At 42.7% G+C, this 40,719-nt stretch carries 43 protein-coding genes and 1 pseudogene; 11 read left to right on the plus strand and 33 right to left on the minus strand.

Annotation, left to right across the window (positions count from 1 at the left end):
* The first annotated feature begins 842 nt into the window (after positions 1-842).
* Both ACFE6N_RS22125 and ACFE6N_RS22130 read left to right on the plus strand, forming a co-directional pair.
* Positions 843-1,253: a transposase gene (locus ACFE6N_RS22125; RefSeq protein WP_378940071.1), complete on the plus strand. Its 411-nt coding sequence runs from the start codon at positions 843-845 to the stop codon at positions 1,251-1,253.
* Between the two features lie 163 nt (positions 1,254-1,416).
* Positions 1,417-1,581, plus strand: coding sequence for a hypothetical protein (locus tag ACFE6N_RS22130; RefSeq protein WP_378940032.1), 165 nt, complete (start codon positions 1,417-1,419; stop codon positions 1,579-1,581).
* Positions 1,582-1,726: 145 nt separating this feature from the next.
* Here the strand turns inward: ACFE6N_RS22130 and ACFE6N_RS22135 are convergent, their stop codons facing one another.
* The 12 genes from ACFE6N_RS22135 to ACFE6N_RS22190 all read right to left on the minus strand — a co-directional run bounded on the left by ACFE6N_RS22135 (position 1,727) and on the right by ACFE6N_RS22190 (position 12,237).
* Positions 1,727-2,824 carry a PepSY-associated TM helix domain-containing protein gene (locus ACFE6N_RS22135; protein ID WP_378940033.1) on the minus strand — a complete coding sequence of 366 codons (1,098 nt, stop codon included), beginning with the start codon at positions 2,822-2,824 and terminating at the stop codon, positions 1,727-1,729.
* Positions 2,825-2,835: 11 nt separating this feature from the next.
* On the minus strand, positions 2,836-5,022 hold the full coding sequence (locus ACFE6N_RS22140) for a TonB-dependent siderophore receptor (RefSeq protein ID WP_378940034.1): 2,187 nt from the start codon (positions 5,020-5,022) through the stop codon (positions 2,836-2,838).
* Positions 5,023-5,415, minus strand: coding sequence for a hypothetical protein (locus ACFE6N_RS22145; protein WP_378940035.1), 393 nt, complete (start codon positions 5,413-5,415; stop codon positions 5,023-5,025).
* Between the two features lie 4 nt (positions 5,416-5,419).
* Positions 5,420-5,674, minus strand: coding sequence for a YHS domain-containing protein (locus tag ACFE6N_RS22150; RefSeq protein WP_378940036.1), 255 nt, complete (start codon positions 5,672-5,674; stop codon positions 5,420-5,422).
* Between the two features lie 34 nt (positions 5,675-5,708).
* Positions 5,709-6,350 carry an SCO family protein gene (locus ACFE6N_RS22155; RefSeq protein ID WP_378940037.1) on the minus strand — a complete coding sequence of 214 codons (642 nt, stop codon included), beginning with the start codon at positions 6,348-6,350 and terminating at the stop codon, positions 5,709-5,711.
* Between the two features lie 16 nt (positions 6,351-6,366).
* The gene (locus ACFE6N_RS22160; protein ID WP_378940038.1) at positions 6,367-6,876 is read right to left on the minus strand and encodes a hypothetical protein; all 510 of its coding nucleotides are present in this window, start codon (positions 6,874-6,876) and stop codon (positions 6,367-6,369) included.
* A gap of 23 nt (positions 6,877-6,899) precedes the next feature.
* The gene (locus ACFE6N_RS22165; RefSeq protein ID WP_378940072.1) at positions 6,900-7,790 is read right to left on the minus strand and encodes a transporter; all 891 of its coding nucleotides are present in this window, start codon (positions 7,788-7,790) and stop codon (positions 6,900-6,902) included.
* Between the two features lie 44 nt (positions 7,791-7,834).
* Positions 7,835-8,884: a cytochrome-c peroxidase gene (locus ACFE6N_RS22170; RefSeq protein ID WP_378940039.1), complete on the minus strand. Its 1,050-nt coding sequence runs from the start codon at positions 8,882-8,884 to the stop codon at positions 7,835-7,837.
* Positions 8,885-8,886: 2 nt separating this feature from the next.
* Entirely contained in the window at positions 8,887-9,747 is an 861-nt protein-coding gene (locus ACFE6N_RS22175; protein WP_378940040.1) for an MbnP family protein, read from the minus strand.
* Between the two features lie 3 nt (positions 9,748-9,750).
* The gene (locus ACFE6N_RS22180; protein WP_378940041.1) at positions 9,751-10,833 is read right to left on the minus strand and encodes a cytochrome-c peroxidase; all 1,083 of its coding nucleotides are present in this window, start codon (positions 10,831-10,833) and stop codon (positions 9,751-9,753) included.
* Positions 10,834-10,838: 5 nt separating this feature from the next.
* On the minus strand, positions 10,839-11,636 hold the full coding sequence (locus tag ACFE6N_RS22185) for an MbnP family protein (protein ID WP_378940042.1): 798 nt from the start codon (positions 11,634-11,636) through the stop codon (positions 10,839-10,841).
* Positions 11,637-11,853: 217 nt separating this feature from the next.
* Positions 11,854-12,237 (minus strand): hypothetical protein, encoded by a 384-nt coding sequence (locus tag ACFE6N_RS22190; RefSeq protein WP_378940043.1) that lies wholly within the window; start codon positions 12,235-12,237, stop codon positions 11,854-11,856.
* A 107-nt stretch (positions 12,238-12,344) separates the two neighbouring features.
* Here ACFE6N_RS22190 and ACFE6N_RS22195 point away from each other — a divergent pair, with 107 nt between their 5' ends.
* Positions 12,345-13,109, plus strand: coding sequence for a DUF6597 domain-containing transcriptional factor (locus ACFE6N_RS22195; RefSeq protein WP_378940044.1), 765 nt, complete (start codon positions 12,345-12,347; stop codon positions 13,107-13,109).
* 29 nt (positions 13,110-13,138) lie between these two features.
* Positions 13,139-13,525, plus strand: coding sequence for a VOC family protein (locus ACFE6N_RS22200; RefSeq protein WP_378940045.1), 387 nt, complete (start codon positions 13,139-13,141; stop codon positions 13,523-13,525).
* A gap of 98 nt (positions 13,526-13,623) precedes the next feature.
* Here the strand turns inward: ACFE6N_RS22200 and ACFE6N_RS22205 are convergent, their stop codons facing one another.
* Complete coding sequence (locus ACFE6N_RS22205) at positions 13,624-14,403, minus strand: helix-turn-helix domain-containing protein (protein ID WP_378940046.1); 780 nt, start codon at positions 14,401-14,403, stop codon at positions 13,624-13,626.
* A gap of 92 nt (positions 14,404-14,495) precedes the next feature.
* Here ACFE6N_RS22205 and ACFE6N_RS22210 point away from each other — a divergent pair, with 92 nt between their 5' ends.
* From ACFE6N_RS22210 to ACFE6N_RS22225, 4 genes are all read left to right on the plus strand, one after another.
* Positions 14,496-14,756, plus strand: coding sequence for a hypothetical protein (locus tag ACFE6N_RS22210; RefSeq protein ID WP_378940047.1), 261 nt, complete (start codon positions 14,496-14,498; stop codon positions 14,754-14,756).
* Positions 14,743-16,077, plus strand: coding sequence for a TolC family protein (locus tag ACFE6N_RS22215; RefSeq protein ID WP_378940048.1), 1,335 nt, complete (start codon positions 14,743-14,745; stop codon positions 16,075-16,077). The genes ACFE6N_RS22210 and ACFE6N_RS22215 overlap by 14 nt, the downstream gene beginning before the upstream one ends.
* Positions 16,078-16,087: 10 nt before the next feature.
* Positions 16,088-17,134, plus strand: coding sequence for an HlyD family secretion protein (locus ACFE6N_RS22220; RefSeq protein ID WP_378940049.1), 1,047 nt, complete (start codon positions 16,088-16,090; stop codon positions 17,132-17,134).
* A gap of 80 nt (positions 17,135-17,214) precedes the next feature.
* Positions 17,215-18,726: an MFS transporter gene (locus tag ACFE6N_RS22225; RefSeq protein ID WP_378940050.1), complete on the plus strand. Its 1,512-nt coding sequence runs from the start codon at positions 17,215-17,217 to the stop codon at positions 18,724-18,726.
* Between the two features lie 208 nt (positions 18,727-18,934).
* Here ACFE6N_RS22225 and ACFE6N_RS22230 read toward each other — a convergent pair whose 3' ends face one another.
* From ACFE6N_RS22230 to ACFE6N_RS22315, 18 genes are all read right to left on the minus strand, one after another.
* Entirely contained in the window at positions 18,935-19,606 is a 672-nt protein-coding gene (locus tag ACFE6N_RS22230; RefSeq protein WP_378940051.1) for a response regulator transcription factor, read from the minus strand.
* Positions 19,607-19,820: 214 nt separating this feature from the next.
* Positions 19,821-20,996: a Wadjet anti-phage system protein JetD domain-containing protein gene (locus ACFE6N_RS22235; protein ID WP_378940052.1), complete on the minus strand. Its 1,176-nt coding sequence runs from the start codon at positions 20,994-20,996 to the stop codon at positions 19,821-19,823.
* A complete protein-coding gene (locus ACFE6N_RS22240) occupies positions 20,993-24,397 on the minus strand; it encodes an ATP-binding protein (RefSeq protein WP_378940053.1) in 3,405 nt (1,134 codons plus the stop codon). The genes ACFE6N_RS22235 and ACFE6N_RS22240 overlap by 4 nt, the downstream gene beginning before the upstream one ends.
* A gap of 8 nt (positions 24,398-24,405) precedes the next feature.
* Positions 24,406-25,437, minus strand: coding sequence for a YhcG family protein (locus ACFE6N_RS22245; RefSeq protein WP_378940054.1), 1,032 nt, complete (start codon positions 25,435-25,437; stop codon positions 24,406-24,408).
* Entirely contained in the window at positions 25,430-25,999 is a 570-nt protein-coding gene (locus ACFE6N_RS22250; protein WP_378940055.1) for a DUF4194 domain-containing protein, read from the minus strand. Before ACFE6N_RS22250 ends, ACFE6N_RS22245 begins: the two co-directional genes overlap by 8 nt.
* Before the next feature lie 2 nt (positions 26,000-26,001).
* The gene (locus ACFE6N_RS22255; protein WP_378940056.1) at positions 26,002-27,426 is read right to left on the minus strand and encodes a DUF3375 domain-containing protein; all 1,425 of its coding nucleotides are present in this window, start codon (positions 27,424-27,426) and stop codon (positions 26,002-26,004) included.
* Between the two features lie 227 nt (positions 27,427-27,653).
* Positions 27,654-28,052 (minus strand): type II toxin-antitoxin system VapC family toxin, encoded by a 399-nt coding sequence (locus ACFE6N_RS22260; RefSeq protein ID WP_378940057.1) that lies wholly within the window; start codon positions 28,050-28,052, stop codon positions 27,654-27,656.
* Positions 28,049-28,297 carry a hypothetical protein gene (locus tag ACFE6N_RS22265; RefSeq protein WP_145855098.1) on the minus strand — a complete coding sequence of 83 codons (249 nt, stop codon included), beginning with the start codon at positions 28,295-28,297 and terminating at the stop codon, positions 28,049-28,051. Before ACFE6N_RS22265 ends, ACFE6N_RS22260 begins: the two co-directional genes overlap by 4 nt.
* A gap of 280 nt (positions 28,298-28,577) precedes the next feature.
* Positions 28,578-28,751 carry a SymE family type I addiction module toxin gene (locus ACFE6N_RS22270; RefSeq protein ID WP_378940058.1) on the minus strand — a complete coding sequence of 58 codons (174 nt, stop codon included), beginning with the start codon at positions 28,749-28,751 and terminating at the stop codon, positions 28,578-28,580.
* A 410-nt stretch (positions 28,752-29,161) separates the two neighbouring features.
* Complete coding sequence (locus ACFE6N_RS22275; protein ID WP_378940059.1) at positions 29,162-29,374, minus strand: KTSC domain-containing protein; 213 nt, start codon at positions 29,372-29,374, stop codon at positions 29,162-29,164.
* A gap of 19 nt (positions 29,375-29,393) precedes the next feature.
* Positions 29,394-31,181: an ATP-binding protein gene (locus tag ACFE6N_RS22280; protein WP_378940060.1), complete on the minus strand. Its 1,788-nt coding sequence runs from the start codon at positions 31,179-31,181 to the stop codon at positions 29,394-29,396.
* A gap of 2 nt (positions 31,182-31,183) precedes the next feature.
* Positions 31,184-32,350 (minus strand): SIR2 family protein, encoded by a 1,167-nt coding sequence (locus tag ACFE6N_RS22285; RefSeq protein ID WP_378940061.1) that lies wholly within the window; start codon positions 32,348-32,350, stop codon positions 31,184-31,186.
* 18 nt (positions 32,351-32,368) lie between these two features.
* Positions 32,369-33,130 (minus strand): SbcC/MukB-like Walker B domain-containing protein, encoded by a 762-nt coding sequence (locus tag ACFE6N_RS22290; RefSeq protein WP_378940062.1) that lies wholly within the window; start codon positions 33,128-33,130, stop codon positions 32,369-32,371.
* Complete coding sequence (locus ACFE6N_RS22295; RefSeq protein WP_378940063.1) at positions 33,109-33,600, minus strand: hypothetical protein; 492 nt, start codon at positions 33,598-33,600, stop codon at positions 33,109-33,111. The genes ACFE6N_RS22290 and ACFE6N_RS22295 overlap by 22 nt, the downstream gene beginning before the upstream one ends.
* Positions 33,590-34,153: a peptidoglycan-binding protein gene (locus ACFE6N_RS22300; RefSeq protein ID WP_378940064.1), complete on the minus strand. Its 564-nt coding sequence runs from the start codon at positions 34,151-34,153 to the stop codon at positions 33,590-33,592. Before ACFE6N_RS22300 ends, ACFE6N_RS22295 begins: the two co-directional genes overlap by 11 nt.
* Positions 34,072-34,446 carry a hypothetical protein gene (locus tag ACFE6N_RS22305; RefSeq protein WP_378940065.1) on the minus strand — a complete coding sequence of 125 codons (375 nt, stop codon included), beginning with the start codon at positions 34,444-34,446 and terminating at the stop codon, positions 34,072-34,074. Before ACFE6N_RS22305 ends, ACFE6N_RS22300 begins: the two co-directional genes overlap by 82 nt.
* Positions 34,447-34,508: 62 nt before the next feature.
* The gene (locus tag ACFE6N_RS22310; RefSeq protein ID WP_378940066.1) at positions 34,509-35,147 is read right to left on the minus strand and encodes a DUF6266 family protein; all 639 of its coding nucleotides are present in this window, start codon (positions 35,145-35,147) and stop codon (positions 34,509-34,511) included.
* 542 nt (positions 35,148-35,689) lie between these two features.
* Complete coding sequence (locus ACFE6N_RS22315; protein ID WP_134203701.1) at positions 35,690-35,968, minus strand: helix-turn-helix domain-containing protein; 279 nt, start codon at positions 35,966-35,968, stop codon at positions 35,690-35,692.
* Positions 35,969-36,951: 983 nt separating this feature from the next.
* On the opposite strand from ACFE6N_RS22315, the gene ACFE6N_RS22320 reads away from it, so the two are divergent.
* The 3 genes from ACFE6N_RS22320 to ACFE6N_RS22330 all read left to right on the plus strand — a co-directional run bounded on the left by ACFE6N_RS22320 (position 36,952) and on the right by ACFE6N_RS22330 (position 38,543).
* On the plus strand, positions 36,952-37,530 hold the full coding sequence (locus ACFE6N_RS22320) for a Crp/Fnr family transcriptional regulator (protein ID WP_378940067.1): 579 nt from the start codon (positions 36,952-36,954) through the stop codon (positions 37,528-37,530).
* A gap of 132 nt (positions 37,531-37,662) precedes the next feature.
* Positions 37,663-38,100 carry a MauE/DoxX family redox-associated membrane protein gene (locus tag ACFE6N_RS22325; protein ID WP_378940068.1) on the plus strand — a complete coding sequence of 146 codons (438 nt, stop codon included), beginning with the start codon at positions 37,663-37,665 and terminating at the stop codon, positions 38,098-38,100.
* A gap of 119 nt (positions 38,101-38,219) precedes the next feature.
* On the plus strand, positions 38,220-38,543 hold the full coding sequence (locus tag ACFE6N_RS22330) for a hypothetical protein (protein WP_378940069.1): 324 nt from the start codon (positions 38,220-38,222) through the stop codon (positions 38,541-38,543).
* Between the two features lie 39 nt (positions 38,544-38,582).
* Here the strand turns inward: ACFE6N_RS22330 and ACFE6N_RS22335 are convergent, their stop codons facing one another.
* Both ACFE6N_RS22335 and ACFE6N_RS22340 read right to left on the minus strand, forming a co-directional pair.
* Entirely contained in the window at positions 38,583-39,935 is a 1,353-nt protein-coding gene (locus tag ACFE6N_RS22335; RefSeq protein ID WP_378940070.1) for a RagB/SusD family nutrient uptake outer membrane protein, read from the minus strand.
* Positions 39,936-39,946: 11 nt separating this feature from the next.
* Positions 39,947-40,719, minus strand: a pseudogene (locus ACFE6N_RS22340) (SusC/RagA family TonB-linked outer membrane protein); the annotation flags it as partial.

The raw sequence follows: 40,719 nt of genomic DNA on the forward strand, positions 1-40,719 counted from the left end.
AAATGCTGAGCAAGCTCAAGGATACCTAGTTTGTTCTTAATGATCTTTGCTTGTGTAGTCATAATACTAATCTCTGTTACGTTGTTTAATTTATTGTAACTGTCAGATTAAGTTTTGACTAATTCAAATAATAATTTTTATTCAACGCGGATGGCCGTTTGCCTAGGCATCCTCACGCAGGGATCTACAGCGGAAGAGGCGACCATTTAGGGGCAGACCAAAAAAATTCATCAACTTTCAAATTCTCGGCAAAGACTTGAAAGAATAAATATACTGCAAGTTGTTCAAAAAAGTGTCTTATAATCTCTTCTGTATTTCCCATTGAGGCTATCTTATTAACCTGAGTTCGATTTATAATTGTTAGAAAAAAATTAACCAACCAAAGTAATTATGCCTGTATTTAAGCATATGACATTCAAATATTTAAACATACAAACTAATGATCGACTACGTTAAAATTAGTGATATTTTTTGTCTTGTAGATGAGTTTTGCAAAGATTTTGATCAAACCACAAGCCCTTTTCTTTTGGGCAAGCCCTCCAAGCTCCTGCAGCCATGTCTAAGAGTGAAGTAATCTCTATCTGTCTGTTCTTCCATCTGAGCGGGTTCAGGTGTTTTAAACACTTCTATCTGTTTTATATCCAAAAGCATATGCAATTCGAATTACCGAATACTGTGTCCTGTAACCGCTTTGTTGAACTCAGCCAGAGCCTGCTCATGTCCATGACGATCTCTCTGAAAACCTGCTGTCTGGGCCGCTGTACTGGTATTTCATTTGTAGGTTCCACCCCATTCGGGTCTGCAACAACAAGCGTATAAAAAGAAACAAGGTATTTAAGGGGATAGCGGAGGTGGAAAAATCCACAATGGGCTGGTTCTATGGATTTAAGCTGAACATTATAATCAATGACAGGGGAGAGATATTAAATTTTGCCATCATCCAGGCCAATGTGGACGAGAGGGAGCCACTGAAGAACGAACGCTTTTTAAAAGCTGTGTTCGGAAAGCTTTTCGCCGAAAAAAGGTATATACCCGAACAGTTAGTCAAAATACTGTTCTTCACCGATATACATTTGGCTACCAGTATCAGGAACAATATAAAAAATAGACTGATGACCATGAACGGCAAAATTATGCTCCGTAAAAGGTCTGTGATAGAAACCGTTAATGATGAGCTTAAAAACATATGCCAGATAGAACATTCAAGACATAGGTTATTCGCTAATTTTGTCTCAAATATTATAGCAGCCTAATCGCGTACTCGTTCTTTCCTAAAAAGCCAGCTATTAATTATCAAACTAAACAATCATCTCAGATTTTCGCATTTTGATTCATCGAACTCAGGTTATTAGGATAGAATTGGAGTTTCAAATGTAAAATCACGTATTAATCTATCATTCGTATAAGATTTACAGGTTGGGTTATATTTTACCCAATGCGCATTTATTCTGGTTGCGACCAGTCTTGGCAAAGCAAGCTATCTTTGCTGATAACCGAAATCAGGGCATGGAAATCAATCAGGTTTTTGGTCACAAAGAAGATCAGGTCCATGCCAAAGGCAAAGAAAAAAGTATAAAATAACGAAATAAACCACCATTCTGTTTTTAAAATGCTTTTTTTTCCAGGGTAGGGCAATTTTTTTCTTCGCCGGAACAGCCGGACAGGATGAAACAACCGGCATTAATCCTGAGAGAAGAGTAGATGAGGTTTTAACGGTGCTTATGGCCTATATTTTTTTTCGTTTTAGCCAGAGCAGTGCCCCGCTTATGGATAAGAAACCCGGTGTGAGGCCAAACAGCACATATATCCATTTTAAGATATCACCGCCAAAAGCACCCGCATGAAGTTCGTAAGCCATATGCTCAAGCCGTTCAGATAACCCCTGCTCATCAATTACCTTTTTATCTTTCATTTTGCCGGTCTGCGCATCGAAGGTAATGCCGCTGGCCTTGCCCTTCAGCAGCACATTGCTGGTTTGGGGCATTTGGCCACGCAATAAAATGTCAGCACCTTTCACCGTTGGAATATTTACCGCGATTGGAACAAAGCCTGGAATAGTTTTACAGGCCAGGGCCACCAGGTGATCGATATTTGCAGGGACTTCATAGTTTGCCTGCTGCTTTGGAAGCACCCACATGGCAGGGCTGAAATACTCCCTAAGCATCCAGAAGCCAGTAAAAAACAGTATGATATTAAACAGCAATGCCCAAACGCCGATAATGCGGTGCAGGGAGGAGATGCCCGTTCGATAACTTTTAAAGTTCAGTCCTGCCCTGAAGCGCAAGGCTTTCCAGAAATGTTTCCGGTAAATTACCGTGCCGGTAATGAGCGATAGCAGCATCACCAGACCGAGTATCCCGCTGATCAGCATGCCCGGAATACCCAGCTGCAGACTATAGTGAAGTGTATAAACCCAGCGCAGCAAGGATGGCGAAAACTGATCATACCCGCCTTCTCTGAGGATCTTTCCGTTATAGGGATTTACGAAAACATAATACAGGTAGTTATCGGATACTTTTTGCTGTCTTTTGTAGAGCATAAACTCATAACTGTCATACCTGTCTCTGGGAAAATCGTGCAGGACGAGTTTTTTTAGATTTGGATGGCTATGCAGCACCATCCGGTAAAGCTCATCGGCAGAGAGCTTTTTTGCTGCGGGAACAAGACGGTGGAGCTCAGGATTAAAATAGCGCTCAAGCTCATGCCTGAAAACCAGCAGCGAACCGCTTATTCCATAAAGCAAAAAGAATATCCCTGCTGCAAGGCCTATCCATCCGTGGAGCTTAAAGGATATCTTTGTTAAACGTTTCTTCCAATCCATCATTTTCCTAAATATTAAAATTTATAGCCAACATTTAACCTGAATTCCCTCGGCGGATAAGGTACATAGGCATAGGCGCCAATGGTTGCTGAAGATGGTGTAATCCAGGCGCTTCCGTAATTAAACCTGTTCAGGATATTGTTTACCATTCCGTTTATGCTGAAGTGGCCATGCGACCAGCCTATACCACCATCTAACCTGAACACCGGGGCAAGGGATAGTTTTTGGAGTTCATAGCGGCCTGCCCTGCCCACCTGCAGCTGGTAGCCTGCTGATATGGATAAGCCCCGCACTTTCTCAACCGGCAACAGGTAATGCAGCCAGGTATTCTGGATATGCTTCACCGTAAAAGGCGTGGTGAGTCCCAGCCTGGCCGGATTTTCATCTTTCGAAATGTGACTGTCGGTATAGGCATAATTGATTACTGCATTAAGGCCTTTAACAATCTCCCCCTTAAGGTCAAACTCTATCCCTTTTGAGGTGGTTTGGCCGAGCTGTGTCTGGATATTGGTGGAAGGATCAGTCACTTTAACATTATCACGGATAATCCGGTAAATGGACACAGTTGTATTCCATTTTCCGCCCATCCAGTCTTTTTTAAGGCCTGCTTCCATATTCTCACCCCTTAATGGCTTAAATGCTTCGCCGCTGGTGGTATTTACGCCGCTCTGCGGGGTAAAGGTCTGGTCATAGAGTGCATACACTGAAAAATCAGGCATTAGCGAATAGCTCAATCCCAATTTTGGCGTAAAGGCAGTATTTTTGGTCTCGCCCAAACTGGTTTTTGCGGGGCTTTTTTGTACGCCGGTTTTGCTAAAAGTTAGCCTTGCTCCTAAAGTCACCCTTAATTTATTTTCAAACAGCCCAAGTTCGTCCTGTACATAAGCAGCCTGATAAGAAATGGATTGCTGATCGGTCGCGATAGCTGATAATGAGCCCGCTCTCACGTTGGCATCAAAAGAAATGCCGTAAACGGGATTGTTTGCATCCAAGGGATAAAGGGTCTGGTTGGCGGTTGGATCACCAGATCCGGAATAAGAGATGAACTTTTTACGGTTAACATCTACCCCGCCCAGCAACTGGTGACGGACACTACCGGTAGAAAATTCACCGCTTATGTAGGGCTGGATGGCCAGTACACCGGTATTTAAGCGCTCGTAAGTTGCCCTGCGCATAATCAGGTTGGGCTGTGCAGCATTGTAGCGGGAAACAAAGAAGTAGGTACCTTCCAGGTGATCCCTGGCATAGGCGCTATTTATTGTCAAATGCCAGTTTTTATTAAAAGAATGGTGGTAGCTTAAAAAGCCATTGTGCTCTATGGATTTAAATGGCGCCTTATTTGGATCGTTTATGGTAAAGTCTGTAGGCAGACTTGCAAATCCATTGGGTGCAAATACTGTTGAGAAATACTGCTGGTAACGCTGGTCCTGGAAAAGATACTCAGCAGAAACATAAGAATGATCGTTTATATTGTACCTGATGACAGGATCTACCACAAACTTATCATTGAAATTATACCTCTGGAAGGATTTGGACTTTTGCCCGACAGCATTTAAACGGTACTGCCACTTTCCCTTCTTATCGAGGTTCCCATCCAGATCTGCGCTTAGGCGGTACAGGTTAAAGCTTCCTGTAGTAAAACTAATCTGATGGTTTTCTGTGCCGGTAGGCTGTTTAGTGAGTACGTTATAGGATCCGGCAGGGTCGAATAAACCATTGATATAACTTGATGGACCTTTGATAAATTCTACGCGGCCAATAATGGCTGCATCCTCAGTGCTGGGACCTGCATAGATCATGGATAAATCCAGGCCGTTACGCATCGGGCTAATCTGCGCCCCACGCATAAATACCGAAGAATTGTACAGGTCTGCGTTATTGTTTCGCAATGCCCCGCTCACGTTTCGAGTTACGCTTTCGTTAATGGTGATGGCCTGCTGGTCTTCAATGAGGCGCTGATCAATCTCCTGAATGTTCTGCGGCAGCTGCAATAGCGGGGTACTCAGTTTTAGCGCAGCTGAAGACTTGTTCAGGTTATACCTGCGGTAATAGCGCGAGCTGATCCTGACCTCATCGAGCACCTGTGCCGATGTATCCGGTGCAGCGTTCACGGTGTCCTTTTTTACCTTTGTTTTTTGCTGGGCATTCACTGCTGCCGTTAAGGCTAAAAAACATAAGCCTGTAGTCACTATCCTTTTCATCTAATCTTTTTTGTCACTACAAATCCCAACAATTGTGTGGAAACAGTCATGCACCTGTTTAAGCTGGGCTAAAATCAATTTATCATCAGACTTACGCTTAATGAGTTTATCCAGCGCTGCGCTTTCCAAATACAGCTTATGGACAGCCGGTATGATTCCAGGCCTCGAAAATTCGGCTGGTATATCGGATTTGTGCAGCAATACTGCTTTTTTCAAGAGCTCACCAGCGCGCTTCTTTACCGGAGAGAGGTTTCCTTCTTCTGCCGGGTGAAAGGTCTGTGAAATGACGGTGTGAAAATTCCCTAATGCAGGCCATTTATCAAAGTTTTCCTGCGCCTTAAGGTTCAGGGAAAAAAGGATAATACCAAGGGCGATGACAAATATTTTTTTCATTATTTTATTTCCTGATATATTTTTTGGGTTCTGCTACAAATTTCTTTTTGCAGCCTTCCGAGCAAAATCCGTACACCGTTTTTTCATATATGGCTGTTCTGGTATGGCCCGCTTTTACTTTCATTTTGCACACCGGATCGGTAGCATCCTTTTTCAGCGTGTCTGTTTGCAGCGTAATGACAATAATCTTTTCATTTGCTTTTGCAGCAGAGATACTCATTAGCAGTACCACCCCCAGCATATATATTATTTTTTTCATGTTTTTTATTTTTTGTTGCTCAAGCTTCGATGAGTTATTTTTCATTCAAAAGAATATCCATGTCTGCCATAAGCTTTTCTACCTGATCTTGCTTCGTTCCATCATACGCTTCGCGCACCCTCCGGTGCTTATCAATCAGCACCAGATAACCCTGGTGCACATAACCTCCCTGAGCGGCCTTGTCTTCGGTGACCGAAACCAGGTAATCCTTTTGGGCCATGGCGTAAACAAGGTCCTTAGCTCCCCATACAAACTGCCATTGTTTACCTGCTGCCCCAAGCCTGGTACGGTAGGCCTTCAGCCTTGACGGAATATCATAACGGTAATCAATCGTGTGGGATAAAAACATCACCTCCGGATTGCCCTTATATTTTTCATACACCTTTAAAAGGTTGCGGTGCATGATGGGGCAAATGGTTGGGCAGGAAGTAAAAAAGAAATCCGCCACATAGATTTTGCCGTCGAAATCTTTATTGGTCACCATGATGCTATCCTGGTTTAAAAAGCTGAAATGCGGTATGGTTTTGTAAACCGTATCAATCACGGGTTTTCCATCTACCATGGTCTGCTTCACCCCATCCGGTATCAGCGGCAATCTGCGCGCGGTTTGCCCGCACGAGCAGATTATGCCTACCACTGCAAGCAGCAGCAGGCATTTTAAAGTTTCCTTTTTCATCGCTCCGCTTTTTAAATTAATGTTTACTGTGGTCATGTTCAGCCGCTGCTGAAGCAGGTTTCAGGTTAAACTTTTTCAGGTAAGCATCCGATTCATCCAGCGCCTTTTTGTATTCACCATCAAGCTTTTTGATCCTGATCATCTCACCCTGAAAATACTTTACCGCCGCTTCATTACTCTTTCCCTCAATATCTGGCTGGAAATCATGCATCCAGTCCATCATGTTATCATCTGCCTTGTTCAGCTTTGCAATCAATAAGTTGATTTTATTTTTTTCCTCCGTGGTATCAAGATCGGGCTTTGCCTGCTTAAGCTCCTTTAATCTTACTTTGGAAAGGGTATCCAGCACCATTCTGTTTTTCACTGCTTTTTCCCCGTCTCCCATTACCTTATCATGAAGATCCATCACTTCCTGCCGTACGGTTTTATAATCGGGTTCACTTTTACAGCCAATGGTCATTGCTGCACAGAAGGTAAATGCGCCTAAGGCACCTAAACTTTTTTTGATTAAATTTTTAATATCCATAACTTGAATTTTAGATTGTGTATTTAAAACGGAATACTCATGTGTACCATCAGGCGGTTTCCGGCATATGCCCTTCCGCCCGCCAGATCCTGCGATCTGACGTTCTGGTAATTGGCGCCTACCGAGAGTCCTTTCATGGCAACCTCTACGCCTGCAACAGCTGAGAGTGAATAGCCGCCAGACACGTCAACCATATATTTTTTGTTCTCCACATCCTTGTCCGCAGTCTCATAGAGTAGCCCTGCATTTGGCGCTACGGTTACGGTATGGGCGATGCGGAACTTATAGTACACCAGCGCGTTTGCGGTAAACTTATTGCCGTAACGGTATGCATATTTGTTTTCGGTATTTATTTTATAGTTGGCATTCAGGTTCAGTCCAAGGTCGTTATAGCGGATGTCATAAGCGGCATTTACTGTAAAATCGGTACTTGCTGTGCCCAGCTGGAAGTTGTTGGGCGATTCCTGAACGGCCAGGCGCTCGGCAGGTTCATATTTTCCGGTAGGCACCTTGATCCCTGCCCCCACCCAAAGCGACTGGACGAGCAGTTTTTCGCCCAGGGTACCAGTATGGTTGAACAGGTTATAGTATCCCATCACCGCAATATCACCCATTCCGTTCTTCGTACCATTTGCTTCCTGGCTTTTACGCTGGTTGAAGTTATAAGGGACAAATGCTAAAACGCGGAATTTCTTTCCAAAGTTCCATCCGCCCCAAAGCTCAGCGCTCTGGTAGGTCTCGTCTGCGGTCAGCGGCGTGCGCTCCCCTTGCGGCCCGAGGTGGGTGTGCAGGGATTTGTACTGATAGCGCAGTCCTAAAAACCGCTTGTTATATTCGGGCAGGATCCCGATATAGTAACTTCCTACCCCACAGCCACAGATATCGCAGGCGAGCGAGGGGAATGTAAGCACCATCAGAAAGATCCATATGACTGTTTTTTTTATGCTCATGCTAATTGTTATTGTTCGGCCAGGGCCGGATTATTTATAAAAGTCTCATCGTTCAGTGTACCTAAAAATGCCAGGAGTTTACCCTTGTCATCATCAGTTAAGGCAATGCCCAATCTAGCCCCATTCTTTAGGATAGGATCCAGGTTTGGCAGGTCCTGCACCTGCGAATTATAATGTTCCAGTACGCCGTCAAGCGTTAAAAACCTGCCGTCGTGCATGTAAGGCGCTGTATATTTCAGGTTTCGGAGTGATGGTACCTTAAACTTGTACCTGTCTGTTGCCATCAGCGTAGCGGTATATAATCCCTGGTCGTTAATAGGACTCAAGGAAAGTCCGTTGTTATGAAAAGATCCATTGGTGAACAAAGGCTCGCTGTGGCAAGAAGCACATTTCTCTTTAAACAAAAGATAACCTTGCTGCTCCTGCACAGTAAAGGATGCACCCGCTTCCTTTCTCATTACTTTATCGTATTTAGAATTGCTGCTGATGCACATCACCATAAACTGCGATAGTGCTTTCATCATCCTTGCGGTGGTGATTTCCTCACTGCCAAAAGCGTTTTTGAACAGGGTAGTATACTTTGGAAGCAGGCGCAGCTTTGCCATCACATTCTCAACGCTTTCATCCATTTCTTCGTGGTTGGTGATGGGCGCGACAGGCTGCAGGTCCAGGTCAAAAATGCCTCCGCCCCACATAAAAGCCTTGTTCCAGGCCAGGTTCATAATTGGCGGAGAGTTCCGGGTACCCAGGCGGTCATCTATGCCATGGCTCACATCATGCCCGTGCTGCGTAAAAGCAGAAGACTGGATATGGCAGGAGCCGCAGCTTACCGTATTGTTTCTGGAAAGCCTGGCTTCATAAAAAAGGCTTCGCCCCAGCTCAAAGCCTGCCTTGCTTACCGGGTTGGCAGAAAGGTTATAAACCGGCTCCGGAAAATTGGCCGGTTGCTGGAATCCCAGAAAGGCCTCCACCTGATCTTGCACCATATCGCTCTTCTTGCAGGCGTAAACAAAAAGGCATAGCGAAAAAATAATCAATATCTGTTTTTTATTCATCATGCCTAGTTTTCGGTGTGGTCGTGTCTGAACATGCTGGTCAGGTTTTTTGCAATGTTTACGCTATAATCGCTGAACATCACATTGGGATGAGCGGCGATACTAAAACCATTAGGCCCATTAAAAACCTTCATCGCATCTACAAAAAGGTGAACGTTACTCTGCCTGTCCTTTCTCACTTTGGCAATACCTGCAGTGGTCAGGTCGACGGTGATGGTCTTGATATTGTTGATTGTTGGTGCCGAATAACCGCCAAAGCCGCCAATATGATACTTGAACTGTTTCTTCCCGGTCGGGTCTCCGTTTACATCGTCGGAGATTACACCAGAATTGCCTTCAAAGCGGAAAAATATGTAACCGGAGTTCCAGCCCCAGTACATGCCTCCGCTATCATGATCGCCATTGGCTGCCGGGTCAAGTACTCCTTTACGCTTATCAATACCCATCGTACTTCTCAGGCTATCTACGCCTAAAGTAAAAGTAAGCCTGGTATAATCGCCCTCAGGCACACGTACTTTTGCAAAACGGGTAGCTTTGTCTGATGATCTGATCAGAAAATAACTGCTATCCTGTTTTACCGCGTATTCTTTTCCATCTGCGGTAGCCACCTTAATGTTGCTGATGAAATACTGCAGCATGGAAACGGTAAACTTTTCGCCGGCTGCGTTGGTATAAGGTGCAGCGGTATTATTGAAGGTAAGCGTGCGGTCGCCGATGATGTTATCAAACTCTACCGAAAAAGGCGCCAGATTGGTCTCCACAAATTCCGGAGCGGGTTCATCACCTTTTTTACAGGAGGCCAGTATTGAAAAACAGGCCAGGAGCAAAATTAACTGATTATATTTTTTATTAAATTTTTCCATCATTAATTAATTAGGATTACTGAATTTTTTATTTTTGGTGAAAGCATCATCCGTAAGGGCGGATAGGAAAGCTTTTATGGCCGCTTTTTCTGCCTGTGAGATCGGAATACCCAAATTGCCATTGTTTTGATACAGGGCCCGATCTACAGTTGCTGAATAGGTGATTCCTGAACGATAGTGATCTAACACCTGGTCCAGGTTACTGAATCGTCCGTCATGCATATACGGAGCGGTGAGCATCACGTTCCTCAATGAAGGCGTTTTGAATTTGCCCATATCAGCCAAATCAAAGCTCACGCGGTACCTTCCCTGGTAAATTCCTTCCAGGTCGGCTGGAAAAGCAGCATCAATTCCGTTATTGTGATAGCTGTCGTCGGTAAAAAGTTCACCCTCGTGGCAGCTCCCGCATTTTGCATGTACCAGCGCAAGTCCCTGTAGTTCCTGGTTGCTCAAGGTCGCCCCAGGCACTTTCCTAACGTAAAGATCATATCTTGAGCCTGCAGAAATCAGTGTCCTTTGAAACTGTGCCAATGCTTTGATCACATCTGTTGAAGTGATTTCCCTGTTAAACACCAGTTTAAACCTTTTAACGTAATCCGGTACCGCTTTAAGTTCCCTTTCAAGCTCATAAAGATCCTGATGCATTTCATCCTCGCTGGTCAATGGCCCTAAAGCCTGCGATTCGAGATTCTTTGAGCCACCGTCCCAAAAAAGGCCGCTTTTTGCCCATGCCAGGTTAAACAGTGTTGGGGTATGGCGATGAAGAGGCTTGGCCGACACCCCGATATTGGTCAATACGGTTGCGTCGGAAAAGGCAATATCCTGCCTATGGCAGGACGCACAGGAAAGCTTGTTGTTCCCTGATAACCTTGCGTCATAAAATAGTATCCTCCCCAGCTCAATTCCTTCAAAAGTAAGCGGATTGTCCGCATTTTCTGCTACCATTGGAAAATTACCCGGCACTTCCAGTCTGGCTGGTGTAGGTGCCGGGAGATTTTCAATCGGACCGTTTTCCTTTTTACAAGATATAAACGTGCCCGATAGCAGCATCAGGGCAGAAAGATGCAGGACTGCATATTTGCCGTTCATGCCGGTTAGTTTGCAGACTTAACCGAAAAAACTTTACCACCGTAATTGGCGGCTACAGCACTCATCACAGCAGCCTGCGATGCGCCGACAGTTGGCGTAGCCATCACATCAATACCGTCAAATGCTTTTGAAAGATCTACGTTAATAACAATGTTTGCTGATTTTGAAGAACCGATTTTAATGCTTTGTGGAAGATTCAATGCCACCATTTTATAATTGGCGTTTAAGCCTGTTTCTACTTTAAGCGTTTTGCTGGTAGTACCTTCTTTAACGGTTCCTGTAGCCGAGGTAAAGATATAGCTGGTCAGCCACATCCATGATACATTGGTCATCCCGTTCAACTGAGAAAGCTCACCCGACTGAAGGCTCATATTATCGTTATATTTCTGGTCCACACCAACGCCGAACTTAATGGCTTTGTAATCACCAGCAGGAATTTCTTTTAAAACTACGTCTTCGCGTTTTGTTGCCGGATAGATGGTTCCGGCATTATCGTTATTTAATCCGATAAGATTTATAGTACCTGTTTCCTCCAATAAATAATAAGATCCCGGAACCTTCACTTCCTCACCTGCTGCATTTACCAGCGCTACGTTGCTCACCCAGTACCTGAACTTTGTAAAATTAAAGGTTTTGGTACCCAGGGTGAAGTCTTTGTTCAATGCAAAATCACTGCCATTGAATGTAGCATCGAAGGTAACGGTAGTTTTTCCGGCACCATCAGCAACTGCAACTAACTCATCTTTTGAACATGAAGCAAATAAAATTGCAGATAATGATATGATCGTTAAAAATTTTTTCATTTTTTTTAAATATAATTCGTTGAGGCATACCTATCGCATGCCCTTAATGTATGGGTTTGTAATCTGGATTTTGAGGGAGATGATCCCGAAAATAAAATACAGGCCTAAACGCCAGCGCTGGCCAAAAAAATGGCAACGATGGATTAGCATGATACACAAGCAAGGCAATCAGAAAATTCCTGAATGCACCCGGCAAAAAAAGATAAAACAATTGGGTTTAAGCCTGAAGACTTAAGGCTTTTGGCGGCTGGAATATAGAAAAGGCACGGTGCATGGTACCAAGCACTGGTCGTTCCGGATAGATCATTTTAACAGTTGAGCGTTTAAAGGTAAAGGACGAGGCAACGGCAGGCAACGCTTCCATGTAATGGCTTCGCTGGTTTTCCCTCTCCTGTTTTTTCTCCTTTTCTTCGGCCTGCTTCAATTTCTTCATCAGAAAGCATTTGCCATTACAGTGCATCCACGGACGGTTCCTGTTCTCGCATAGTTTCTCTGTTATATATTTCTGGTTTACTTCGAAACCGGCATAGATAAAAAAACGCGAAAAATTGGATCCGATCAGTGCAAATAATAAAGATATGGCAACAAACCTGTTCAACATTTCGGCGCAAAGATAAGGATAAACCAGCCCGAAAATAAAATAAAACAGATAAATTATCACAAAGCCTCTTCAAATAAATTCATAGTTTTGTATTCGAATGATCATAGATGAGCCCGCACAGAAATAAATTAGCATACCTCTGTCTGAAACCCGATGAAACGCTGCAATCCTTTGTAGAAAGCATCTGGATGGTAAAAAACCACTCTGACGAAGAAAATGCAGGTATTGTTGTTCCGGATGGGAAAATAGACTTATTTCTTTTTTCAGATAAAAATGGAAACTTTGAGCTATTTATTTCCGGAATCTGCTCCAAGCCGGTGGTTAAACCGCCCTTTCCAAAATCCACTATGTTTGCCATCAGCTTTTATCCCATTGCAGCCGAATATGTTTTTAAAGCATCTTTTGCTGAGCTGCAAAATACAAGAAAGATACTACCCGCTGGTTATTGGGGATTTTCAAAGGATGACCTGGACGACTTTCAAACGTTTCAAAAAAAAGCAGTCAATATCGTTTCTTCTCTGTTGCAGGAAGATATTGACGACAGGAAAATCAAATTGTTCGAATCAATTTATGAAGCCAGAGGAGAAATTACGGTAAAAGCGCTGCAAGAAAAAATTTACTGGAGCAGCAGACAGATGAACCGTTATTTTAATAAATGGTTTGGAATAACCCTGAAGTCATATCTTAATATCATCCGGTTCTCAAATTCGCTGAAGCAATTGAAAAACGGTGATTTTTATCCGCAACTCGATTATGCAGACCAGTCGCATTTTATAAGGGAAGTGAAAAAGTTTGCCGGGGTTAAACCGGTTATCTTAAATAAAAACGAAAACGACCGATTTATCCAATTGAGCCTGATGCCGGAAAAGTAATTTTGTTCTGTAATTAATACACGAATAAAATGAATCTGAATCACATCAACCTCGTTGTAAAAGACGTTAACAATGCCGTAAATTTATTTATAAAACATTTAGGTTTTAGTTTAATCGTCAATCGAAACAGCAAAATGGCCGTTCTGGAAAACGGCAATCATTTTGCACTGGTTATTTGGGGACAGGAATTAAACCATAAGGAAAATGTCCCTACCTATCCTGACAACTTCCACATCGGATTTTATCAGAAAAATGAGCTAGCCGTTTGGGAGATCTATGAAAAGTTAAAGACAGAAGCCAACTTATCATTTGAAAGCGAACCTAAGAAAATCAGGAATACGTTTGGTTTCTATTTCTTTTTTGAAAAGCTGATGATCGAAATCAGTATTACGCCATTTCAGGATCATATTGCATAACATCGCCAACAGGCCACTTAATTTTAGATCGCACCAATAAAAATTAGATTTGCTATTTTAGGGTTTGCTTGTAGCCAGGAAAACCGTAGCCCTACTTCTTATTTGGCTTTAAATTCAGTCGGTCTCATATTGGTCAGTTGCTGAAAATTATTGCTAAACGCTGCAATATTCGAATAGCCAATTTCATAGGCAATCTCCGTCATGTTCAAATCTGTATCTTTTATCAGTTCCATCGCCCGGATAATCCGCAGCATCTTTAAGTATTGAACAAAAGTAATATGCAATTTCGTTTGAAATAATCTGGTCAGGCTACGCACACTCATTCCCGATTGCCGGGCAATAATAGCTAAACTTAAGTTTTCATTTAACCGGTTTCTAAAGCTTTCGATAATGGCATTTAGCCGTTTATCGTCTGTAGTAGGAAGCTGGATGGAGAATTTTTTAAGATTTTCCTTTGATAATACGCCCTTCAGCGTTATTAAAAATTCAAATTCCCATGAGCCTTTAAAATAGTCGCCTTGCCATCTCTCACTAAATGAAAGCATTTCTGCAAGAAGCTTACTCACCGGATAAATGCCCAGTTCGTCATAAAAACCTACTGCTTTTTTTTCAGGAAAGTATATATTGACAATGTACAGATCCTGTGTATTAAACATCAGGTTGTGAGGATAATTTTTGGGTATCCAGATGTAATGATTTGACGGAATATAAAAATCCTTTTCGGCTGTCTGCAAATAAGCAATCCCGCCATAAACCAATAACAATTGAGTCTTATGATGCTGGTGAGCAGGCAAACGCTGTTCCGTCTGTTGTCTCATCACCACGATGGAATCAGGGTTTTGATCTACCATCCTGATTAATTCACTCAGAATTTTCATGTGGCCGAATATAACAAATATTAGGCTGATTATATATAAGGATAGCCTAAGGTGTTGGGTAATTTTGCTGTGTTACGTTTAGAAAAATCATTATGGAACATCGCATCATAACACCTGTGAAAGATTTTAAGGCGCAATCGCAAGCCAAAAAATCTGAACATCAATTACCTTATAAAGATGATGAAAACGATAAAAGCAGCATCTCCTGGCCGCATTCTACCTATTCAGGTCCCTTCATGTCAATGATAGATTTAAGCTTTGCTTTTGATGAGTTGAAAAAGCTGCTGAAACAATGGCTGGAAAAAAGAAAGAAACCAATCATTTATAAAAACAAAACCAATGAAACAATATAAAACAGCTCCGATTTTGGGCCTGCTGCTGCTGTTATCTGCATCCTCTGTTTACGCCCAGCATGCAGAAAAAGTACAGGCTTTAAGTTTGGAAGAAATATGGAAAGTGGCTGAAACGAACAACCGGCAGCTGAAACTGGCTGACCTAAATTATCAGCAAAGTAAAATAGAAATATTGGAAGCCAAAGACCGTTTGCTCCCGGAACTTTCGGTTGGTGGAGACGTAAAACTTAATTCCAGATTTCTGATTTACGACAATGGATTATTCTCTTCACCACAGGATGTGCCCGTAAAAGGCTATGGATACGGAGCAGGTTACCACCTGAACTTTAACCTATACAGTGGTGGCCAAGATAAAAGGAACATCACCCTGAAAAAGGAAGAAGAGACACGGAAACAATATGAACTGGATCTGCAAAAGCATAGCGTAAAATATCGTGTAGCAGTTGCTTATTTTGATCTCTATAAATTTTTGCATTTCTATCATTTTCTTCATGCAGAGATTGAAGCAGAACAAAAGCAATTGAGATGGATAGAAAGTCTGCACAAAAACGGTACGGTACTCAAGAGTGATGTACTAAGAACCTCCGTAAAATTGTCTCAACTGCAACTCAGTCTTTCCGATGTTGGCAAAAAGATCGAAATCGCTAAACAAAGCCTTAATATCCTGATGGGACATGAACATAATACTGCGCTGGCCATCAGATACGAAGATGCAATACAATTAAACGCCATAGCAGATGGTGGCTACAACGATTATATAAACATTGCTTTTAACAAATCTCCTGAATACAAGATAGTTAATAGTGATATCAAATGGAGCGAACTCAACGTAAAGCAAGTGAAAGCTACCCTATTGCCCAAAGTGGCCTTATACTCCGGTTACACATATACTTACCCGCAGATTTCCTTCTATCCGTATTCGAATAACTTGTGGGGATTTGGTCAGACAGGCATTAAAGTACAGTATGCTATTGATCAGCTGTACAAAAGCAAACATACCCTTGCCCATGCCCGGGTTATCAGCAACCAGGCTAAAGAAAAAGCAAAAATAAAGAAGGATGAAATCTCCCTTCAGGTAAAAGAAGCTTATTTACAGCAACAACAGGCCCTGGAGCGCGTGGAAACAGCAGAACAAAATATCATCAGAACCACTGAAGCCCTTCGCGTCATCAGGAGCAGCTACTTAAATCAGGAATCACTCCTCACCGATCTTTTGGAAGCAGAAAACGCTTTACTGGAAGCAAAATTCAACCTGACAACAGCTCAAACAAACGTAAAAGTAACCCATATCAAATTATTGGCCATCGCAGGCATTCTTTAATCAAAATATAATGAACAAAAATAAAACAGATAAAATGGTTGTAAGCCTTACCAAATGGCTGGCAATTACATTATTCACAGGGATGATAATTTGGGTGGCTACCTATTTCTTAAAGGGATATCGCTATGAGCAGACCACTGATGCACAGGTAGATGCTTATCTCTCACCAATAAACGCAAAAGTGGGTGGCTATATCAGCAAAATATATTACAGGGACAATCAGCTGGTTAAAAAAGGCGATACACTTGTAGTTATTGAGCCGGACGAGTATGGACTGAAAAGAGATGCTGCATCAGCAGAACTCATGAGTGCGCACGCCAAATTACCCATATTGGCTGCCAACAAAGAAACGCAGCTTAAAAGTATGGAGGTTATAAAAGCACAATTGGCAGGGGCTCAGGCCAGATTGAACCAACAGCAAAAAGAATTTAACCGTTATCAAAACCTACTGGCAGATGAATCTGCCACACAACAAAAATTTGATAACATCAGTACTTCCTTAACCATTGCACAGTCAGATTATGATCAGGCCAAAGCATCTTTACAGGTAGCACAATCTAAACTTCATGATTTTAAAGCGCAGCATCATGCTATACAGGCAGAGATAAAAATAAAAGAAACACTTCTTCAAAGACAGGAGCTGGACATTCGATATACAGTTGTCACTGCACCTTTTGATGGACAAATTGGTAAAAAAACCATTCAGGAAGGTCAACTGATACAACCCGGGCAAACATTAGCTTTTTTGCTGAACAAAGCTGAAGAAAAATGGGTGGTTGCAAATTTTAAAGAAACACAGATCAGCAACTTCAAAACCGGGCAAGCGGTAGCCATTGAGGTTGATGCTTTTCCAAATGAAAAATTCAGTGGTACCATCGAATCACTTTCGCCAACCACGGGTTCACGTTATTCCCTGCTTCCACCAGATAATGCTACCGGTAATTTTGTCAAAATCATCCAGCGTATTCCTGTACGGATTAAACTGACTGATACGCCTGAAAAATCAGCAAAACTCTCTGCCGGAATGAATGCCAGTGTTTACGTTTTAAAAGATTAATGATGCAGGCACACAAAATATCAATTTTCAAATCGCGGGTGTCAGAATGGGTCGCAAGATCTGTCATATTTGCCATTCTGATGACCTGTCTGTTTAGCTTCGCTTTTTATGGCAGTCCGGTTGCGGCAATGGGTTTTTATGGGATACAGCCTACCGATGTGCAATATGGCATGGTGGTGATTTATGGTTCTACCGTTGCTTTCCTGGCACTTGATTTCCGGATCGTAAAATATGTTGCACCAAGGAAATATTTACTGATCGCCCTTGCCGTAAATGCAATATGTGCTGTGATCTGTTTTTACTTCAAAGACTGGACATTGTTTGTGGTTTGCCAGTTTTTTCAGGGAATTACCTGTGCATTAATGTCAGGGATTGTTCTACAGCTTATTTTTCCAAGATTACCTTCTGTACGCGCCCGTGTAATTGCGTTTAGCCTGCTGTATGGCAGCATACAGATTGCCGTTCCCTTTTATTCTGTTTTTACCAGCGTGGTCATTTATTTTTTTGATTTTAACTGGCTATTCTACGGATTGATGATCCTAATCCTCATGCTCACCATTACAGTATTGCTCACCATGAACAGTGAAGCGCGGTTTAGCAAAAAGATTCCGCTTTATCAGGTAGATTGGACAGGTTACCTGTTTTATGTATCTTTTATCTTAATCATGGGATACATCCTGGTATACGGGCGACAATTAGGATGGTTCGGCAGTTCGTTAATCACCACGCTCAGTGTAGCTGATCTTCTTATTCTTTCACTTTTCATCATCAGGGCATTGAAGCTTAAACGGCCATTAATCAACTTACAGATTTTCAGGGCAAAGAATTTTGTAACCGGGCTGGTACTACTTTTTACATTTTATATTTTTAAAGGAAGCACCGGACTTGCCTACGGCTACCTTGAAGTCATTTTAGGAAATGACCCACTGAGCACCATTCCTATCTGGACGGCTGTAATTTTAGGGACCGTACTGAGTATGTTCGTTACTTCCAGGTTTATCCTGATGGGTTACCACTTAATCAGGATAATTATTGTTGGCTTTGGCATAATGGCAATTTATTATGCTTATATGATATTATTTGTTTCTGTTCAGGGCGAAACCATTGATTTTATCCTGCCTATGTTTATTTATGGTGTAGCAACCGGCGTATTATTTGTGCCTGTTGTTTCATTCACCGCTTCATCAGCACCTCCCAAAATTGCCATTAATGCCTCCCTTGTAGGCATATTGGCCAGGTTTACAGGGTTTACAGCCAGTCTGGCACTGAATAACGAACTTCAATTATTCGCAAAATCAGGCGTTCGTGAAAAAATCCGGGAAGCACTCACCGAAACCAATCCGCAATGGCCAGCTACCCTGCTCAATATTCAAAATCAATATCTCCATGCAGGTAACGATATCTATACTTCAAAAGCATTATCTACAGGCTATTTTAACCAAATGTTAGGTCATCAAATACTGGCCCGTGCCACCAGAGATTATTATGATCTGATGCTTACGGGTGTGTTGTTCGTAATTATTATTTTACTCTTGTTACCTCAAATTCAACATGTTATTTTGAGGTTAAAAAAAGGTAATATACCTTATTAAAATCATTTTATTGAAGGTATTTAAAGCTTCTTACGGATAAATTTTATATGGAGAAACTAAGCAATAAGTACTACAGCATAAATAGCTTTTATCTTGATTATAAACATTTTACAAGGGGTAATCATGAAATAAAATGAGGATTATGTGCGTTTTAGTTTGAGGCGGACGATAATTTATCGACTTCATATGATTTAAAAGTCGCAAAGATTCATACGATACCCCTTTCTCTGCAATGCCAGGCCAGCAAAAATGTCGTTGGGATATTTAATTTCTCCCGAAGGGTTTTAAGTTTTTTCTCGATATGGCTCAAGCTGGAGGAAGCCATTCCCTTTTTTTTGAAATGGGCTGCTATCGATTTTTGCTTTACCCCTTCGGTGGTGAGTTTTAAAATAAGTTTTTCTTCCCCGGTCATTTCAGCTAAAATTTCATCACCCGGATAGCGGCGAAGATTGGCTGAGCAATATTTCTGACCATCGTTAACGGCTTTTATTGCTGTTTTAAAAGCATTAACTGCGCCAAAAGATTTATGCACATAGGCATCAATCTGGTAATCTTTAAAGAGCCGGTCGGCAATGTTTTTACGGTCATCTGCCGAAAAAACCATCACTTTGATTGCCGGTTGTATTTGCTTAACCGCCTGGATCAATTCCCAGCCGGAAGAAATTTCCCTTTTTTCAATATCTCCTTTAAAAGATAAATCCGCAATAAGCAACTGATAGGGATTAGCTTCGCTGATGGCCTTTTTTACCCGGCTATAGGCATAATCGCAGTTCACTACATAATCGCGGTTATCCTGTACAATGCCCAGGTCTTCCAATGCCATCCTCAATGCGACATTCATAAAATCTTCGTCTTCTGCGATCAGTACTTTTTTAAACATATATCACTATCATAAATTATTTAAGCTTATTGAGATTCTCAGCTCAAAATTAATCAGGATCAAACATGGTAAATTACGGTTTCCCTTTCAGCTATTCTGGATCAAAAATTCTGCATCAAAACGGCCAACTAAAATCTAAAATCATGGTCGGGATCAAAAAAAATGTCCATTTTAAAAACGGGTAAAAATTCGGATGATTTTTAATCCGAAAAAATCAATTACTTTCAATGTCCATCACGTTCTTCAAACACCCATCCACGTACACCTGCGGAATTTTCTCCTGTTCTAGCCTGTTTTTTTCCAAAGCCTTTAAATACTGCAAAAGATCGTTCTCCTCTTTGGTCAGGAGGTTTAGATTTTGGGATTGATTTCTGGCACCACTTACGGCATAGTGGTGGAAAGTTTCAAAAGTCGTACGGTCCATCATGACGCTTTGGGCATGCGGATGGTACGACCGTAGCTGATGCAGAATCTGAAAGCCATGTTCATCGATATCGCCCCAATATCTGATCTTTTTGTCCGACAGCCAGGGAGCATTTTTTAGATAGGAAATATTAAAACCTCCTCCGCTCCAGATGGCAACGGTGGATCCTAATAGCGGTAGGGTTAAAAAATTCATTTTGTTCTCAGCGATCAGGATATTTTCTGCGGCCAGTTCAAGGGCTTCGAAATCGGATAGTGGAATGCTGATGTCCCTGAATCTGAAAGCCGGATGTGGGTTTTCATCTAGGAAGCGGAGCCTGACTAATGGCTCATCGTACCGCAAAAAGAAACGCTCGGCGAAACGTTTTTGTTGAGCTGAACGCACATGATCTGGAATCAGGAAAGCGAGTAATGATTGAATCAGCGCATTGTTTTCTTCAATAAATTTGGTGTGGATTTCGATGGGCAGCTGACGCAGGTAAACATTGGGGCGGGGTGTCTCTATAAAATATCGGCAAACCTTCAGCACATCCTTCCAGCTGATTTCTCCTTTTGTTAACCATAAGCAATTGTTCAAGGTCCAGTCTTTCAATCCCGGAATAGTATCGATAATGGTTTTATAATTGTCTATAAATAGTCGCCATTCCTTTGCACAGCCAATAAAATAGAGACAATCATCAATCGTTTCAAAAACTACGCTATCCGGCAATTCATGGCTGCCTGTCCGCCTGAAATTCCTACCGGCGGTCTGCACGAGGTAGCCTTTACCGGTTTGATTTTTCGAATAGCGGTATAATTCTTCTATTTCCTTTTGCAGGACTTCAAACCGTTCTGTAATGTGCCCCGATTTTACTTTTCCGATACGGTCTATTATTTTCGGGAAAAAGGGTTCTTCCATAATATGGCTTTGCAGCAAGGGCTTCCACCATTTCAACGCCTGTTTTTTAATTTCTGCCGGACTGATCATATTTCGGGTGTGTTATTGAAAATTCCGTTATGTTTATCGCGTTCGCTTTCATATTCTTCTTTGGTGAAATTACTCACCTGCGAGTTGTTGCCCTCGCGGTTGCTCACAAAGTGAAAGGAATTGACATGTCCTTCTATCACATGGATTTTCTGCAGCGGCGTAACGATCAGCAGTTGGAGGTTAAGTTTTTTAAACAACTCCAGTCCGTAACGGGTACTTTCATCGCTGCCTCTGCCAAAGGCTTCATCAATCACCACAAAACGGAAACTTTTGCTTTTTCGCTCTCCGAACTGCAGCCCAAACTGATAGGCCAATGCACTGGCCAGGATGGTGTAGGCCAGTTTTTCCTTCTGCCCGCCGCTTTTTCCGCCTGAACCTTCATAAAATTCTTTTTCCGTACCATCGAAGCGGTAACGTTCGCTGGCGTTGAACTCGAACCACTGGCGCACATCCGTAACGGTTGAAGTCCAGTCGCGGTCTGCATTTTCCATGCTGGCAAAACGGTCTAAGATCCTTTTCACCTGTTCGTATTTTTCTTCCGTATACAGATCATTGTGGCTGCTGAAGGAATGGATATAACATTTTTTCAATTCTTCCCTGAAAAGCCGTACTTCTTTATTAGGAGTGGCATCCATTAAAATGGTGATGTAGGTATCCTGCACGGCATTATACACAATTTCCGAAAGGTGTTCGTTAATGATCCGGATTTTCTGTTTGATATCTTTTTCATGTTTCTGCAATTGGCTGTCGAACACGGCAATGCTGTTGATCACGTTTTTATTCAATTCTTTCTTGAAGCGCTCTTCGTGCCGTTTCAGATCTTCAGATTCCAGTTGCCTGAACTTTTTAATGTATTCGGCACGGGCGTCGATGCTGTCGGTAACTTCGCTGTATTCGGCCCGGGAATGTTCTTTAATTTCCCGCATCTTTTTCTCGATATGGGTTCGATGACCGGCCTGACGTCCGCGAAGCCTTTTCAATTCGCCATTTTCACCCTGAAATTGCTTGCGGAATTCTTCCTGCCGATTTTCTATGCCCCTGAGGTTGATTTTTACACCACTCAGTTTCTCGTCAATCAGCGGATACCATTTCTCTTTCAGGTGAGGTGTTAATTGTTCTTTTTGCTGTATGGCATTTTGCTGCTGCTCCTGATAACCCTGAATTTTTGTTTTGAGACCGCCAATGTCTTGAGATAGCTGTTTTTCTTTTGTTTTTCCATCCGAAATCTGCTGATCCACTTCACTTTTGTTACGTTGCAGCTGGACAAGCTTATCATTGTTATTCAGCAACTGATTGCGCTCCTGTTCCAGTTCATAGATTTTGGAGACATGATACTGCCAGTTAATGCGGGAAAAATCTTTTACGTAAAGCAAAAGCCCCAGCAGTTGCTTCTGTTCGCTGTTTTTTTGTCCTTTCTCTTCAATATTCTTTAGCCTGGTTTTTAATTCATGAATCGTCCGTTCCAGCTTATCCACCGAAGTTTCCAGTGCTTTTATTTTTTCGGCATTGCTCCAGCCCAATACATAATTCCGCCGGTCATCAATGCTTTTGCGGTCGTCTTTGGTATGGCGGATGCGGCCACTCTTGATCAGCCCTTGCCGCGTGATACCGAAAGGAATATGTTGTAAACTATCAACATCTGTGCAAATATAATCGCCAAAGCTGCGTTGCAGGTAACTTTCCAGCCAATCGTAAAAGGGCGTTTCAGGTTTAATGTCTATTTTGTATGCTATGCTGTCTTCATCCAATTCTTTAAGGATTCGGGTACTGCCATTCAAGTCCGCTTCCAAATAAGTAAGCTTGATACCCCTTCCATCAGCACCTTTTAACGGATTGCTATTGACGTAATGGCTTACGCTCCGGTAATGCTTTCCGGGAACGAGTAAGCTGATGCCGGCATCGTGGAGCAGCTTTTCGATAGCGCCTTCCCATTGGGTTTCCTGTTCGTTCACTTTCAGCAATTCCCCTGCGAAAGGCAAATCTTCTTCGTCAATTTGTAAATCAGCATAGAGTTGCGACCGAAAGGCCACCAGCCAGGCCGGAATCTGGGTTTTACGTTCTTTGAGTGATTGCAATTCTTTTCGCTCCAGATGAAATTCTGCTTCCTGTTTGCGCAGTTCAGTCACCTGGTTGTCCCGCTGCTCCCTTAATTCTTCTTCTAAACGGCCGCAGTCTTCAATAAATTCATTGGCCCGACTGATGTTGTTCTGAAAGTCTTTTTCGTGCTTTATGCTTGCCAACCCGGTCTGCAAAGCGAGGCGCTCATAATCGTCAAATTCCTTTTGCTTGGTTTCTTTGTCCTGTTCATGCCGCCTGATCTCTGTGGCAATCTGTTCAATCCGTGTTCCGCCATTGTTGGCAATGTCCTGTATAATCGTTTGCCGGCGTTCTTCCCAGGCTTCCAGTTCCTGTGTAATGGTGCGTTGCTGCTGTTCTGCTTTTGCAAGTTCGTGGCCGGTTTCATCGATCGCCTGTTCCAACAGTTCCCATTTCTTTTCGGCAAACCATACCGGCATGACTTCCAGCATGGCTTCTATGTCTTCAATTTCCCGGCTAACCTTGTCGTAATTTTCACTGGCTTCGGCCAATGGCTTCAGGATATGATATTGTTCGCGGGTGTTTACCACTGCGGCGTGGGCTTTGTTAAGGTCGTCGAAGCGTTTGAGCAGGGCATCAATCTGTTCTTTGACATCGGTTTTTTCCAGCATCTGTTCACGGACAAAATCGGTCAGGCTGCTGACGGATTTCATGGAAACGGTCTGATAAAACAAGTCGATCGCTTTATCGCTGTTCATGCCGAAAAGCCTGCGGAAATGCTCGCTGTATTGAGAAAAATTATCGTTGAACAATTGTACGCCCGGTGTGTTGCGGAGATTCTTCCTCAGCTCATTGATATCGCCGAAATGCTGAAAATCTTCCTTTATGGTTAAAGGCGTAGTACTGATGATGAGCAACTTCTCTACTTTTCCCTCTTTGCCGATCCAGAAAAACTGAGCCAGGCAAATGTGTTCGTTATAGCCCTGGTTGTAAAAATTCCCGATAATAACGGTATAGGTATGATCATCCGGACGAAGGTAGACCTTCTTTGCTGTTTTGGTGATTTCTTCCTTTTCTTTTTTAAATTCCCCTCGCACGTAGCTCAGCAGGTTGCGTTCTTTTCCTTCGGCACCGGCGGCTTTATTGAAGATGATTTTATGGTGCGGCACGAGCAGGCAGGTCAGGGCATCCACGAGGGTGGATTTTCCTGAACCGATATCGCCTGTCAGCAGGGCATTTTGTCCGTTGGGCTGGATCTGCCAGCGCACCTGGTTAAAGGTTCCCCAGTTAAGCACTTCGAGGTATTGCAAGCGGTAGCCGGACAGGTTCAGGTCTTCCGGATGAGTATCAAATAGTTCTTCCATAACGGTGCTTATTGTTTAGTTTGATTTTCCCTATCCAGTTCTATGCGTACCTGATCAGCTTCGATCAGCTGTTTCAGTTCCTCTTCATCCGGCAGGTAAAGCCGGTATTTGCTGGCAAAAAGTTTTTCATTTTCTGCCAACACCGAGTATTTGACGATGGTTTCATCTTTTTCGGTGCAAAGGATTATGCCAACGGTAGGGTTATCGTCCGCTCCTTTTTTTAGGTCGTTGTACATACGCACATACATATCCATCTGGCCAATAGCTTCGTGAGATAATTTATTGGTTTTCAAATCAAGCAGTACAAAACACTTCAGGTAGTAATTGTAAAAAACAAGATCAATGAAAAAATCTGAAGTGTCGGTTACGATATGCTGCTGTCTGGCCACAAAGGCAAAACCTTTTCCCAGCTCCATCAGAAACTTTTGCAGATGTGTGATCAGTGCCGTTTCGATCTGCAGTTCATTTTGTTTAGGATCGGTCGGCAAACCTAAAAATTCAAAAATATAGGGGTCTTTGATAAAATGATCTGCCTTTTGCGGTTCCTTTGCCGGTTCATCGGATGTTTTTAATAAGCGCCCTAAATACTGACTGTCAATATTGCGTTGGAGTGTCCGGGTATTCCAATTACCTTCAATGGCATAGTCGACATATTGCAGCCTGAGTTTTTGATTTTCAACTCTGCTGATTATCCTGTAATGTGTCCAGCTCAATTCGGTACGCACTGCGTTCCAAATTTGGAAAGCCTGGAAAAACGCCCTCATATTGTTTAGATTACGTTCATTGAAGCCTTTGCCGAACGCAATTGTTAATTGTTCAGCCAGCTTCTTCAGCACGTTTCTTCCATAGGCCGCTCTACTTTCTCCCTGTTGTTCATCTTCAACAATTAATTGGCCGATCTCCCAATACATTTTAAGCAAAATGGTATTGGTATTCCGGTAGGTTGCCGTTCTGGCCGCCTCTATAATTTGGGCAACAGCGTGGAACAATGGTGGATTATGAGCTTGTATGTTGGCTTTCATCTGTATAAAATTAATCATTGGTATTTTTTTCAGCGGCATAATTCCTGAACTTCTGTAAGGTTTCATCAATCACGTCGGCATTTACGAAACCTTTGATGATCCGGTGTATTTCGTAGTTTTTCTCCTGGTCTTCCAGTTTCCTGAGGAAACCGATGTCGAGTACCTTATTAATAGCGGTATTGATTTTTTCTTGTTGTCTGGCTTCGTCATTAGCGTTGGATAAAAATACCTTTACACGGTTAATGATCTCCTGTTCGCTGATGATGGAACGTACGGAGCCGCCCTGTGCATCGTGTTCCAGTAAGAATTTTCTCAGGACGATACAGACCAGAGAGGTCATAAAATTGAGCGGCCGTTTATCAGATAAGGCAGGTAAGGCTTTTTCGTCGTCTTCCCATTTTTTTGGGCGTAAAAAGGCATAGCCTTCGCTTTTATCCAGAAAGAGTTCACGTCCGATCGGGATAAAATATTTTTTCACATCGGCTTCGTATTGCAGCAGATTTTCCCAGGTTTCTTTCTGGTGGCTGTAAACGATGCCTTTCAATAAGGCAATGAGGCTGGTGGAGTAGCGGTATTCCATGTTTATCGGTTAAAAATGATGACCGGGGTTTGCATGCGATAGGTTTTTCCGGTGCTTTGGTTTTCGATGATGTGGTATTCAGATTGTTCACGGTTAACGACATGTTTTTCTTCGTTGGTCGCGATCTGCATGTAGCCTAATATTTCGGCAACGCCTTTGGTAGGCTTATACTGATGGAGCAGATCAGAAAGCGCTACCTGCGAACGGTTTTTCAGCAGGGTTTTTACGTTGTTGCGAAGGAGTTCCATGTCGACATAAAACTGTTCAAACAGCAGGTCGGTATCGGCCGAGGCCACGCCGTCAGTAATTTCGGTGGCTGCAAAGGCCACTTTAACCGGCGGGGTAAAAAGCGGCCGGTCCATGGTAAAGGAAGGTTTGAAAACGTCATCGATCTTCATCCACACGGCTTGCTGGTCAAGCGATTCTTTATGTTCGAGCAGCAGGCTTTCGATCTGTTCGATACTTTGCAGGATGTGCCGGCTTTCGGAAAGGTTCTTTTGCTCTACAAATTTCCGAAGCTGTTCGATCAGGCCGTCGTTGCTCCGGTTTACCTTATCTCCGGCATCTACAAGGTTGGTTTTGATCCTATCTACGGTTTGTTCTTTTTTGATTTCGACAATCGCCGGGATGGCATTGATCTTATCCAGCAATTCTTCCAGCTCTTCCTGCATCTGCTCGCTCATAAGAAATTCCCAGAACGCTTTAAAACTTTTGCCCTGATCGGTGTTCCACAAAAAATCCTGCTGCAGAAAGACATTGTCGAGCAGATCAGCTTTGGCCAGGCTGCTTTTGATGATGGTCTGGCGGGTCTGGGTATCGAGTTCCCTGAAATTTTCTTCCACCTGCCGGAAATCCGACAGCAAACGCTTGGCGGTTTCTTCGGCCAGAAAGTAGTTTTCCTTGAGCTGGGTATCGGAAGGCTGCTCGAAATTCCCCAGGCGGATCTGTTCGATTTCCTGATCAATCTTCCGGCGCTCTTCCTGCAGCTGCTGGATGCGCTCATAAGGTCCGGAAGTAGTGTTCACAATCTGCTGGAGCAAACGGAAAAACTGGATGAGGCGGCTGTGGGTGCCTACAAATTGTTGTTTGTTCAGGTCTTCAAGCCATTTGAGTGCATTTTCCGTCGCCGGCGAAAGTTCGTAAACGGGTTCGTCGGCCCTTTCATAATAGCGGCGCAGATATCCCTGCTCGGCCCATTTCTGCAAATAATCTACAGGTGCTTTCTGGTAATCTTCAATGCCCTGCCTTTGGAGGGAAAAGAGGTAATCGCCCAGAATGCTCTGCAATTCGGTTTGCAGGTATGAAATCCGATCCTGCTGCTTGAAAACCAAATGGAAAAAACTCACCAGTAACGGGAAATGTTCCGCCCGCAGGAGCTGGAGGGTTTTGTCGTTTTTGTAGAGGGAGAGCGCTTTTTCGTAGTTCATGGTTAAGATAGATATTATGCGGTAAAGCTCTTCTATCTCCCTTTGAAAGTTTTAAAAGAGCTTTTTAAATTTTGTTCCATATCTTTTTTAATGCTCCGCTCATGTAAAGAGGAGATTTTCAAAGCAAAACTTCAATGGCATGATCAGGATTAAACTTTGCTCAATGCTCAATCAAACCCCTTTAGACCTATTTATGGCAATAATATTCAGTACCTGCCGGGTTGATATTAAGTTGTCCAATCTTCAATAACAATTTCATCAAGTCGGTCAAAATCGCTTACGTTTTTTGTTACCAAAGTCAGGTTATTGAAAATGGCTGTTGTTCCAATCAGCAAATCAAAATCGTCTAACATGCGGCCTTTGGTTCTCAGGCGGGCTTTTTCTTTTGCATAAATGTCGAGAACAGGAAAGATGGGAAGAATGATAAACTTTGCTATAAATGCTTCTGTGTTTTTACGATTATTTTCTTTCTGAATGCTGTTTTCAACACCAAATTTAAGTTCTGCTACGGTAACTTCAGACAGAAAGCAGTTTTCTTCGCCTATAGCTTTTATTTTTTTGTGCAGGTCAAACTTTCCTTTGATGAAGTAAATGCATATATTGGTGTCGAGCAAGTATTTTTTCACAACTCTTCTCTTTTTCTGGTAAAGTTTCTTGCTGCTTTAAGTTCTGCAACCAATTCATCGGCGGTTTGGTCAGATTCCCAGGAGCCATATAAAGCATCCAAAGAAATTTCTTTTTCTTTCTTTTTTGTCGTTTTCATTGATTTTGACAGTCGGGCGATCAGTTCCAGCTTATTGTCTGGACTTAAACTTTTCAGCAAGGTAAAGTAACTGTCTATCAAGTTGATGTTTATATCTGCTGTTTTCATTTTCTGTCGTTATTTATTAATACAAAGATAATAAAAAAGTGTTTTCGCTTTAGACGACCATTATCGTAATTGCTCTGCTTACATATTCTCTATTACGAATTTAACAATTTTAGCATTACATTGCTGTATTAATCCTTTTATCCAGATCAGGTTGTCGGCTGTTATTTTTTGGATTTCTCATTGTTGTTCCAAATGGTTGTAAGTGTTGCGTTTTAATTAAATGGTTTTCTACTTATTTTAAAGCAGCCTACCAACAATGTTGCCGATAGGCTACTGGATTTTATTCTTTGTCTATCTCAATGACCAATTTACCCTGTAAGGTAGTAATGATCACATGTGTATTGCACTCGAAACCTATTTGTTCCAGCCATTTTCCTTGTAACATGATTTGTGGAACAATTGACTTGTTCCAGATATAATCCCTGCACTTCGGTTGAATTTTTAACCTTCTCATTCCGTTGGGAAGTTTGGGTTTTCGGGGTTCGCAGGCTCCGCATGTACAGACCTTGTTCGGTTGTAACTCCTGAGTTACTTTTGGTGAATTTTTCGACTTTCGCATTTTGAAAAATAGTAAAACACCAGGTCGCTGCGAAAGTCGCCGGAAACCGGAAATATGCAGTACTTTCAACTGCTCGCCTGGATATTGTTAATAAAATTTTGTAAACTGGATTGTTCCAGCAACTTTCGCGTCATAAATATACAAATTTTATTTTAATTAGTCAGGAGATAAATGGCTAATATTTGTATTTTTTTATCGTCAAAAAGCCCAGGTCGCTGCGACACACGTCGGAAACCGAAGATAGGCCGGACTTACACCGGAAAAGCCTTTGTATCTTTCTTTATTTAGTTATCTCTATAATTTGTTTAAGCGATCTTTTGTTGCCTATAATTTTTGTAAATGTTTGCATGCGCATATTCACCTTTTGAATCTGCAGCCATTAGGCTATCATATTCATATTGAGGAACATCATAATACTCATATATCGAGCCTTTTTTAAATTGTATAATCAACGTTCCGCTATTTGGATCGTATCCGATTGCTTCAATGTTTGAAGAATTTACTGGTGTCATTTCCATAATAATTGTTATTTTAAGATTAGTTTTTATTAATAGGCTTTTGCTCTCTTATAGCTGTCACAATAGCTTTGTAATTATTTTCATTTGATTCAAAAGTGTTTTTCCATGAGTTGACAAGATTTGGATCATTACTTGAAGGACGGGGTTCGACTATTTCAATACGCACTCTTGAAGGTATGTTGATTGCTTCTCCTACTATTATTGCTTCTCCCACTCGAAGTGATGGAAGTAGTTCGATTAAACTATTCATATTATTAGGGGCAGAAGATTGAACGGTACCTTTATCACCGCTGTTTGTTAATCTTAGTGCAATGAAAGTTCCTACTTGTGCTAATATAGTTTCTGAAATTTCGGATGGTCTTTGGGTTACAACCATCGCTCCAATTCCAAACTTTCTTCCTTCTTTAAATATTTTTTCAACTGCCTTTCTTGCATATCCGTATACATGAGAACTTTTCTCTGACCTTGGTAAATAAGAGTGAGCCTCTTCATAGACCATAAGTAAAGGTCTGTTACGTCCTGTATATTCTTCAAACCGTCCCCAGTACATGGAATCATATAAAAACCGGCTAATTAGCCCCACTGATATATCTATCAATTCAAAAGGGATCCCACTAAGGTCAAGTATTGTTAGTCTATGATCATGTTCTATCCAAGATCTTAAAAGGTGATCAATATCATTGTTTGGATCTTCAGCGTCACTGTATCCAATTGGGTCAAACATAAAGCTGTATCTGCTATCTTTCAATCTAGAGTATATCTTTCCACAGTAAGGATACAGTGTTTGTTTTTTTGATTTAAAAGGGCTACCTCCACCCGAAGAATAAGGTGTAAATCGGGCATGCTTTAAAGTTTTTGGATCTCCTTCTTCCTCTAAGCATTCGTTAGGAGGTGTATGATCACTTGTATGATTGTAAGTAGCATTAATCTCTCGATCAAATTCATACCACATTTTTTTTATATCGAATGGGATTGGAGAATCAGCAGTTATATAATCTGGGTTTACATTGCCTGCCCTTAGTTTACTAGCATTTGCTTTTTTCAGGGCAATTATTTTCTCCCTTAAGTCTTTATCTTCAGGCTTTTCTTGACCCTCAGGACGACCAACTAAAAAAAATGACAGTTCATCAAATGTCATTGCCCAAAAAGGTACACATAGAGAATTGGTTGTATCATTAATTTTAAATATCTGAGCATTATCCTTAAAAGCAGATGAGTACTCTCCATGTGTATCGACCAAAACTATTCTTGATCCTGCGTAATCGTTAAGAATCTTTTTTACTAAGTGAGCAGTTGTATTGGATTTTCCACTACCGGTAGACCCTAAAATTGCCGAATGTCTGAGAATAAGATTATGAGTGTCAATATAAACTGATAAATTTTCAGAAGATGAATGCTTACCTATTTCAACAAATCCTTCAGATTTATCTCCATATATTAATTTTAAATCCTCTTCTGTAACTATGTGCACTTCATCATTAATTGTAGGAAATGTACCTATACCTTTTTGAAAACGTTCATCTCCCAATTTTTCACCTATTAATTGAACTTGGAGAAATCTAGATCCGTAATTTGGTTCATAACTAGCATTATCAATTGTTGCCGGAGTATTGCTGACAGATGAAACAAGTCCATAAAGCGTTAGACTTCCCAAAGGGAATTTTATAAAAGTACCTATCTGTCCAATTTTATATAATCTGCCATTGATGATTGGTGCCGCAGAAGGAATATCTCTTGAAACTTCTACTTCAACGCTACCACTATTTACATTTATGACTTTTCCTAAATATGTAATTTCTGACTGCATAGTTATCTTACTTGATTTTCTATTTTATCTTTTTTTCCGGAGCAAAGTATGAGGAAGTTAACTAGCTCTTTAAAATCTCCGAGTTTTAATTTATTATCATCCCAAAATGGATCAAGTAAATCACCAGTTTTAGTATGTTTCCATTCAGCAGCAATTCCAGAAATAGATGCTTTAGAAGGACCCATTAAAGTCAAGTTTGGAAAATTTTTACCTTCGCCTATAATTTTTTCCAAAGGATTATCGCTATAAAAGAATGCGATAACATGAAGTCTGTTATTTTGATTGAGCGCATTAAATATTACCTCATTTACATGATCGTCAGAAAACGAATATCCGCTAATAATAAATATTCCCTCACCGCTTATAAGACATTCTTTCAGCCTATCGAAATAGCTTGTAAAAGGTTGTTTACGAGATGATTCATATTTATCTCTGGAAGGATAAATAACTAATTCGGAGTCCGGTAATTTTTCTTTTGCTCCGGAACTTAACCTTATTACTCTGTATGATTTGTCTTCTTTCTTTTTCCAAAACCAGCCTAATGAACCATGCAGTTTCCAAAGCCTTATCCATGACACGGGTGGACGGTCATATTTTGATTTACCATCTAAGGTTTCATGACAAAAAAATGGTTCATATGCACCTATAAACCCATCATAAAAGGGGATTAACAAATCTTCAAATGATTTTTCAAGAATCAAATCATAATTTGTTGTAAAAATTTCTTTAGTAAAATCTCTCGAAATCCAATTTAACCAACTAATAAAACTCTTAGATATTTTTAAGTTTGCAGTTTTCTCCTCCTCAGAAATTATTTCATAAATTTTGTTACAAATAACTGTATCTAAATTCTTTGCTCTTTCGCCATCAATACCATCAAATGATTTAGAAGCTTTCTCACTCGTTAATTGCCTAATTAATCGAACCTGATTAAGAATAGCTTCAATGTGTTGGCTTTCCGCATCAAGAGAGCTTTTTATTCTAACAAAATCTTCTTTATTTGTTTCCTTTAAGGAATCTTCTATTTTCTGTGTAAGACTTGCGATATCAGATATACCCATTGCCTTTGAAGTTCCTGCTCCAAATAGAAAGCCTAGTCGCTTTGTGTAAGATAATTGATTTCGTATTTCCGATAATTCCCTTAAAGGATCATGTTTATAATCAGTCATATTTATAGTTTTTTATTTTCATACATTTACTATTTCCACCTTACTCTTCCCGCTCTGCTGCTTACTCACCTTAATCTGCACTGGGATCCGTTCGGTCATCTCCTGTACGTGCGAGATCACGCCTACTTTACGGCCTTGGTTGTGCAGGCGTTCCAAAGCATCCATGGCGATATTGAGCGTGTTGGGATCCAGCGAGCCGAAACCTTCATCGATAAATAAGGATTCCACTTTCATGCGGCTGGACGACAGGGAGGCCAAACCTAAAGCCAAAGCCAGCGATACCAGGAAAGATTCTCCGCCCGAAAGCGAATACACCGTACGCACTTCGTCGCCCATGTCCTGATCTACCACCTGGAGGCCGAGCGATGCCGGAATGCGTTCGATACGGTAGCGGCTGGTGAGGGCTTGTAAATGGATATTGGCATAACCGAGCAATACATCCAGCGTATATTCCTGCGCAATCTGCCGGAACTTCTTCCCATCAGCAGAACCGATGATCTCGTTGAGCTTGGCCCAGTTTTCGGTAACGGTAGCCTGTTCCGAAATGCGCTTCAACAGATCTCCGATTTTGTTTTTGTGGGCTTCATCCTGCTGCAAGCGGAAACTGTTTTCGCCTTTTTTATGTTTCTTTTCTTCCACTTCTGATCGGGCATTCGTGTGCAGGATCGTCAGTTCTTCGAGCGGCATCTCCCCGTTACCGTTTTGCTGATGACGGTCTAAAGCCTGTTTCCGTTCGGTTAGGATGCTGTTGGCTTTGGTCAGTTCTTTATCAATCGCCATTTTCGCCATATCCAGTACACCAGGCCAAGCAGTAACAACGCGCCTACGCCAAGCAGGCCCGGAGGCGGCTTCCAGCTCTTATCAAACTGTTGCAGTTTTGTTTTTAAGTTGGTGCTGCCTGAATTAACATTCCGGACCTGAAGCTGACGTCCTTTTTGCTGTTGCCCCTGCAGCATGCGCCTGTTGTTGGCCTTTCCTTTAATCACCACCTTCTCGGCCATCCCTTCAAAACCTTTTTCCGCACTGTAGAAAAATTTCCCCAATGGGGTAATTTGCACCACATATTCGCTGTTGCTGGTATCAAGCAAAAGGGTATTGCTTTTTGCCCAGCTTTGCTCAATGCTGCTTTCCCGGCTGTTATGTTTTACCTCAAGATGCTGTTCATGCAACACTTTTTTGCTTTTTAGTGTTGCACATGCCGAAAGCAATAGGCTAAAGGCCGCCAGGTATTTAATCAATTCAGTTTTCATTATCCGCTCCTTTCCTTTTCGCCCAGTCGGCAAAGTATTTAGCGGCTTTTAAATGCCTGCGTTTACGGTACACCCCATCTCCTTCCCTGCTTCCTGCCGGGTTGGTATTGCCCTCAATGGTAACCATCCAGTCACCGTCCTGCCGTTCAACCAGGCCACAATGGGCAATACGTTTTAAGTGGCTAAAGTAAATGCCAAACACTACCGCAGGCATAATCTCTTTGGTGCGCTTGCTTAGCGGGAATAACGCGGGGCTCCAGGCGGTGCGTGGTACCGGGTAACCGGCCTGGCCAAAAACCCAGCTCACAAAAGCTGCACACCAGGCACTGCCCTCCGGTACATTTACATAACTGAGGTATCCGGCAATCCGCGGTCCATCATTTTTGCCCGAACGTTCACGCACGCCCAGTTCCTTTTCAGCCACCTGCAACAGCCTTTTCCTATCGGTAAGCGAGGGGTCTTGCCGCAGGTTTATACTATCGCCGCCAGGCAGGCTATCGCTGCCAGCAAGAGCAAGGCAAACGATGCCCAGAAAAAACTTAACTGTTGCCATGAGGTTAACTGTTTAAATAGTGAAACCATATCTGTTAATTTATACAGGCCAAGGCTTTGCCAAAAGCGTTGCAACAGCCACCACGATAGCTGCAACAGGGCAGCATAACAGAGCAGGGCCAGCAAGATCAGCTGCCATATGCCTGCATCAAGCAGGGCCGCGGTGGGCTCAATGGTTCTTAACACTTTTGGGAGGGTATGCCAGCCCAGCACCAGTATTACGGCCAGCATCAGTTTTTCGAGGATCCGCTTTTTCGGCAACAGCGCCGTTAAAGCCGGTTTTAATGTTTTCATATCTTTTTGGTTTAATAGCCCAAACCTGGCATGGCTGGGTTTGGGCTGGTTAATAATTAAGATTAAGGAATGGTATAGGTACCCAGGTATTGGCTGTTTGCAACCGCAGTGGCATCGCGGTTTACCGCAAAGGCCCAGGCGTGGAAAACATCGCCGCTAAAGTTTGTACCGATTACCGCCGTGTAGGTTAGCGCAGCGCGCTGGGCTTCCTCGTACACCATATACATGTTTTTGGTGACATTAAACAGCACAACCGTCAGCACATCATCCGCAAAGGCATTATAGCGGTTTATAATGCTCTGCCAGTTCAACAGCAGATCTGACCCCTGCAGGCTTCCGTTCAGGCCGTGCATTACCGAAAGCGAACCCTTGCTCAGCACCACCTTCGAAAAATCGATCTCAAAATCAGGGTAGTCGCCGGTAACGGCCTGGTTTAAGAAAATTTTTACCGCGGCATTGTAACCGGTAATCTTGTTCAGCTGTTTATCCTTAAAGCCGATATTTAAAATATCCTTGATCGGGCTCAGGTACTGTGCCGCAAGGGCAAACCTGGTTCGCTGCGCCAATTGAGGTTCGGTACTGGCTTTACTGCTTTTTTTAGGGAGTCCCCTCAGGTAATCTACACTGCGCCAGCTGCTGCCGATTACACTGCCTACCTTGCCCGAGAATGCGCCGTTGGCGCCTTTTGAATACGTTGCCATAATTTTTGTTTTTTAAGTGAAAAAATGTTTAATTCATCGGATTTCTGCTATACCGGTATGTTCAAATCCATGATCAAACCTAGGCGCTTTGAAGTAATGGCACCTCATTTTGGACTCAAATGAGCTAAATTGAGCTGATTATGGGCCATAATGAGCTAAAATGAGCCATGCTAATGCCGGCCATCCAGGCAAAGGAGCAACCGTAAACAAGCGGCCTGCCCCCGGGCAGCATGACCATAACCCCCGTAAATGTTTACTCCGGAAAAACCCATTGTTTACCTTTTAGGTAAGCAATGGGTAACCAATAGGTAAGCAAAAGGTAACCAACAGGTAAAGAATAGGTAAACAATAGGTAAGCAAAGGGTAAGCCAGGGGTAAGCCTGGTACCAGCAAAGGGTAAACAACAGGTAATAAAGAGGTAATTGTCCTATACCGGAATAAGTTTACAGTAAAAGTCTTATTACTGATTTGTGTTTACTATCGAATTTGTTTTTACTGTATTGGGTTTACAATGTAATGTTTTCTTACTGATACAGTAAAAATCAGATACGGCCTTTGCGCTGGCTCTCCAGGTAGGCAGCCAGCAGGTCTTTCAGGTAAAAACGATCGCCGCCGGGCAGTTTGATGGGCTTTAAGGTGCCATCTTTCACTTTACGTTTGTAGGTACTTTCGCTGATGTTGAGGTAATCTTTTACCTGCTGCCGGGTGAGCTGCGTTTCAGGGTCGCCAAAAAGATCGATAAAGGTAAATTTTAACTGTTCTTTGTTCAGTACAAGGTATATGTTGTACAAGATCTGTACTAGTGCATCAAGGTTATTCATAGGGCGTAGAGTTTAAAAACAAAAACATATTGCAGCATGCTGATGGGGCATGCTGCAACCATATCCGGAAAATGTTCCTGTGCCGTTATCAGGGCGGCTAACCGATGGTGCCGGAGCGACTAAAATTGGTTAGAAAATTTGGGTCTATCTTAAAATTTTAGCGTCAAACAGCGCCAAAAGCTGTTCAACATTCCCATTAATATGGAGGTTAATTAATCGGTATGTAGATGATCATGAATGTACAGGGCACACAATGGCCAAAACAACGGGTCGCCACGGCTGGGGCACACCAGCCGCGGGTTAAACAGGATACAAGCTATCCTTTGAGGGCAGGTTTTCCGTGCATGTGCGAGCGTTACATGCACCGGGGTAAATACAAAAATGATTAGGGATGAAAAAGCAAACAGGTAAGGTTTTTCCATCTTCTGTAAACTTAATCAGTAAATAAATTAGTATTACGGTTACATCTTATACCCTATACAACGACAATTTATCTCAAATCGTATATCAATCAGGTTGTTCTACCCTAACCAGCAGCTTTAAATCGCCTCAGCGAAGTAAGGTTGAAAACCTCCGCGCGGACAATAAAACCGCCTGTGCAGGCAGATAAAACAATTTAGCTGAACCCTATTTATGTGCTTCAAAATGGCCTCTCATGGCATGCTAAATACGTAAAAAAAATTTTCAAATCAGGCTCACCCGGCAGGCAAAACAGGCATTTTTTTCGCAGATATTACGCCACTCAAGTTCCTGATCTACCCGTCCCGTGGTAAGAAATCAGTCTTATTAATTTTGAAAGCTACTCTCCATGTAGGCACATACGGTTGATGATATACCAAAAACTTAAAAACGATCGGTTAAAATGCCTGGCCATGGGATAAAATATAGTGATAAGCCCAAACATCGGCCGGGTTGCCCGGGGTTGCCAGCCCGGCAACTTGACAGGAGACCAAAAAGCTTTTTCTTTAGGTAAAAAAAAGATCATGGAAGAAAACGGCTATTTAAAAACCATCCGGAATTACATCAGCCCATCTTTTGGGTTAAGCTGTTATTTAAACCTCCTGCTCAAAGAACGTACATTCAAAAAGAAAGAAACCCTAAAGCTTTCTGATGAATATTGTGCGGTACTACTTTTTATCAGCAGCGGTACGTTAAGGTTATATACCATTGATGCAGAAGAAGAAACAACCCTCCTGTTCTGGCATCAGCACCAGTTTATTGTACCCATGCCCATTTTGGGCAATTACACAGAAGGCGAGCTGTTTATCGAATTCCTTGACGATGCTACACTGACCGGTTACAGTGATAAACACACCGCCAACCTTTATAAACTATTTCCCGAATACCGCGTACTGATGAACAAACTTTACCAGCAGCAGCTTGCAGCATTACTGCTGCATACCACAGCGCTTTCCCGGCTAAATGCCAATGCCCGTTTCAACCAATTGATGCACACCAGGCCGGAACTGTTTAACCTTTGCGACCTCAAAACCATCGCCAGTTATCTGGGTATCCATCCCAAAGTTTTAAGCCGGCTGAGGTCAAAAGCGTTAAAAAAGTAACATCCGCTACCTGCATTTCATTGTTTATAAGCCTTTTGGCAACTTAAATGGCCTTCACCTGGCCTGTTCTGCACCGAACTTTATACCAGTAATTTAAACTGTATAAGGTAAACCGTTTAAAATGATCAGGCCATGAAATTAAATCCAAGTAAAAGTGTTTATCAGCTCGGCTGCCTCCTACTCATTATTTTATGGGCTACTACTGCGGCCAGTAAACTTGGTAATCTAAACCAATTCAAAACCGAACTGGCCAAACAGGTTTTTTCTGAACGCTTTACTGCCTGGTTACTTATTGCCGTACCCGCTTCAGAAATGATTGCGGCTACCCTTTTGGCTTTTAACAAAACCAGGTTATATGGCCTTATTGCCTCACTCCTGTTAATTACTGCTTTTACCCTATACATCGCAATGGTGCTGGCAGGCTATTTCAACAAGGTGCCTTGTAGCTGTGGTGGTGTTTTAAAATGGCTCGGCTGGAAAGCACACCTGGTTTTTAACCTGGTGTTCACCGCTATAACGCTCACTACCCTAATTATTCACCTAAAGCGGGAGGTTCGTGACAAAGAGTAACCAGCACAACCGGATACCGGTCCTATCCAATACAGCAACAATCAACCGATCGCCAGACCACCGAACCAGATCAATTTCATTTATCCTCCTAAACGGAGATCATTTAAAAACTAAATACCATGTTAAACAGATTAAACCTTGGCCTTGTAGCCCTCGTATTGGGGTTCGGCCTAACCATCACCACCAGTGCATTTAAATCAGCCAAAGCAGATATCCAGTGGAATTTTGTTGGCACACAGCTATCTGACGCCACAGATGGCCATAAATATTCTACCACCATGAGCCCGCCTACCAGCTGTAACTCTGGTACTGCAGCACCTTGTTACCTGATTACGCCGGAATCGGTTGATACACAGGACAAGCTGACCCAGTACATCGAAGATACCTACGGCAGCAATGCGGCTGATGTAAGGGATAATGCTCCTGCCCAACGCGCACTTTAAGTAAATAAGGGCCTGGTTAAATTAACCGGGCCCTTTGTTTTACCGCTCGTTTTGCGGCATACCGGTTAGGGCAATAATATCTTCAGGCAGCGGCAGCGCATACCTTTTATCATTGGGCGTTAAGGTGTAAACCGTTCCTGCTATGCTGCGTTTCAGCACAATATTACCACCTTCGGCATTTAAACGTTTAACATCCATCCACCGCAGCCCCCGCATTACCAGCTCCTTTCTCCTTTCGCTTAGCACCATATTCAGTGCGGTAGCTTTGTCGCTGGCCACCAATGGCACAAATGTTCCGGTTTTAAACCTGGCCACCAAAAGTTTGTTCAGCGTTTGCATACCCAGGTCTGTTTTTCCGTTCCTCACCTGGCACTCGGCAAGGGTAAGGTACATTTCATCAGCAGCCAGGCCAAAGAAAAGTGCGGGCTGGAAATAGGTGCCTTTAAAATAAGAAGCGCCGCCGCTCTGCAAATAAAATACCTGCTTTCTTAAATCATTAGCCTGGTAGGCCTGCAAAAGCTCAGGCAAAATTTTCGCCCTGGTGTTGGTTAATATGGTTGGCGGTGGCGAAAACGTGCTAAAAAGCACTTCAGGGTTAAAAAGTGCCACCGGATAAGAGGCTGCCACATTGAGCTGATTATAATCCAAAAGCGCAGCATTGATGCGCAGGCAGGAATCAGCATAATTTTCGGCCGCCTGGTAATCGCCCATGTATAAAAAGGTACGCGCCAAAAGCCCGTAGGCCGCTGCCTTTGATGGCCTGGTGGCACTCAGGGCTTTATCCGGCAAAAGTGGTACCGCAGCTTTAAGATCGGCCAGCACCTTTTGGTAACCCTCCTGTACGCTAGCCCGGGTAGATGGCGTATTAAAATCGGCACCGGGCCGCAATGGGATACCGAGGTCTGTTGCCGAAGAAACCAGGTAAGCCTTTGCCCAAAGGCCCAGCCCCTGCAAAAAGCATTTGGCCCGGTATACCAGTGCCTGCCCCTTTACATCGTTATATCGCGTATCCCTGCGTACGGTTGAGGCTTCTAACCCCTCCAGTACGGCATTACAGGCATATACCGCTTTGTACAGGTAGGCCCAATCGTTGCTGCCCGGCTCGAAAAGGTTATCCTTTTGCCAGCTGTACATCCTGCGTTCATATTCGCCTGGCAGCGCGGCAAGGTCGGCATCGGTAAGATAGTAATCATCGGCCGATATTTCTGCCGACACCAGATCTTTAGCAGTCAGCACCCCGAAATTATCCATCAGTGCCTGAAAATCGGCCAGTGTGGAGGGGATCACCAGGCGCTGATCGGGTTTTTCATCTAAAAGTTTTTGGCAACCTAAAATTGCATTGGCAAAAACAGCCAGTAACAGCCAAAATCCAAAAATATTTCTCTTTTTCATATCCATCAATTTTAAAGGCCCGCCCTTAAGCCGAAAGCCAGGGTTTGCCCAGGGGGTAAGTTAAAGCTACTGGTTACATACTCAGGGTCCAGGTGGTGTTTGTTGGCCCGGTAAATAATGCCAACATTGGCCAGGTTGGCAAATACGTTTAATGTTTTTAAACCGGTCTTCCTGGCAATAGTCTTTCCGACAGCATAATCAAGGTTGATGTACTGTATGCGGATATGGTCGCCCTTATCAATCAGCTCTTCCGAAAAGCGGTAAAAAGATTCCCTGCTGCTTGATAAGGGATAGGGCATTGAGGGTACCTGGGTAAATTGTTCATCGCCCGGGGTTTTCCAGCGGTTGCCATAATCGGCATGGCCACCACCATTGGCAAACAGGTTGGTATAATCAATCCCCTTGCGCCTGAAATAATAACCGAACTTAAAGCTCACCGCTACCGAAAGGGTAAAACCTTTAAAGCCAAAATCGTTTACCATATTGCCGAAATAACGGGGCAGCGCCGAACCATGAAATGCCAGATCTGTAAGTTTGGTACCACTGATGATACTGCTGTAGGCCTTGCTGGGCTGGCCGTTTAAAAAGCCCATCGGTTCGCCCGTGGCACCATCAAGGCCCGCCCAGCGGTACGAGAAAATGGAATACACGGGCAAACCCTCTACCCCCGATACCGTGGCGTTGGCCTGCAAAAAGTTGCTCCCCTGTACCGAAGGCAGGTAATATCTGGCCACCTGATCTTTATACACCGAAAGGTTAAGCGTACTGCCCCAGCTCAGGCCGC

It is taken from the genome of Pedobacter sp. BG31, assembly GCF_042464845.1.
Classification (GTDB): Bacteria; Bacteroidota; Bacteroidia; order Sphingobacteriales; family Sphingobacteriaceae; genus Pedobacter; species Pedobacter suwonensis.

Excerpts from the sequence above, each read along its gene's own strand:
- ACFE6N_RS22135 (WP_378940033.1), bottom strand. The coding sequence starts at position 2,824 with ATGATGGATTGGAAGAAACGTTTAACAAAGATATCCTTTAAGCTCCAC.
- ACFE6N_RS22140 (WP_378940034.1), bottom strand. The coding sequence starts at position 5,022 with ATGAAAAGGATAGTGACTACAGGCTTATGTTTTTTAGCCTTAACGGCA.
- ACFE6N_RS22145 (WP_378940035.1), bottom strand. The coding sequence starts at position 5,415 with ATGAAAAAAATATTTGTCATCGCCCTTGGTATTATCCTTTTTTCCCTG.
- ACFE6N_RS22150 (WP_378940036.1), bottom strand. The coding sequence starts at position 5,674 with ATGAAAAAAATAATATATATGCTGGGGGTGGTACTGCTAATGAGTATC.
- ACFE6N_RS22155 (WP_378940037.1), bottom strand. The coding sequence starts at position 6,350 with ATGAAAAAGGAAACTTTAAAATGCCTGCTGCTGCTTGCAGTGGTAGGC.
- ACFE6N_RS22160 (WP_378940038.1), bottom strand. The coding sequence starts at position 6,876 with ATGGATATTAAAAATTTAATCAAAAAAAGTTTAGGTGCCTTAGGCGCA.
- ACFE6N_RS22165 (WP_378940072.1), bottom strand. The coding sequence starts at position 7,790 with ATGGTGCTTACATTCCCCTCGCTCGCCTGCGATATCTGTGGCTGTGGG.
- ACFE6N_RS22170 (WP_378940039.1), bottom strand. The coding sequence starts at position 8,884 with ATGATGAATAAAAAACAGATATTGATTATTTTTTCGCTATGCCTTTTT.
- ACFE6N_RS22175 (WP_378940040.1), bottom strand. The coding sequence starts at position 9,747 with ATGATGGAAAAATTTAATAAAAAATATAATCAGTTAATTTTGCTCCTG.
- ACFE6N_RS22180 (WP_378940041.1), bottom strand. The coding sequence starts at position 10,833 with ATGAACGGCAAATATGCAGTCCTGCATCTTTCTGCCCTGATGCTGCTA.
- ACFE6N_RS22185 (WP_378940042.1), bottom strand. The coding sequence starts at position 11,636 with ATGAAAAAATTTTTAACGATCATATCATTATCTGCAATTTTATTTGCT.
- ACFE6N_RS22190 (WP_378940043.1), bottom strand. The coding sequence starts at position 12,237 with ATGTTGAACAGGTTTGTTGCCATATCTTTATTATTTGCACTGATCGGA.
- ACFE6N_RS22195 (WP_378940044.1), top strand. The coding sequence starts at position 12,345 with ATGAGCCCGCACAGAAATAAATTAGCATACCTCTGTCTGAAACCCGAT.
- ACFE6N_RS22200 (WP_378940045.1), top strand. The coding sequence starts at position 13,139 with ATGAATCTGAATCACATCAACCTCGTTGTAAAAGACGTTAACAATGCC.
- ACFE6N_RS22205 (WP_378940046.1), bottom strand. The coding sequence starts at position 14,403 with ATGAAAATTCTGAGTGAATTAATCAGGATGGTAGATCAAAACCCTGAT.
- ACFE6N_RS22210 (WP_378940047.1), top strand. The coding sequence starts at position 14,496 with ATGGAACATCGCATCATAACACCTGTGAAAGATTTTAAGGCGCAATCG.
- ACFE6N_RS22215 (WP_378940048.1), top strand. The coding sequence starts at position 14,743 with ATGAAACAATATAAAACAGCTCCGATTTTGGGCCTGCTGCTGCTGTTA.
- ACFE6N_RS22220 (WP_378940049.1), top strand. The coding sequence starts at position 16,088 with ATGAACAAAAATAAAACAGATAAAATGGTTGTAAGCCTTACCAAATGG.
- ACFE6N_RS22225 (WP_378940050.1), top strand. The coding sequence starts at position 17,215 with ATGACCTGTCTGTTTAGCTTCGCTTTTTATGGCAGTCCGGTTGCGGCA.
- ACFE6N_RS22230 (WP_378940051.1), bottom strand. The coding sequence starts at position 19,606 with ATGTTTAAAAAAGTACTGATCGCAGAAGACGAAGATTTTATGAATGTC.
- ACFE6N_RS22235 (WP_378940052.1), bottom strand. The coding sequence starts at position 20,996 with ATGATCAGTCCGGCAGAAATTAAAAAACAGGCGTTGAAATGGTGGAAG.
- ACFE6N_RS22240 (WP_378940053.1), bottom strand. The coding sequence starts at position 24,397 with ATGGAAGAACTATTTGATACTCATCCGGAAGACCTGAACCTGTCCGGC.
- ACFE6N_RS22245 (WP_378940054.1), bottom strand. The coding sequence starts at position 25,437 with ATGATTAATTTTATACAGATGAAAGCCAACATACAAGCTCATAATCCA.
- ACFE6N_RS22250 (WP_378940055.1), bottom strand. The coding sequence starts at position 25,999 with ATGGAATACCGCTACTCCACCAGCCTCATTGCCTTATTGAAAGGCATC.
- ACFE6N_RS22255 (WP_378940056.1), bottom strand. The coding sequence starts at position 27,426 with ATGAACTACGAAAAAGCGCTCTCCCTCTACAAAAACGACAAAACCCTC.
- ACFE6N_RS22265 (WP_145855098.1), bottom strand. The coding sequence starts at position 28,297 with ATGAAAACAGCAGATATAAACATCAACTTGATAGACAGTTACTTTACC.
- ACFE6N_RS22270 (WP_378940058.1), bottom strand. The coding sequence starts at position 28,751 with ATGAGAAGGTTAAAAATTCAACCGAAGTGCAGGGATTATATCTGGAAC.
- ACFE6N_RS22275 (WP_378940059.1), bottom strand. The coding sequence starts at position 29,374 with ATGGAAATGACACCAGTAAATTCTTCAAACATTGAAGCAATCGGATAC.
- ACFE6N_RS22280 (WP_378940060.1), bottom strand. The coding sequence starts at position 31,181 with ATGCAGTCAGAAATTACATATTTAGGAAAAGTCATAAATGTAAATAGT.
- ACFE6N_RS22285 (WP_378940061.1), bottom strand. The coding sequence starts at position 32,350 with ATGACTGATTATAAACATGATCCTTTAAGGGAATTATCGGAAATACGA.
- ACFE6N_RS22290 (WP_378940062.1), bottom strand. The coding sequence starts at position 33,130 with ATGGCGATTGATAAAGAACTGACCAAAGCCAACAGCATCCTAACCGAA.
- ACFE6N_RS22295 (WP_378940063.1), bottom strand. The coding sequence starts at position 33,600 with ATGAAAACTGAATTGATTAAATACCTGGCGGCCTTTAGCCTATTGCTT.
- ACFE6N_RS22300 (WP_378940064.1), bottom strand. The coding sequence starts at position 34,153 with ATGGCAACAGTTAAGTTTTTTCTGGGCATCGTTTGCCTTGCTCTTGCT.
- ACFE6N_RS22305 (WP_378940065.1), bottom strand. The coding sequence starts at position 34,446 with ATGAAAACATTAAAACCGGCTTTAACGGCGCTGTTGCCGAAAAAGCGG.
- ACFE6N_RS22310 (WP_378940066.1), bottom strand. The coding sequence starts at position 35,147 with ATGGCAACGTATTCAAAAGGCGCCAACGGCGCATTCTCGGGCAAGGTA.
- ACFE6N_RS22315 (WP_134203701.1), bottom strand. The coding sequence starts at position 35,968 with ATGAATAACCTTGATGCACTAGTACAGATCTTGTACAACATATACCTT.
- ACFE6N_RS22320 (WP_378940067.1), top strand. The coding sequence starts at position 36,952 with ATGGAAGAAAACGGCTATTTAAAAACCATCCGGAATTACATCAGCCCA.
- ACFE6N_RS22325 (WP_378940068.1), top strand. The coding sequence starts at position 37,663 with ATGAAATTAAATCCAAGTAAAAGTGTTTATCAGCTCGGCTGCCTCCTA.
- ACFE6N_RS22330 (WP_378940069.1), top strand. The coding sequence starts at position 38,220 with ATGTTAAACAGATTAAACCTTGGCCTTGTAGCCCTCGTATTGGGGTTC.
- ACFE6N_RS22335 (WP_378940070.1), bottom strand. The coding sequence starts at position 39,935 with ATGAAAAAGAGAAATATTTTTGGATTTTGGCTGTTACTGGCTGTTTTT.